42 protein-coding genes (1 of these 42 only partly in view) are annotated in these 42,212 nt (G+C 61.8%); 27 read left to right on the plus strand and 15 right to left on the minus strand.

The window, feature by feature from the left end; translation table 11 throughout:
• The 3 genes in view from gspK to EA797_RS18905 are tightly spaced (at most 3 nt apart) and all read left to right on the plus strand, a layout consistent with a single transcriptional unit that may run on beyond the window.
• Positions 1–346, plus strand: the 3' end of a protein-coding gene (gene gspK, locus EA797_RS18895; protein WP_122168040.1) for a type II secretion system minor pseudopilin GspK. Its footprint begins 635 nt before the window's first position; only the last 346 of its 981 coding nucleotides appear in the window; its start codon lies beyond the left edge, outside the window; it ends in the stop codon at positions 344–346.
• 3 nt (positions 347–349) lie between these two features.
• A complete protein-coding gene (gspL, locus tag EA797_RS18900; RefSeq protein ID WP_122168042.1) occupies positions 350–1,492 on the plus strand; it encodes a type II secretion system protein GspL in 1,143 nt (380 codons plus the stop codon).
• Positions 1,489–2,001, plus strand: a complete 513-nt coding sequence (locus EA797_RS18905; protein WP_122168044.1) for a type II secretion system protein M — start codon at positions 1,489–1,491, stop codon at positions 1,999–2,001. The genes gspL and EA797_RS18905 overlap by 4 nt, the downstream gene beginning before the upstream one ends.
• Before the next feature lie 54 nt (positions 2,002–2,055).
• On the opposite strand, the gene EA797_RS18910 is transcribed toward EA797_RS18905, so the two are convergent.
• The 3 genes from EA797_RS18910 to EA797_RS18920 form a co-directional block, all read right to left on the minus strand.
• Positions 2,056–3,459 (minus strand): aminoacyl-tRNA deacylase and HDOD domain-containing protein, encoded by a 1,404-nt coding sequence (locus EA797_RS18910; protein WP_122168046.1) that lies wholly within the window; start codon positions 3,457–3,459, stop codon positions 2,056–2,058.
• Between the two features lie 74 nt (positions 3,460–3,533).
• On the minus strand, positions 3,534–5,609 hold the full coding sequence (gene recG / locus EA797_RS18915; protein ID WP_122168048.1) for an ATP-dependent DNA helicase RecG: 2,076 nt from the start codon (positions 5,607–5,609) through the stop codon (positions 3,534–3,536).
• 4 nt (positions 5,610–5,613) lie between these two features.
• Positions 5,614–6,534 carry a hydrogen peroxide-inducible genes activator gene (locus EA797_RS18920; protein ID WP_122168050.1) on the minus strand — a complete coding sequence of 307 codons (921 nt, stop codon included), beginning with the start codon at positions 6,532–6,534 and terminating at the stop codon, positions 5,614–5,616.
• A gap of 166 nt (positions 6,535–6,700) precedes the next feature.
• Here EA797_RS18920 and EA797_RS18925 point away from each other — a divergent pair, with 166 nt between their 5' ends.
• The 4 genes from EA797_RS18925 (at position 6,701) to EA797_RS18950 (ending at position 11,620) form a co-directional block, all read left to right on the plus strand.
• Entirely contained in the window at positions 6,701–7,561 is an 861-nt protein-coding gene (locus EA797_RS18925) for a Rossmann-fold NAD(P)-binding domain-containing protein (RefSeq protein WP_122168052.1), read from the plus strand.
• A 578-nt stretch (positions 7,562–8,139) separates the two neighbouring features.
• Positions 8,140–9,312, plus strand: coding sequence for a zinc-dependent alcohol dehydrogenase (locus EA797_RS18935; protein ID WP_122168055.1), 1,173 nt, complete (start codon positions 8,140–8,142; stop codon positions 9,310–9,312).
• 71 nt (positions 9,313–9,383) lie between these two features.
• Positions 9,384–9,908: a transcriptional regulator gene (locus tag EA797_RS18940; RefSeq protein WP_122168057.1), complete on the plus strand. Its 525-nt coding sequence runs from the start codon at positions 9,384–9,386 to the stop codon at positions 9,906–9,908.
• Between the two features lie 779 nt (positions 9,909–10,687).
• Entirely contained in the window at positions 10,688–11,620 is a 933-nt protein-coding gene (locus EA797_RS18950) for an AEC family transporter (RefSeq protein ID WP_122168061.1), read from the plus strand.
• Between the two features lie 55 nt (positions 11,621–11,675).
• Here EA797_RS18950 and EA797_RS18955 read toward each other — a convergent pair whose 3' ends face one another.
• Entirely contained in the window at positions 11,676–12,623 is a 948-nt protein-coding gene (locus EA797_RS18955) for a methyltransferase (RefSeq protein ID WP_122168063.1), read from the minus strand.
• A gap of 27 nt (positions 12,624–12,650) precedes the next feature.
• The gene (locus tag EA797_RS18960; protein ID WP_122168065.1) at positions 12,651–14,102 is read right to left on the minus strand and encodes an iron-containing redox enzyme family protein; all 1,452 of its coding nucleotides are present in this window, start codon (positions 14,100–14,102) and stop codon (positions 12,651–12,653) included.
• A 192-nt stretch (positions 14,103–14,294) separates the two neighbouring features.
• Here EA797_RS18960 and EA797_RS18965 point away from each other — a divergent pair, with 192 nt between their 5' ends.
• Both EA797_RS18965 and EA797_RS18970 read left to right on the plus strand, forming a co-directional pair.
• Positions 14,295–14,513: a hypothetical protein gene (locus EA797_RS18965; RefSeq protein WP_122168067.1), complete on the plus strand. Its 219-nt coding sequence runs from the start codon at positions 14,295–14,297 to the stop codon at positions 14,511–14,513.
• A gap of 171 nt (positions 14,514–14,684) precedes the next feature.
• Positions 14,685–15,020, plus strand: coding sequence for a PilZ domain-containing protein (locus EA797_RS18970; RefSeq protein ID WP_122168070.1), 336 nt, complete (start codon positions 14,685–14,687; stop codon positions 15,018–15,020).
• Here EA797_RS18970 and EA797_RS18975 read toward each other — a convergent pair.
• Entirely contained in the window at positions 15,017–16,333 is a 1,317-nt protein-coding gene (locus tag EA797_RS18975) for an MFS transporter (RefSeq protein WP_122168071.1), read from the minus strand. The genes EA797_RS18970 and EA797_RS18975 overlap by 4 nt on opposite strands.
• A 251-nt stretch (positions 16,334–16,584) precedes the next feature.
• Here EA797_RS18975 and EA797_RS18980 point away from each other — a divergent pair, with 251 nt between their 5' ends.
• Positions 16,585–17,280, plus strand: coding sequence for a dienelactone hydrolase family protein (locus tag EA797_RS18980; RefSeq protein WP_122168073.1), 696 nt, complete (start codon positions 16,585–16,587; stop codon positions 17,278–17,280).
• Between the two features lie 313 nt (positions 17,281–17,593).
• Here the strand turns inward: EA797_RS18980 and EA797_RS18985 are convergent, their stop codons facing one another.
• The 7 genes from EA797_RS18985 to EA797_RS19015 all read right to left on the minus strand — a co-directional run bounded on the left by EA797_RS18985 (position 17,594) and on the right by EA797_RS19015 (position 24,954).
• Entirely contained in the window at positions 17,594–19,690 is a 2,097-nt protein-coding gene (locus EA797_RS18985) for a flagellar biosynthesis protein FlhA (protein ID WP_122168075.1), read from the minus strand.
• Positions 19,687–20,826, minus strand: a complete 1,140-nt coding sequence (gene flhB / locus EA797_RS18990; protein ID WP_122168076.1) for a flagellar biosynthesis protein FlhB — start codon at positions 20,824–20,826, stop codon at positions 19,687–19,689. The genes EA797_RS18985 and flhB overlap by 4 nt, the downstream gene beginning before the upstream one ends.
• Positions 20,819–21,598, minus strand: coding sequence for a flagellar biosynthetic protein FliR (fliR, locus tag EA797_RS18995; protein ID WP_122168078.1), 780 nt, complete (start codon positions 21,596–21,598; stop codon positions 20,819–20,821). The genes flhB and fliR overlap by 8 nt, the downstream gene beginning before the upstream one ends.
• Before the next feature lie 20 nt (positions 21,599–21,618).
• Positions 21,619–21,891 carry a flagellar biosynthetic protein FliQ gene (locus EA797_RS19000; RefSeq protein WP_021209062.1) on the minus strand — a complete coding sequence of 91 codons (273 nt, stop codon included), beginning with the start codon at positions 21,889–21,891 and terminating at the stop codon, positions 21,619–21,621.
• A 1,103-nt stretch (positions 21,892–22,994) separates the two neighbouring features.
• A complete protein-coding gene (fliP, locus tag EA797_RS19005; protein WP_122168080.1) occupies positions 22,995–23,750 on the minus strand; it encodes a flagellar type III secretion system pore protein FliP in 756 nt (251 codons plus the stop codon).
• Entirely contained in the window at positions 23,747–24,118 is a 372-nt protein-coding gene (fliN, locus tag EA797_RS19010) for a flagellar motor switch protein FliN (protein WP_122168082.1), read from the minus strand. The genes fliP and fliN overlap by 4 nt, the downstream gene beginning before the upstream one ends.
• On the minus strand, positions 24,115–24,954 hold the full coding sequence (locus EA797_RS19015; RefSeq protein WP_122168084.1) for a FliM/FliN family flagellar motor C-terminal domain-containing protein: 840 nt from the start codon (positions 24,952–24,954) through the stop codon (positions 24,115–24,117). Before EA797_RS19015 ends, fliN begins: the two co-directional genes overlap by 4 nt.
• Before the next feature lie 434 nt (positions 24,955–25,388).
• On the opposite strand from EA797_RS19015, the gene EA797_RS19020 reads away from it, so the two are divergent.
• From EA797_RS19020 to EA797_RS19100, 17 genes are all read left to right on the plus strand, one after another.
• Entirely contained in the window at positions 25,389–26,774 is a 1,386-nt protein-coding gene (locus EA797_RS19020) for a sigma-54 dependent transcriptional regulator (protein ID WP_122168085.1), read from the plus strand.
• A gap of 37 nt (positions 26,775–26,811) precedes the next feature.
• Positions 26,812–27,132, plus strand: coding sequence for a flagellar hook-basal body complex protein FliE (fliE, locus tag EA797_RS19025; protein ID WP_122168087.1), 321 nt, complete (start codon positions 26,812–26,814; stop codon positions 27,130–27,132).
• 20 nt (positions 27,133–27,152) lie between these two features.
• Positions 27,153–28,832, plus strand: coding sequence for a flagellar basal-body MS-ring/collar protein FliF (gene fliF / locus EA797_RS19030; protein WP_122168089.1), 1,680 nt, complete (start codon positions 27,153–27,155; stop codon positions 28,830–28,832).
• Positions 28,804–29,871: a FliG C-terminal domain-containing protein gene (locus EA797_RS19035; protein ID WP_122168091.1), complete on the plus strand. Its 1,068-nt coding sequence runs from the start codon at positions 28,804–28,806 to the stop codon at positions 29,869–29,871. Before fliF ends, EA797_RS19035 begins: the two co-directional genes overlap by 29 nt.
• Positions 29,872–29,877: 6 nt before the next feature.
• A complete protein-coding gene (fliH, locus tag EA797_RS19040) occupies positions 29,878–30,576 on the plus strand; it encodes a flagellar assembly protein FliH (RefSeq protein WP_122168093.1) in 699 nt (232 codons plus the stop codon).
• A 1-nt stretch (position 30,577) separates the two neighbouring features.
• On the plus strand, positions 30,578–31,909 hold the full coding sequence (gene fliI, locus EA797_RS19045) for a flagellar protein export ATPase FliI (protein ID WP_019341999.1): 1,332 nt from the start codon (positions 30,578–30,580) through the stop codon (positions 31,907–31,909).
• Entirely contained in the window at positions 31,906–32,331 is a 426-nt protein-coding gene (locus tag EA797_RS19050) for a flagellar export protein FliJ (RefSeq protein ID WP_122168095.1), read from the plus strand. The genes fliI and EA797_RS19050 overlap by 4 nt, the downstream gene beginning before the upstream one ends.
• A 237-nt stretch (positions 32,332–32,568) precedes the next feature.
• On the plus strand, positions 32,569–32,844 hold the full coding sequence (flgM, locus tag EA797_RS19055; protein WP_122168097.1) for a flagellar biosynthesis anti-sigma factor FlgM: 276 nt from the start codon (positions 32,569–32,571) through the stop codon (positions 32,842–32,844).
• Positions 32,841–33,281, plus strand: coding sequence for a flagellar protein FlgN (flgN, locus tag EA797_RS19060; RefSeq protein WP_122168098.1), 441 nt, complete (start codon positions 32,841–32,843; stop codon positions 33,279–33,281). The genes flgM and flgN overlap by 4 nt, the downstream gene beginning before the upstream one ends.
• Before the next feature lie 607 nt (positions 33,282–33,888).
• Positions 33,889–35,196: a flagellar filament capping protein FliD gene (gene fliD, locus EA797_RS19065; RefSeq protein ID WP_122168100.1), complete on the plus strand. Its 1,308-nt coding sequence runs from the start codon at positions 33,889–33,891 to the stop codon at positions 35,194–35,196.
• Complete coding sequence (fliS, locus tag EA797_RS19070; protein WP_122168101.1) at positions 35,193–35,591, plus strand: flagellar export chaperone FliS; 399 nt, start codon at positions 35,193–35,195, stop codon at positions 35,589–35,591. Before fliD ends, fliS begins: the two co-directional genes overlap by 4 nt.
• On the plus strand, positions 35,575–35,898 hold the full coding sequence (locus tag EA797_RS19075) for a hypothetical protein (RefSeq protein WP_122168103.1): 324 nt from the start codon (positions 35,575–35,577) through the stop codon (positions 35,896–35,898). The genes fliS and EA797_RS19075 overlap by 17 nt, the downstream gene beginning before the upstream one ends.
• Complete coding sequence (locus tag EA797_RS19080; protein WP_122168104.1) at positions 35,895–37,064, plus strand: flagellar hook-length control protein FliK; 1,170 nt, start codon at positions 35,895–35,897, stop codon at positions 37,062–37,064. The genes EA797_RS19075 and EA797_RS19080 overlap by 4 nt, the downstream gene beginning before the upstream one ends.
• 36 nt (positions 37,065–37,100) lie before the next feature.
• Complete coding sequence (locus EA797_RS19085; RefSeq protein WP_122168106.1) at positions 37,101–37,562, plus strand: flagellar basal body-associated FliL family protein; 462 nt, start codon at positions 37,101–37,103, stop codon at positions 37,560–37,562.
• A gap of 10 nt (positions 37,563–37,572) precedes the next feature.
• Positions 37,573–38,307, plus strand: a complete 735-nt coding sequence (locus tag EA797_RS19090; RefSeq protein ID WP_122168108.1) for a FliA/WhiG family RNA polymerase sigma factor — start codon at positions 37,573–37,575, stop codon at positions 38,305–38,307.
• Positions 38,308–38,311: 4 nt separating this feature from the next.
• Complete coding sequence (gene motA, locus EA797_RS19095; RefSeq protein ID WP_122168110.1) at positions 38,312–39,184, plus strand: flagellar motor stator protein MotA; 873 nt, start codon at positions 38,312–38,314, stop codon at positions 39,182–39,184.
• The gene (locus EA797_RS19100) at positions 39,181–40,095 is read left to right on the plus strand and encodes an OmpA family protein (RefSeq protein WP_122168112.1); all 915 of its coding nucleotides are present in this window, start codon (positions 39,181–39,183) and stop codon (positions 40,093–40,095) included. The genes motA and EA797_RS19100 overlap by 4 nt, the downstream gene beginning before the upstream one ends.
• A gap of 382 nt (positions 40,096–40,477) precedes the next feature.
• On the opposite strand, the gene EA797_RS19105 is transcribed toward EA797_RS19100, so the two are convergent.
• Entirely contained in the window at positions 40,478–40,960 is a 483-nt protein-coding gene (locus tag EA797_RS19105) for a hypothetical protein (RefSeq protein ID WP_122168114.1), read from the minus strand.
• On the minus strand, positions 40,957–41,826 hold the full coding sequence (locus EA797_RS19110; RefSeq protein WP_122168116.1) for a transcriptional regulator: 870 nt from the start codon (positions 41,824–41,826) through the stop codon (positions 40,957–40,959). Before EA797_RS19110 ends, EA797_RS19105 begins: the two co-directional genes overlap by 4 nt.
• Between the last annotated feature and the right edge of the window lie 386 nt (positions 41,827–42,212).

The following is a 42,212-nucleotide window of genomic DNA, read 5'->3' on the forward strand; positions in this document are numbered from 1 at the left end:
TCCGCTGAACGTGAACACCGCGAGTGCCTTGGTGCTGTCGAGTCTCGCCGACACCCTCAGCCCCAGCGCGGCTGAGTCGCTGGTAAAGCTCAGACAGGCCGCGCCATTCCGAGATACAGCCAGCTTCATGGCGCAACCGGCGCTAAGCGGTGTCCAACTGCAAGGCACCAACATTGCGGTAACCAGTCAATTCTTCCAGGTCATCAGCGAGGTGCGTCTGGCAGACCGCCGGCTGGCGCTGGTAAGCCAGATTCGGCGCGAAGAGAACGGGGACATCCGCGTATTGAAGCGCAACCTGGGGCAACCGCCACGATTGCCCCGACCAACCAATAACGGAGATCGATAGCCGATGGACTGCCTGTTTCTGCCGCCCGATTGCGGTGCCCGGATCGACAGCGATACCCGCGTTTACTGGCTGCCGGGCGAGGGTGAGGAGGGGTGGATGCCCCTGTCTAGCGTCATCGAGCAAGCCTCGGCAGCTGTCACGCTGATACTGCCGGCCGAGGTATGCAGCTCGTTCGCGGTCAATCTGCCGACGCGCAAGGCACGTTGGGTCAACCAGGCGCTCGCCTATGCGGTGGAGGAGCTGCTTGCAGAGAACGTCGATGACCTGCACCTGACCCACGGCGATGCGCTGGATGATGGCCGACGCCGGGTCATCGCTGTCCGCCGGCAATTGTTGGCCGACTGGCTAGAAGACCTTCAGGCTTTGGGCCTGACCATCGTTGCTATCCATGTCGATGCCGATCTGCTGCCGCGGGATGGAACGCAGTTGTTGGTCATCGACAACCGTGCCCTGCTGGGGGGCAGTGCCGAAGCCCGCCTGGCTTTCGACAGCAAGCAATGGCCGCATCTTGCCGGGCAATGCCCCGCTCCGCGTCACGGACACGGCACCTCTGCGCAATCGCCGGCGCCACTAGATGATTATCGACAGCTGGACGAACCATACCGTTTTCTTGCCTCGGGTCGCGCTGCCGCGCTGAACCTGGCTCAGGGCGACTTCGCTGTACAGGCGGCCGGCAGCGGGCTGGGGCAATGGAAGCCGGTGGCGCTGGTGCTGGTGCTGGTGCTGGTGGTGCAGCTGGTATTCAACCTGGTTCAGGCCTGGACCCTTGAGAGTCAGGCCGATCGTTATGCCGAAGCCAGCCGAGCCCTCTATACAGAGCTGTTTCCGGAAGACCAACGCATCGTCAATCTGCGCGCGCAGTTCGATGCGCACATCGGTCAAAGCTCGGGAGGCTCGAGCGGATTCATGCGCTTGCTCGATGAAGTGGCATTGGCGCTTGCAGAAGGCATTCCCGTGTCGATCGGCCAACTCGACTACAACCAGTCTCGGGGTGACCTTGCCATGCAGGTCCGTGCCAGTGATTTTGCGGCGCTGGAGCGACTGCGCCAGCGCCTGGGGGAGACCGGCGAGCCTGTCCAGCTGGGTTCGGCCAGCCGCGACGGTGATGCCGTCAGCGCTCGTGTGGTGATTGGAGGTCGCGGATGAACCTGAGACAACAGATGCGCGTGCGCCTGGCCGAATCACCGCTGTGGCTGCGCTGGCAGCGCTTGCAACCGCGCGAACGCATGTCGTTGACGCTGCTCGGCGCATTCCTGCTGGTGGTGCTGCTCTATGCGCTGCTCTGGCAGCCAGCGCAACAGCGGGCACGCGATGCTCAGGCCTACTTTCAGCAAGAGCGCGAGCTGCATGCCTACATGGAGCAGAACACCGAGCTGGCGCGGCGGATGTCACGCAGCAATCCCGTCTCGCTCGCACCCGAGCAGCTTCAGGGGTTAGTCACTCAAAGCGCACAGCAGAAAGGGCTGACCATCGAAAGTTTTGATTTTGGCAGCGATGGCAGCTTGCAGGTGACCTTGCCCAGCGCAGGCTACGGGACGCTGCTGCGTTGGTTCGATGAACTGCAAGCGGCTGGAGCGACGCTTGCCGAGGTCAGCCTCAGCCAGGTCGGAGAGGGGTTGGTGGATGCCCGGGTAAGCTTCCGTGCGGAAGGCTAGGCTGCGGCGCCATCGCCGAGAAGGTAGCGCCGCGAACGGCGCTACCCTTTGGTCTCACTGCCCAGGCTGGATCTGCATGGCCAGGGCGCGCAAGGCGGCTTCCGCATCGAGCACCTTGTTCACCACATCGTTGGCCTTGTCGCGGCTCAGTCCGAGACGATCGAACAGTTCCTGCGGGATTTCGCTGTAGGGTCCGGAACCGATACCACGATTACGCAGCAGTCGCACGGCGAGGCAAACCAGATTGGCGTGCCCGGCATGCTCGCCCTGGTAGTGTGGATCGTGCTGGAAACGCAGCGCCGTGGACAGCTCGTCCGGCATGCCCCAGTAACGCATCAACCACGCGCCGATCTGCTCGCGGGTGATGCCCAGCAGGTGCTTTTCGACAACGCTGTGGCTCAGGTGCGGGTTGACCTCCATATGCCGACAGATCAACGAGAAGTGCGGCGGGAATACATGGGCCAGAACCAGATAACCAAAGTTGTGCAGCAGGCCGGCCAGGTAGCTGATGCCTGCCTCCGGGCGTTGCGTGCGGGGGATAGCGCGGTTCAGCCCTTCGATCACCGCCGCGGTATAGATCGACTGCTGCCAGTATGGCGTCGCCTGTTGCGGTTGATCCTTGGGAAGGCTCAAGGTCTTGCCGAGCGCGAGGCCCAGCGCCAGGTTGATCACCAGATCGAAGCCGAGCACGCGAACAATGGCGTCTTCGACGGAGCGGATCTTGCCGGGCGCGGCGTAGTAGGGTGAAGCGGCCCAGCTGACGACCTGAGCCGCGAGTGCAGGATCCGTCTCCACCACACCTGTGATGTCATCAACCGACGCGTTTGGGTCTACGCGTAGCTTGATGATTTTCTGCGCAGTCTGCGCCAGCGGCGGGATCTCGATGGTTTCTTCCAGGCGCTTCTGGATACGCCGGGCGGTAAAGCTTTCCACCGCCTGGCTGATTTCCGCGCGGTCTTCCTCCGGACGGTCGAGGTTGGGCTGGATATTGCTCAGCGGAACCGCGAATTGCCCGGCGCTGGCCTTGCTAAGCATTTGCTTGAAATCACTGCTGGCCACGGCGAGCAACAAGCCTGGCTGACCGGATTGGATCAGCAGCTCAGATTGCTGCAGCAAGCGTTCCTCATAGAGACAGGGTGAGCTGGTCAGCGGCGGTAGGCCCGGCAAGACCTTGAGGTCGTGCTTGGAAAGCATGCGGGTCAATCGATCCGGCTTGACTGCAATCAGCTGGCGCCCGGTCAGCTCGGCGAGGCGAGCAAGGTCGAGCAGGTGGTCCCGAGGGTAGAGCACCAGCAACGCGCCGATGGCGTCGTCGACCAGCACCGCCTCCATGCGCTGAGCCGGATCCAGGTCGGATCGCTCCTCGCAGGTGCGATAAGGCAATGCCAATTTGTCCAGCAGCTGGACGATCATTGGCGGAAGCGAATTATGGTTATTGCTTTCGGCAGCCGTGTTCATGAACGTGTCCGTGTTATTCCCGATCGGCGCAGTATAGCCATACCGTTAGTGCGGTTTGAGTTTACCGACGAGCGTCAAACCTGCCCGTATTGCTGGCCGTGGCGCAGCCAACGCTCTAGCAAGGGGCTTACGTGCTGTGGCCACCGTTCCAAAAGAGCGTGCGCGGCGTCACGTACGGCTGGCAGCAAATCGGCATCGCGCATCAGGTCAGCAACCTTGAATTGCAACAGGCCGGTCTGCCGCGTGCCCAGCATTTCGCCGGGGCCGCGCAACTCGAGATCCTTTTCCGCGATGATGAACCCGTCGCAGGTCTCGCGCATGATCGCCAGCCGCTCACGGCCGATCTGCGAAAGCGGCGGGTGATAGAGCAGCACACAATGGCTTGCTGCGCTGCCACGACCGACCCGGCCGCGCAGCTGGTGCAGCTGCGCCAAGCCCAGGCGCTCGGGGTTTTCGATGATCATCAGGCTGGAATTGGGCACATCGACCCCGACCTCGATTACCGTGGTGGCCACCAGCAGCTGCAAACGTCCTTCCTTGAACTCGGCCATCACCGCGGCTTTTTCCGCGGGCTTCATGCGGCCATGGATCAGCCCTACGTTGAGGCCGCCGAGCGCGGCGGAGAGGTCCTCGAAGGTGGTTTCTGCGGCCTGGCAGGTCAGCTCCTCGGATTCTTCGATCAGGGTGCAGACCCAGTAGGCCTGGCGACCCTCGTTGCAAGCCGAACGCACCCGTTCGATGACTTCCAGGCGGCGGCTGTCGGCCACCAGTACGGTATTGACCGGGGTGCGACCAGGCGGCAGTTCATCGAGAATCGAGGTGTCCAGGTCGGCATAGGCGCTCATGGCGAGCGTCCGGGGAATCGGCGTGGCGGTCATGATCAGCTGGTGCGGGCAGAGCCGGCCCTCCACGCCCTTGCGTCGCAACGCCAGGCGCTGTTGCACGCCGAAGCGATGCTGCTCGTCGATGATCACCAGTGCGAGCCTGCTGAACCGCACCTCATCCTGAAACAGTGCGTGCGTGCCGACCACCATTGGGCAGCCTGCTGCGATGCGTTCCAGCGCAGCGGCTCGCGCCTTGCCTTTTAGCTTGCCGGCCAGCCAGGCGACTTCGATGCCCAGCGGCTCGAGCCATTTGCAGAAGGTGATGAAGTGCTGTTCGGCGAGGATCTCGGTCGGCGCCATCAGCGCCACCTGATAGCCAGCCTCCAAAGCCTGCAGAGCAGCGAGCGCCGCAACCACCGTCTTGCCGGCGCCGACATCGCCCTGCACCAGGCGCAGCATCGGCTCGTCCTGGGCGAGGTCGTAGGCGATCTCCGCACCGACCCGTTGCTGGGCACCGGTGGGCTGGAAACCCAGGTTCTGCAGATAACGTTGCGGCAGCTCACGCGCTGCAGGCAGCGGCGGCGCGTGCTGGGCGCGGCTACTCTCGCGCAGGCGTTGCATCGACAGCTGGTGGGTCAGCAGCTCTTCGAAGGCCAGCCGGTGCTGGGCCCAGTGGCGACCTTCGGCGAGTTCTTCCAGATCGGCATCCGGCGGTGGACGGTGCAAATAGCGAATCGCTTCGTCGAGTTTGGCCAGTCGGTAGTCGCGGATCAGCTCGTCTGGCAGCCAGTCGGGCAGGCTGTGTGGACCGAGCCGTGCCAGCGCTTGCTGGGTGAGCTGCCGCAACCGTTGCTGGGTCAGGCCTTCGGTGGTCGGGTAGATCGGCGTCAGCGTCTGTTCGACAGCCACCGGCTCGTTCTCGTCAAGCGCGCGGTATTCGGGATGGTAGATCTCAAGGCCCGAGGCGCCGGGCCGCGCTTCGCCATAGCAGCGCACCTGGGTGCCGCGCTTGAGCGCTTCCTTTTGCGCCTGGCTGAAATGGTAGAAGCGCAGGCTGAGGCTGCCGCTGCCGTCATGCAGACGGACCAGTAAACTGCGGCGCCTGCCCATCACCACGTCCGCGCCCGTTACGGTGCCTTCAATCACCGCATCCTGACCGGGGCGCAGGGCGCCAATCGGCACGATACGGGTACGATCCTGATAGCGTAGCGGCAGGTGGAACAGCAGATCCTGCAAGCTTTCCAGGCCGACCTTGGCGAGCTTTTCGGCCAGCGCCGCGCCGACGCCCTTTATCGCGGTCACCGGGACCGCAGCCAGCTCGCTCATGGCATCAGGCTTTTTTGGCGGGCGGTTTCGCAACCGAGCACAGGCGGATGGAGTCGGCCAGCACCTCGATGGCTCTCGGGCGCGGAAAGCTGGCGCGCCAGGCGATGGCCACGGTGCGGAACGGCACGGGCGGCGTCAGCGGTCGGATATCCAGCACGCCCGGGGAATAATGATGACTGTCGACGGCCGACAGCGGCAGGATCGATACGCCCAGCCCCGAGGCCACCATGTGGCGGATGGTTTCCAGCGAAGAGGATTCCACCGTGGTGTGGCTCGGCGCCTCGCCTTTGCGAGTGGTCGGGCAGGCTTCGAGCACCTGATCGCGGAAGCAATGACCTTCGCCCAACAGCAGCAGGCTCTTGTCGTTGAGCATCTCGCTGTTGATGGTTTCCTTTTTCGTCCACGGGTGGCCGGCGGGCATGAGCACGTAGAAGGGCTCGTCATACAGCGGCAGGGTCAGCACGTCGGCTTCCTGGAACGGCAGCGCGATGATGATTGCGTCCAGCTCGCCTGTGCGCAGCTTGTCGCGCAGAATGTGGGTGAAGTTTTCCTCGATGTACAGCGGCATGTCCGGCGCCACGCGGTGCAACTGCGGAATCAGGTGCGGGAACATGTAAGGGCCGACGGTATAGATGGCGCCTACCTTGAGCGGCGCGGCCAGCTGATTCTTGCCGGCCTGAGCCAGTTCGCGAATGCTTTGCGCTTGCTCCAGCACCTTTTGCGCCTGGGTGACGATGCCTTCACCGACGGGCGTCAGCCGCACTGCGCTTTTGGTTCGCTCGAAGATCAGCACACCGAGCTCGTCTTCGAGCTTCTTGACCCCCACCGACAACGTGGGCTGGCTGACGTGGCAGCGTTCGGCGGCGCGGCCGAAGTGAGATTCCTGGGCGAGCGTGACGATGTAGCGCAGTTCGGTCAGTGTCATAGCGTTATTCCATCAGAGTGCGGGCTAGCATAGCCTTTGCTCGTGTTCGAACCAACTGGCCAGCATCCGTTCCTTATAAGGTGACAAGCGGAAACGATGCTGGCAGCAGTACACTGATCCTCGGCGGGCCGAATGGGTGGCCCGCACCGGTTACGGAGCAACCGCCATGGCAATACGTCCCTCAGTAATGATCGCCGGCTGCGGTGATGTTGGTATTCGCCTCGGGCTGCAGCTGAGCCGAGCGGGTTGGACGGTGTACGGCTTGCGCCGCCAGGCGGCGAGCCTGCCTGTGCCGATCCTGCCGGTACGCGGAGACCTGGCGTCGAGCGAGGTGCCGCGTGGCTGGCCCAATGGCAATCTCGACTATCTGGTATATGCCGCCTCGGCTAGCCAGCACGATGAACCGGGATACCGGCAGGCTTACGTCGAAGGCTTGCGCAACGCGCTTGGCTGGCTGCAACAACGTGGGCAACGTCCCAAGCGGCTGTTCTTTCTTTCGAGCACCGGCGTCTATGCGCAGAACGGCGGTGAATGGATCGATGAGACCTCCGCCACCGAACCCACCGGTTATACCGGCCAGGTCATGCTCGAGGCTGAGCAGTTGGCGCTCGATTGTGGATTTCCCGCCACACGGGTGCGCATGGCCGGACTGTACGACCCGGTACGGCCGTGGATGCAGAACCAGGTACGTGCCGGGTTGCGCGTCGACCGCGAGCCACCGCAGTTCAGCAATCGCATCCATCGTGACGATGCCGCGGCGCTGCTGACGTGCCTGCTGCAGACCGATCTGAATGGCGGCGATCTGGAAGATTGCTATCTGGGCGTCGACGATGACCCAGCACCCTTGCACGAAGTGGTCGACTGGCTGCGCGAACGCCTCGGTGTGACCCAATGGGCCGAGCAAACCATGACCCGCCGCGCAGGCAGCAAACGGTGCAGCAATGCGCGCGCCCGCGCTCTAGGATGGGTGCCGCAGTACCCGAGCTATCGAAACGGCTACGCCTCCATCCGCCCCGGCAAAGGCTGAGCGGCAACGAGGCCCGCGACGACCGCCGCGATTGCTGCAGGAGCCAGGGGGGCGGGCAGTCCTTGCTGGCGATCCGTGTGCTGCTGCCACACCGGGGTCGCGCCAGCTCCTGATCGCGAGCAAGCTCGCTCCTACGAAAAGCGCTGTGCCTGGTTCGCGATGACCACCGCATTGCTGCAGGAGCCAGGGGGGGACGCGCAGTCCTTGCTGGCGATCCGTGGGCTGCTGCCACACCGGGGTCGCGCCAGCTCCTGATCGCGAGCACGCTCGCTCCTGCGAAAAGCGCTTTGCTCGGTCCGTGATGATTACCGTAGAAATGCCACGAACGCGCTGTAAACGGCCGATATAACGTTTCAATCCGGCGCCAGTTATCGCTGTCCGTCGGTGATTTAGCTCATTGCATTAGATCCAGGCAACTCTGCCGGCATCGTGCTTACTAAAACCTTGATAGCACGCACGCCGTACACCTTGCCGCATGGCAGCAGTCGGGTCAGGAGCAGCTGCCGCATTGCGGCGAAGACATCAGGAAGAACCACCGCGGCGGCGTTTTCGAACACCGAACCAGGAGAATTTTTCCAATGAGAGCCCTTCGCTGGCATGGCAAGCACGACATCCGCTGCGACAACCACGTTCCCGATCCGTCTATAGAAGATCCACGCGACGCCATCATCAAGGTGTCCTCCTGCGCGATCTGCGGCTCTGACCTGCACCTCTACGATGGTTTCATGCCCGGCATGCAGCATGGCGACATCATGGGCCACGAGTTCATGGGCGAGGTGATGGAAGTCGGCTCGGCCAACAAGAAGCTCAAAGTCGGCGACCGGGTGGTGGTGCCCTTCACCATCGTCTGTGGCGATTGCGATCAGTGCAAACGCGGCAATTTCTCCGTATGTGAGCGCTCGAATCGCAACAAGGACATGGCCGACAAAGTATTCGGGCACTCCACCGCTGGCCTCTATGGCTACTCGCACCTCACTGGCGGTTATGCTGGAGGCCAGGCCGAATTCGTCCGTGTGCCCTATGCCGATGTCGGACCGGTGGTTATCCCTAATGGCCTGACCGATGAGCAAGTGCTGTTTCTGGGGGACATCTTGCCTACCGGCTGGCAAGCCGCCGCCCAGTGCGACATCCAGCCAACGGACACCGTGGCAGTCTGGGGTGCTGGGCCGGTCGGCCAGTTCGCCGTCCGCAGCGCGTTGATGATGGGTGCCATGCAGGTCATCTGTATCGACAACGTACCCGAGCGGCTGTCCATGGCGCGCGCGGGCGGCGCCATCACCATCAACTTCGATGAAGAAAGCGTGCTCGAGCGACTCAAGGAGCTGACGCGCGGCAAGGGTCCGGAGAAGTGCATCGACTCGGTGGGCATGGAGGCACATGCCGGTCGCTCGATCGATTCGATGTACGACCGCGCCAAGCAGGCATTGATGCTGGAGACCGATCGCCCCCATGTGCTGCGCGAAATGATCTACGTCTGCCGCCCAGCCGGCATCATTTCGATTCCCGGCGTGTATGGCGGTCTGATCGACAAGATCCCCTTTGGCGCCGCCATGAACAAGGGCCTGACCTTCCGCATGGGCCAGACCCACGTCAACCGCTGGACCGACGACCTGCTCAGACGCATCCAGGAGGGCGAAATCGATCCTAGCTTCGTCATCACCCACACCGTCAGCCTCGAGCAGGGTCCCGAGATGTACAAGACCTTCCGAGACAAGCACGACGGCTGTATCAAGGTGGTTCTTAAACCCTGAGGCCCCCGGGCGGCGAATCCCTGATCCAGGGAATCGCCGCCCGCTTCCGAGCCCCGAAGGAGGGACTGTTCATGAGCGTTCCACATCGAGTGACCCGTACCAACCATTCCGCCCGTACCCTGGCTCGTGGCCTGGGCTGGTTCAGTATCGGCCTGGGCGTTGCGCAGCTGGTCATGCCCGGCAAGCTGGCCCGTTTTCTTGGCGTGCCAGGTAATGAAGGCCTGATCCGCGCCTGCGGTGCCAGGGAAATTGCCACAGGCGTCGGCCTGCTGCTGACCGATAACCCCAAACCTTGGATATACGGCCGCATCGGCGGTGACATGCTGGACCTTGCCGGCCTTGGGATGAGCATCGAGAACGGAACCGAGCAGGTCAACGCGGCTATCGCAGCGGGTGCCGTCGCAAGCATCACCGCGTTGGACATCACCTGCGCCAAGGGCCTGGCCTCTGAGGACGAGCTGGTAACGGAGTGGGATTACAGCGACCGCAGCGGTTTTGCGCAGGCGCCCGAAACCATGCGTGGGCGGGTCGAGGCGAAGTTTGCATCAGCGCGGGCCGAGCCAAACGGTTATAGCCCATCGGCAATGTTGCATTGATGTGAGGTGAGGGGCGCGAAGCGAATCGCTGCCGCTGTTTGAAACGGTGTTTCGGGGCGATTAACGAGTCGTTTGATGATTTGGTTTCAGCCTGCTGGGCGAGTCCCTTTTGGCATTCGCCGGATGGCCGGCCCCGCCCAAAGGAACCAAAAAGTCTTGCCCCGGCATCCGGCCCCGGCTGCGCCGGGGTCCGTTCGCTCCACCGCCGCTCCATGGACCGGCTTACAAGGGCCATCGCTGGCCCTTTAAGCCTCTCGCCGCATCCATGCGGCTCGCCCCCTTACGCAACGATTCCTCTCACCTCCTGATGGGGCGTTTTGCGTCGTCTGATAGTGCGCGCGCACAAAGAGCAAAAGAGCCTCGTAGGATGGGGCGGGCCGCGCAGTGCAGCCGAATCAAGCAGGAACGATGAGCTTCGCCCATGCGACCAACTGGCAACTCAACCGCCAGCCACCACAGGCCGCCCCTTCAGTAGGCCGAATGGAATCGCTGCGTAGAGGGGCGAGCGGCATGGATGCCGCGAGAGTCGTAAAGAGTCGGGGCCGACGTCGGTATGGATGGCCCTTGCGCGGCCCCTCGGAGCAGCGATGGAGTGAGGGAAGTCGAGCGAAGCGAACCGGGGACGCCTAATCCGGATGCCGGAGCAAGCGTTTTGGTTTACTTTTTCGGCGTTTGGAAAGAAGCGACTCGCCCTGGAGAATGCGATAGGCCGTTTTTTGCTAAGGTCTGCAGCCCGTCCCGTACCGCCACCTCTAGCGGCCGCCACCCGATGAGAATCCATGTCCGCCGTCGTCAACATCGTCCTCCCAGTCTTCGCCCTGATCCTGCTGGGTTTCATTTGCCGCCGTACCGGCCGCATGGGACCGACGGGTGCCTCCGAGCTGAACCGCTTCGTTGTCTGGCTGGCGCTACCCGCGCTGCTGTTCAGCGTTGTCGCCAATTCCACCTGGGAGCAGCTCTGGCAGCCGGGCTTCATCACGGCATTCTCGGTGGGCTGCCTTGGGGTTTTCGGCGTCACCCTCGGTTATCGACTGGTGCAAAAGCAGCCCCTGGCCGACGCCAGCCTGGATGCGCTGGGTGCGTCGTATGCCAATACCGGTTACATCGGCATTCCACTGTGCATGCTGGTGCTGGGTGACGAAGCGCTGCAACCAGCAATGGTGGCGAGCATCGTAGTGGTGTGCGTACTGTTCGCCATTGCCCTGGCCTGCGTGGAGACCGGGCTGCACGCGGGCCAGGGCTTCGGTCGGACGCTGCGCAAGGTCAGCGCCGCGCTGGTGCGCAACCCGCTTGTAGTGGCGCCAATGCTGGGAGGTATCTGGGCGGCAAGCGGGCTGGCTCTGCCGGTGCCGCTGGCGACGTTGCTGAAGCTGCTTGGCGCGGCTGCGGCGCCCTGCGCGCTGGTGTCCCTGGGATTGTTTCTCGCGCAGCCGCTACCTGGGGGCAAGGTGACGGGAGTCTGGCCGCTGGTAGCACTCAAGTTGATCGTGCAACCGCTGATCACCTGGTATCTGGCATTTCAGGTGTTCGAGCTGCCGACGCTCTGGGCGTACTCAGCGCTGTTGCTCAGTGCCCTGCCTACGGGCACCGGGCCTTACATGCTTGCCGAGTTCTACGGGCGTGAAGCATCGCGCGTATCTCGGGTGGTGCTGTATTCCACCCTCGGCTCGCTGATCACCTTGTCGACGTGTCTGGTGCTGTTACCGGTGTAGGTTAAAACCTTAAAGCGGTTTTCACACGGTGTCAGCTAACGCCTTGCAAGGCGATTCATCCAGCCGGCCGGGTAACCTCCAGCACGACTGCAGCGATGCGGTCGCACTCGGTGTAGGCCCCATCAAGCAGCTCTTCGCCGAACACATCCGGATCGACTTCGCGGTAGCTCCAGCTGAATTCACGCCCTTCCAGGCGTTGGCTGATTTCCCTGAGGAAGGGATCCTGATTGCCGTGCATCGCTACGCCGGTATAGAGCAATAGCGTGCCGCATGGTGCCAGACGCTCCAGAGCGCTGTCGAAGATCGCCAGCGACAGGCCGGCACCCAACGGGCCGCCTCCGTGACGGTAGGCGCGCTCGCTCGGGTCCACCAGATAGGGAGGGTTGGCCAGGATAAGGTCGAATTCGCCACCGACGTCACTGAGCAGGTCGCTGTGGCGCGCCGTCAGGTTGTCAGCGCCGGCCAGTGCTGCGTTGATGCGCGTCAGACGCAGCGCCGCGGGATTGATGTCGACCGCCAGCACCTCCGCCTGCGGCCGTGCCAGCGCAGCGAGCACTCCACCAGCACCCGATCCGCAGCCGATATCCACAACGCGGCCGATATGGCCTTTGTGGTTGTTCAGATGGGCCAGGATGGCATTGGCGAAGCGGTAGGTGTCCGGGCCGAAGAACACGGCATCGGGCTCTTCGGTGGGATAAGCCGAATGCACGAACAGTTGGCCATCGAGGCTGGAAAACCGTACACGGCTGCGCCAGCAGGTGTCAGACGGAGCGAGCACGCCGGCTTGATCCATCAGGCTGAAAATCGCCGTGGGCAACAACTCATGCTGGAATGGACGGCTCCAGCCGAAAACGCCGGTAAGGTCTTTGGCAAGGGCGTTTTCGACGCGGCTGTTGACGCGTTCATGGGTCAACGGCGTAGGGGTGATGAAATGATAGCCGCGCTCACGCAGCGCTTCGGCCAGATGCAGTAGGGCACGGTCCTGGGCAGTTTCGGTCGTCATACGTTTCCCTGGCGAGATGTCGCCTTCTCAGTTGAACAGTCCAGTAAAAATGCGTGTTGCGAGCAAGCCAGCCGCGCTGTGATGGCGGGTCGGCGCCAACAGCGGCAATAAGTGACGCATGCGTGCGTCGCGGCTGGGCAGCTGGGCCAGTTGCTGTTCCAGCAGCTGGGTTTCCTGATCGAAATCGCTCACCGCCACGCCTTCGCTCTGCACCAAAGCGGGCTTGGGCGAGCGCTCATTCGCAAGACGCCGGCGACCGTTGAACTGACCCTGGCGCTGAGCCAGCGACGGGTGCGGTTTGCCACGTGTCGGTGCTTGCTCGGCCAGCCAATCCCCAGCGATCCAGTCGTGGATCAGCTGCTGCTCATGGGCGCTGAAGACGCCGAACATAGGGGCCTGCTCGCCGGTAATCAGTTGCCAGAAGCGGCTGTGCTGCGGGTCTTCGTGGCGCTTGATCCAGCTACGGCTTTGCAGGGTTTCGAGAAACTGCGGAATCAGCGCCGGCTCGGCCAGCCACTGGTTCACGGTGCGGCCATCGAAGCGGCAATAGTCCGAATGCACGAACTGGCCAACGCCTGCCTTTTTTTCCATGACGCGCAACACTTCCTGCTCGGGATCGAAACCCCCGATTACCGAAAGCGTGCTGGCACCCAGGTCATTGAGGCGATAGCCGTTCATGACCCGGCGATAGAATTCGTCGCTGTCACCCACCAGCGGCCAAGCGGCCATCAGGCCCTGAATCGCCTTTTTCGCATGGCCATTGTCGGCGTTGTCGACCGTGACATGCAGGGTGAAATAGTAAGGATCGATGCCGAGTTCAGTGAGCTCGTAAGAGCTGATCAGCAGGTGCAGCGGCAGCTGTTCATAACCGAGGTTGAAGCCGATCACTTCTGGCAGGAACTGCTCAGCGTGCTCGGACAGCGCCAGCTGGATCGCGCCCTGCACGAAGTTGTCATCATCGAGATTCTGCCAGTCATCACAACCCTGGCTGGCGAGCAGCTTGCGATACAGCACCACGTGATTCTTTTCCGGCTGACCTTCGCCGAGCTCTTCCAGGTAGGTCTGGATCAGAGAGGTGAAGCGAGAATCGTCCCAGCGTTGCAGCAGCCCGTAGAGCCAGGCGCCGTCTACCAGTTTGGTCGGCGCTACGCCCTGCAGGAAATGCAATGCATGAGCCTTGCTGGAAAAATACCGGCGCGGCGCTCCGGCCCGGCGTGCGTCAAGGTAAGTCCTGTACTGCTCCCCGACTTTGGCCGTGTGGCTATCCAGCCATTCACCAAGCCCGGCCGGGTCTTGCGGCAAGTCGCATGGCAGAGCTGATGCGGCATCCAGCTGCGCTGCGAGGTAGTCAGCAGCGCGCTCCCGGACGCTCTCGCTATCGGGTGCATCGAGCAAGGCGAAGTACAGCGCTCGGGAAGGCGCAGCGGCCTCGCAAGTCACGGGCGTAATGTCGACGGGCAGGCTTCGAGTCAGTTGCATAATTTCACACGGCGGCAGTGGGGTATTCCCCAGATGATTTTTTGGCCGTCTCTATGGGGGATAGTTCAGCGGGCCTGCCGAATGGCCGGTCATCCCGCAGAGGCGATTTGCATGCAACTTCCGCGATCTGGTGCCTTCCTAACCTGTGGGGACGCCGATCGGTGTCCGAACGAGCAAGCAGACGGAGGTCCTATGAACCAATCTGAACGTGGCAAAGAAAACCTGGAATCCATCACCGACCGCAAAGACGGGCGGGTAGACCAGGCCGGACGCAAAAGCAATGGTGAGGCCGCCGGCGGTGATCGCGACGATGTACCGGGTGGTGCGTACAACATTCCCCGCGGCATGGCAGACGAAGTCAGCGAAGAAGATGCGATGAAACGCGACAAGCAGCAGCGCCCCGAGCGCTAGTCGCCATAGCGGGGCGGCAGCGTTGCCGCTCCGCACAAAATAAATCCGTGCGCCCCTTAAGTTCTGAGTCGATCCGGTCGCCTGCAGCCTTTATGCACACCGCCGGGCTCGGTACCTGGGAGGACGCTCCCGAGGCAGCACGGCGGCAAAAAGGACTGCCAGAGCCTCGTCATGCGCCAACACAGCCGCCTTACCTTCCGCCATCTCAGCCGAATCCAGGTCACCAATCGTCTCAGCGGCGACCCCATGGGGTACGTGGCCGATATGTCGATGGGCGGGCTGCGTTTGATCGCCAAACAGCCGCTGGGCATGAGCGGCTGCTATGAGATGTGCCTGCACGTGCCGACCGTGGGCGAGAAAACCCGGGAAGTGCAGGTTGTGGTCCTTTGCCAGTGGGTGCGCAAAGACTCCCGACGCGACAGTTTCGAAATGGGCTTCTCACTGGATCGGCCCAGCGATGATTACACCCGCCTAATCGGTGAGTTGATGCCCAAGCGGCGTGATTAGCGGTTGACCACCTTCGCCGGCAGCGCGAATACCAGCAGCGAACCAAGTACCAGGCAGGCGGCGAAGAACAGCAACGCGCTGCCGCTTTTTCCGGTGATATCTAGCGCCAGCCCGATCAGGGTATTGCTTACCAGCCCGGCAATGTTCGCCAAAGAGCAAGCCAGGGCGAAGCCGGTCGCTGCTGCGGTGCCGGTGAGAAAGGTCGCCGGCAGGCTGAAAAAAACCGGTACCGCCCCGATGATCGCTGCCTGTGCAATGGCGAACAACAGCACTGTGGCCACCACGTTATCGGTGAAGACCGTACTGGTCGCCATCGCCGCGGCACCCACCCAGAAAGGCAGGATGATGTGCCAGCGGCGTTCGCGAAAGCGGTCCGAGCTGGCTCCGAGGGCAAGCATGCCGACCACCGCGGCTACGCTCGGAAGTGCGGTCAGCAGGCCTATGGTCGACGCATCCTCGACGCCCGCGTTGCGGATGAAGGTTGGCATCCAGAAGCCGAGCGCGTAAGCGCTGAGCAAGATCGCGAAGTCGATGCCGCCCAGCATCCATACCTTCAGGTTGAAGAAGCCTTGACGAAAGCTTTCACCGCTTGCCGGGCTCTGCGCCTCGTCTACGGCGAGGTCGCGCAGCACCAGCCCTTGCTCGCGTGAGTCCAGCCAGTCGGCGCGTTCAGGGCCGTCGGGCAGCATCCGCAGCGCCATAAGGCCGAGCAGGACGCTGGGAATGGCTTCGAGCAGGAACAGCCATTGCCAGCCACGCAGGCCCTGCACCTGATCGAACGCATCGAGAATCCAGCCCGAAAGCGGTGCCCCTATCACGCTCGAGAGCGGCAGGCCGATCATGAACAGCGCGATGATCCGCCCGCGACGATAGGTCGGAAACCACAGGGTCAGGTAATACAGCACGCCCGGCAGGAAGCCCGCTTCGGCAACACCCAGTAGCAGCCGCACCAGGTAGAACTGTCCAGGTGTGGTGACCAGCATGGTGCAGGCCGAGAGCACTCCCCAGGTGATCATGATCCGCGCGATCCAGACCCGCGCCCCGACTCGCTTGAGGATCAGGTTGCTCGGCACTTCGAAGAGGATGTAGCCAACGAAGAACAGACCCGCGCCGAGCCCGAACGCCGCTTCGCTGAGCTGCAGCTGTTCGGCCATCTGCAGTTTTGCGAAGCCCACGTTGATGCGATCCAGATAAGCCGCCAAGTAGCAGAAGCAGAGAAACGGAATCAGGCGCCAGGCGATCTTGCGATAAAGACGCCCACTGTGCGGCTCAGCGCTGGAGTCGTGGATATCTGCTGATGGCGCCTGAGGCATCGATTATCTCCGTGGCAGTCGAATGGCCGGTGGTGTTCGGGGCGGACATGGTAGCGGACCGCCCCGGCTCTGACGTCTGACCGGCCGACATTGGACGAGAAAACCGTCCTGCAAACAGCTGGTCACCGGTTCCGTCTATGCTGGACCATCCGCGAACTACGACAGCCCTGACCTGTCGCACGTTTTCCAGCCGATCACCTGGCGCGCACGCCCGCGTGATTGGCGATTCCCCGCAACCAACGGAGACCGGCATGACTTCACAGTGGATCGACATTCCCGCACAGGATGGCAAGACCTTCAAAGGCTATCTCGCGCTGCCGCCAGCCGGACATGGCCCGGGCATCGTGCTGATTCAGGAGATCTTTGGCGTCAATGAGCATATCCAGTCCGTTGCAGATCAGTACGCGTCCGATGGCTACGTAGTGCTGGCACCGGACCTGTTCTGGCGTAGCGAGCCGGGCGTCCAGCTAGGCTACGACGGCAGCGACTGGGAGCGTGCGTTTGCGCTGATGAAGGAGCTGGACTTCGACCTCGCCATCGACGACCTGCGCCGCAGCGCCGAACTGCTTCGTGAGCGAGACGATTGCAACGGGCGCGTGGCCTCGGTCGGTTATTGCATGGGTGGCGTATTGTCGTTCCTGAGCGCCGCCAATGCGGGCGTCGATGCTGCGGTCTGCTACTACCCCGGCAGCATCGAGAAACGCCTGGATCAGGCCGAGCGAATCACCTGCCCGACACTGTTCCACTTTGCCGAAGAAGACGATCACATCGACTCCGATGCGGTGGACGCGGTACAGGAGAAGATGGCCCAGGTCGGCCAGGCACGGATCGAGACTTACCCGGGAGTGGACCACGGCTTCAACTGCTGGGCGCGGCCGGCCTACAACCAATATGCCGCGGCGCTGGCGCATGGGCGGACATTGGTGTTCTTGGCAGAGAATCTCTAAGCAATCCAGACGGCTGTGGAGGCGGCTCCGCTGGCGGTTTGGCGTCCCCAAGGGCGGTGATCGCGAGCAAGCTCGCTCCTACGAAAGCGGCCCACGCATGCCAGGTACGGATCACCATTCCGCACCCGTAAGAGCCAGCTTGCTGGTGATCCGCGTCTTTCGGCTCTCAGATACGAAGGGTCGCTCGATCGCGAGCAAGCTCGCTCCTACGAAAGCGGCCCACGCATGCCAGGTGCGGATCACCATTCCGCACCCGTAGGAGCCAGCTTGCTGGCGATCCCCGGCCGCTCGGCAGAGCGGTGTTGCCAGCCGGTTAACCCAGCGTGCCGAGAATGTTCACCCCGACGCGATCGGGTATCTCGTTCTGCGACAGCACGTGCAGGCCCGGGCTGAAGACCCGTGCGTAGCGCGACAGCAGCGGCCGCAGCTGCGGCATCACGGTGAGGATTGGCGGATGGCCATCCTTGCGCAGCTTCTCCTTCACCACCGGCATGCTGTTCTGCAGCTGGTTGAGCAGGCTCGGCTCCACCGGAATGTTGTCCAGACTTACCTGGCCGGCTTGCTGGGCTATCGCGAGAGCGTTGAGCAGGGTGTTTTCCAGCGCATTTTCCAGCACGAACACCGCCAGCTCACGACGATCGCCGGCAATCATCGAAACGATGCTGCGACGCAGCGCATAGCGCACGTCCGCCGCCAGCAGCACCGGGTCCTTGGTGGTCTCGCTGCATTCGAGCAGGGTGCTGGCGATGGTTTCGATATCGCGCAACGGCACCTCTTCCAGCAGCAACTGACGGTAGACGCGCATCTGCTGCGTATAGCTCAGCGCGTTCTTCAGGCTTTCAGCGAGCTTCGGTGCCTGCAGGGTCAGGCGCTGCATCAGGTGTTCCACGTCGTCGTGCTTGAAAAGGTCCGGCAGATGCTCGCGCACCACCTTGTTCAGGTGCGTGGCAACCACGCTGGCGCAGTCGATCACCTGGTAGCCGAGGTTCAGCGCGCGGGATTTGTCCGACGGCTGTATCCACACCACCTGCATGCGGTAGGCCGGGTCGGTGCCGAGGATGCCGTCGATCTCGCCGTACAGCTCCGGCGACGGAATCGCCATCAGGCGGTCGGCATGCAGCTCGGCGCCGTCGATCTTCTCGCCGTTGATGTAGATGTCATATTGCGAGGCCTTCAATCGCAAGCTGTCACGGATCTGCACTTCCGGCAGCAGGAAGCCTAGATGCTCGGACAGGGTTTGGCGCACACCGCGCACCCGTGCCGGCAACGGCGCACCCGAGGCTTCGTTGACCAGCCCGACCAGCTTGTAACCGAGGGAAATCGACAGGCGTTCGACCAGGGGGATGTCTTCCCAGGCCAGCGATTGTGCCTTTTCCTTTTCCATCGCCTGGCCTATGGCCTGGATTTCCTTGAGATCGGCGCCAGCGGCCGGTGGTTCGTGCAGTGATACCCGCCAGCCGATAAAGCCGATCAGCGCGGCAAAGCCGAGGAAGGCCAGATGCGGCATGCCCGGCACCATGCCGAGCACGAAGAGAATGCCGGCCACGGTGTACAGCGAGGCAGGGTTGGCCAGCAGCTGGCGCTGGACCTGGCTGGTGATGTCGCTGGACTCGTTGATGCGGGTAACGATGATTGCTGCGGCAGTGGACAGGAGCAGCGCCGGGATCTGCGCCACCAGGCCGTCACCGATGGTCAGCAGGGCGTATTGCTTGAAGGCTTCGCCCGCAGCCAGATCGTGAACGAACACGCCGATGGCAAAACCACCGAACAGGTTGATCAGCAGGATCAGGATGCCGGCGATGGCATCACCGCGAACGAACTTCGAAGCACCGTCCATGGCGCCGTAGAAGTCGGCTTCCTTGGCCACTTCCTGGCGTCGTGCCTTGGCTTCGTCGTTACTTAGCAGGCCGGCGTTGAGGTCCGCGTCGATGGCCATCTGCTTGCCGGGCAGAGCGTCCAGGGTGAAGCGCGCGGTGACTTCCGAGATCCGCTCGCCTCCTTTTGTGATCACAATGAAGTTGATGATCATCAGAATGATGAACACCACCAGACCGACGATGAAGTTGCCGCCGATCACCACCTCGCCGAAGGCTTCGATCACCTTGCCCGCCGCGCCGGTGCCGCTGTGGCCTTCGAGCAGCACAACCCGCGTCGAGGCGACGTTCAGTGTCAGGCGCATCAGTGTGGTGACCAGAATCACCGTTGGGAACAACGAGAAATCCAGCGGACTCTTCGACGACACGCTGACCAGCAACACCAGGATCGACATGGCGATGTTGAAGGTGAACAGCACGTCCAGCAGCTGCGGCGGCAGCGGCAGGATGATCATCGCCAGAATCGACAGGATGATCAGCGGAATCCCAATCCGTCCGCTGCTGAAGGTCGGCGTCAGTTTCTGAATCAGGCTCATGATCGGGCTCGGTTGAACAGTTCTTCGGGAATATGGATGTCACTGGCCAGCTTGGGCTTGGTACGGCGACCCTGCTTCCAGGCCTTGAGCTGGAGGATGTAGGTCAACACATGGGCCACCGCGGTGTAGAGCGGCGCCGGAATCTGCTGGTTGACCTGGGTGCTGTAGTAGATCGCCCGCGCCAGTGGCGGCAGCTCGATCACCTCCAGCCCGTTGGCCTGGGCCAGCTTGCGGATATACAGGGCGGTCTCGTCGACGCCGCGGGCGATGACGAAAGGTGTTTCGGCCTTCTTGGGGTCGTACTTGAGCGCCACCGCGAAGTGCGTCGGGTTGACGATCACCACGTCCGCATCCTTGATCACCCGGCTGATCTGGCGCTGGGCCAGTTGGCGCTGCAGCTGTTTGATCCGCGCCTTCACTTCCGGGCGACCTTCCTGGTTCTTGTGCTCTTCCTTGCGCTCCTGCTTGGTCATGCGCATCTTTTTCAGAAAGAAGAAGCGCTGTAACGGGATATCGATGAACGAGAACAGCACGAACACCAGCAGCAGCGAGATCGCCAGGTCGAAGGTCAGGGAGAAAGCGCTGCCGATGGCGTTGCTGATGTCGCTGCGCTGCAGGGCGATCAGCTTGGGCGCGGCGTAATACAGCTGGCCAGCGGCGATGCTCAACAGTGCGGTGATCTTCAATAGCGACTTGAGCAGCTCGGTCCAGTTCTGGGCGCCAACCATTCTGCCCAACCCGGTAATGGGGTTGAGCTTGCTGAATTTGGGGGCGAAGTTCTTCGAGGCAAACACCCAGCCGCCCGGCACCAGCGCAAAGGCGATGACCAGAATCGGCGTGATCAGCAAGGGCAGCAGTACGCTGATGAACGCCAGCAGGTTGTGGGTCAGGATCAGCTGCAGGTCATCGACGCTCATCTCGCTTGCATGGAAGTTGATATACGAGTAGCTGAACGCCTGCTGCATGCCATCGAAAAAGAAGCCGATGCTGAACTTCAGCACCAGCAGCGTGGCCAGTAGCGAGACCGTGGTGGCGACATCCTTGGAGCGGGTGACCTGGCCATCGTCGCGACTCTTCTTGAGTTTCTGCTCGGAGGCCTCTTCGGTTTTTTCCTGGCTGCTGTTCTGCTCAGACATTGCGGCCGCTCCGCATGATCTCGCCAATGTTGCCCAGCAGCTCGCGGGTCAGGTGCAGATAGGCTTCCGACAGGTTGGGCAGGGTCAGGAGGATCAGGACCAGCCCGGCGATGATCGCCATGGGAAAGCCCAGGGAGAACAGGTTCATGGCCGGCGAGATGCGGTTGAGCAGGCCGAAGCAGAACTGCACCAGGGTCATGCAGAAGACGATCGGCAGGGCGATCAACAGCGCCGCGGATATCACCCAGCTCAGGGACATCGCGATGGTCTGCAGGCCGTCGAAGTGAATGCCGCTGCCGACCGGCCAGAGGACAAAGCTCTGGTAGATGATGGTGACGATCACCAGATGACCATCGGTGGCGAAGAACAGCAGCGCCAGCAGGATGAAATACAGCTGATAGATGATCGACGCGGACGACACCCCGTTCATGGGGTCGTTAAACACCGCCATGGACAGGCCCAGCTGAGTCGAAACGATATCGCCGATAAGGGTGAACACGGTGAACACCAGCATCAGCGCCACGCCCAGCAGCAAACCCATGGCAATCTGTTCGAGGGCAGTGAGAATGCCTTTGAGCGACAGCGGGTCAATGGGAGCCGTCGCCGGTAGCGCGGCGGTGAGCACAACGGTCAGGGCAATGGCCAGCAGCACGCGAACCCGCACGCTGAGAGACTTGTGGCTGAACATCGGCGCCAGGCTGAACACGGCCATGATCCGGCAGAACGGCCACCAGTAGCCCAGCAACGATTGCAGGTATTGACCGACCTGCATGATGGGTTCGTTGCCCACGGCTAACCGACCAGCCGCCCGGCTTGGGTGAAGGTCTCGATGAACAGATCGCTGAAGGTTCGCAGGATCCAGTGCCCGGCGAACACCAGCATGCCGAGGGTGATCAGCAGGCGTGGCAGGAAGCTGAGCATCTGTTCGTTGATCTGGGTGGCTGCCTGGAAAATGCTCACGAGCAGGCCGCCAAGCAGGCTCGGCACCACCAATACGCAGACCACCAGCACGATGACGTGGATGGCGTTGGAGACGATGTTGACGGCGGTGTCTGGGGTCAGCATGGGAGCACCTGGGAGGTGAGGGTGGTTGTGCCGGTTAGCGCGGCAGTAAGCCCATGTAGGAGCGAGCTTGCTCGCGATCCGGTGTTGGGAGCCCGTATGCTGCTAGATTGCACCGCGCTTTCCCTGGCCGGTGCTACGGGTTGAGTCGTCTGCAGTGGTTCCGACGCTTTTTGTAGGAGCGGGGAGCGAGACCGAGTTCCTAGCGAAGCTTTTTGGCTTTGGCTTTGGCTTCGTTGAGTGATCCCTATTGGCCGGGTTGGCTGAGGCATTGGTTTCGCCCTGCTGGGCGACTCACTTTTTCCAGGCGCGGAAAAAGTAAGCAAAAACGCTTGCCCCTGCATCCGGGTCTCGCTGCGCTCGACTCCCCTCGCTCCGGTGACGTTCCAGGGGCCCGCGGCGACGGGCCATCCATGGCCCAACGCCGCTCTCGCGGCATCCATGCCGCTCAACCCCTTCCACACCACCTGCGCTCGGCCTTCTGAAAGGGGCGAATCGATGGTGTCTGACGGGCCGTGCAGGAAAGCGGTTGTGCGGCCTTCAAGATATCGTAGGTTGGGTAACGCGAAGCTTACCCACCGGTTTGCGAAGGGAAAGTTCGATACCGATTGCGGCGACGATTGCGGTGGAAAATGCTTCGCAGTTTTCCACCCTACGAATTTTTCACGGCCATCGGTTAAGTGGCCCTGGCTAGACACAGCTTCTTGCTTTTCCATTGCACGACCCGCCAGACGCCGCCGAACGCCCCTTTCAGGAGGCCGAATGGAATCGCTGCGCAGAGGGGCGAGCGGCATGGATGCCGCGAGAGCCGTGAAGGGCCATGGATGGCCCTTGCGCGGCGCCCCTCGGAGCAGCGATGGAATGAGGGAAGTCGAGCGAAGCGAGACCCGAATGTAGGGGCAAGACCTTTTGGTTCCTTTTGGGGCAATTGCCAAAAGGGACTCGCCCAGCAGGGCGAAACCAATGCGTCGGGCTGCCAGGGCAATGGGCCTAGGGCACCAAACGTAAAAAGCTTCGCGAGCAAGGACTAGGCGTCCCCCTGCGCTCCTACAGAAAGGTCCGATGAGTGGGTTCAAGCGCGCGAAACCAGCATTCATCTCCGCCCCCTAAAACGGCTGAATACTGGTGGTCAGCGTACCCATCAACAACGCCCACCCATCCACCAACACAAAGATCATCAACTTGAACGGTAGCGAGATCATCATCGGCGACAACATCATCATGCCCATTGCCATCAACACGCTCGCCACCACCAGATCGATCACCAGAAACGGCACGAAAATCATGAAGCCCAGCTGAAATGCGGTCTTCAACTCGCTCAGCACAAACGCCGGCAGCAGCAACGAGAAATCCAGGTCTTCGAGATTCTCGGGCACTTCCTCGCCAGCCAGCGCAACCATGGTTTCCAGCGCCGTCTTGTTGGTCTGCGCCAGCATGAAGCCGGAAAGGCTGCCCTTGGAGACTTCAAGCGCCTGCTCCAGACTGATCTCGTCGTTCTGGAAAGGCTCGAAAGCAGTACTGTGGATTTCCTGCCAGACGGGGCGCATCACCAGCAGGGTGACGATCAGCGCGATGCCGATCAGTACCTGGTTCGGCGGGCTCTGCTGCAGGCCGATGGCCTGGCGCAGGATGGCCAGCACGATGATGAAGCGGGTAAAGCAGGTCATCATCATCAGCATCGCCGGCAGGAAGCCCAGCAGCGTCATGATGATCAGGATCTGCAGCTTGACGCTGAATTCCTGTCCGTTCTCGGTATCGTTCAGGTTGAACAGGGTGATCTCGCCACCGGCGGCGTGCGCCACCAGGGGGAACAGGCTGGCCAGCAGAATGCCCAGCAGAGACAGCCCGCGGCGCAGCTTCATTGCGTCAGCGCATCCAGGCTGGTGCCGGACAGCTCGACGATGCGCAGGCCGTAGCTGCCATTGATCACCACCACTTCGGCCTTGGCGAACAAGGTGCCGTTGACCTTCACGTCCAGCGGCTCGCCAGCGACTTTGTCGAGCGCGATGACGCTGCTGGTGTCGCACTCCATCAGCTCCTTCAGCGAAATCTCCGCCGACGCCACTTCCAGGGTGACGTTGACCGGGATCTTGCCGAAGAAGCTCAGGTCCTGGCGCGGCGCCTGGGGCTGGGCTGCGGGCGCAGCGGCTGGCTCGTCGGTGGCGTCGAGGCTCAGATCGCCCTCATTGATGAGGTTCTCGAATTCGTTGTCGGACAGTTGACCGGTCATTGGGATTTCACGCTTTCAAGTGAAGTGAGGTACAAGGCGCCGTCTTCTTCGAAGACAGTCCCCCGGAATAGCTTCTGTTGGTTGATGCGCACTTCGTAGCGGTCCATCGGGCGCACCATGAGGATGTCGTTGAGCTGCAAGCCAAGCACCTGCGACAGCGGCATCTGCACCGAGGCAACCACGCAATCGAGGCGGACAGGGAGATGCTGTATGTGGTCGACCGGGTTACCGGTCAGCCGGGTCGGCAGCGGGCCGGCCAGGCGCATGGTGAGTTCATCGACCAATTCGGTATCGAGATGAATGAAAATCGACGACCGGCTATTGGTCAGGTGGCTGATGTACTCGAACTCGGCAACATATTCCCAAGTTGTCTCTTCGTAATCATTTTCGTAGCGTTCGAGTTCACCAAATGGCTCACCGGATAATATCGAGCGCGCGAAGATATATGTCAGGTCCAGGCCCAGGCGATTACGCATCCGTTGTTCGGAGGTGCTGAGCGGAGGAGTGTCCTGATTCGGCACTATAGTGCCGCCGTAATAACACTCCAGTGCCTCGGTCAGTAATGCACGGTCAATGGAAAAACCAACTTTCCCCATTGGCGAACGGTAAATGCAGTCCGGCCCCTGTTTATTGGGTTCCTGCACGTCGACCTTGCTCAGCTCGAGGCTTATCCGGTAATTGCGCAGGAAGTAATCCCCCATCAAGCGGGGATTCTTGTTGGTGGTTTCCTTGATGAACTGAGGAATCTTGTGGTGATGCCGCCCAAGCTTCTGCGGTTTCAATACAGTCAGGCTTTGGGCGGGCACGCCATGGTGGACTTTTGAATTGCCAGACATGTTGTGAACTGTATTTCCTGGTTCTTGCACGGACGGCATCGCCGCAAGCGCGAATATAAGCAGAAGGTCGTTTGGCCAGGGCGGGGTTTAACGGGCCTTAGGTCACAGGCACGGCTCTAGCGTGCCACCACTCTAGGCTTGGGCGCGAGGGATGATTAAATCAATAGGTATCAATTGATCTTTTTTGAGATCACTGACGGGCATTTGATTTAATTTTAGAGGAACTGATTGGGCAGTTCCGGGCGGGCTTGTTAGCGTGCGCGCAGTTGTTTCGAGGACAGTCGGATGTTGGTTCTTCTTGCACGGCGAGTTGGACAGACAGGGCGACCAAAGTTCCGAAAGACTTAAATAATTTTTTAGCGATCCGGCGTTGTGCTCGAGCGACAGGCGTAAACAGCGCCAAGGTGGTCCCATTGAAAAGTGTCAGTCATGCAATGAACTACTCCCGTGAAGAGCTTTTTGCTCCGGCGCCGGCGCGAAACAAAATCGTGATTGTCGGTAATGCCGACGAATCAGGCTGTGACTTTCTTAATGCAGGGTTGCGCAAGGAAGGCTGTGCGGTCTTTTCATATGCCAGCCTTAACGAGTTGGACGGCGCGGCGCTAAAGGACGCTTCGCTGGTTTTCATATTTATCGGCGGATTATCCGATCAAGCCTTATATGCACAGGTTGATTCGCTGATACGTCGCGGACGTGCGATCAGTGTTATTCCGGTCGTTCAATATGCAGATCAGGCAAAAGCAGCCGCGTTACTCGAATTGGGTTGCGTTGATTACTTATTGTCGCCGTTCAGCGAAAGTCAGCTGGGCGCACTGTTGCGTCGCCAGGAGTTTGCCGGCGCTGCCCAGGAAAGTTTCGTGTCCTGCTCTCAGGCCGGGCGTCGTCTGTTGGCAATGGCGCAGCGCGTGTCGCTGACCCGCGCGCCGATCCTCATTACTGGCGAGACCGGCACCGGCAAGGAGCTGATGGCTCGCTACATTCACCGCTTTTCGGCCAGCGCCGATGCACCCTTTATTGCAGTGAACTGCGCGGCGATCCCCGAGCAGATGCTCGAATCCATCCTGTTCGGTCACGAGAAGGGTGCCTTCACTGGCGCGGTGACCGCCCAGCCCGGCAAGTTCGAGCTGGCCAATGGCGGCACCTTGTTGCTCGACGAGATTGGCGAGCTGCCGCTGGGGCTGCAGGCCAAGCTACTGCGCGTGCTGCAGGAGCAGCGCGTGGAGCGCCTGGGCGGCCGCAGAGAAATCGAACTCAACGTGCGCATCATCGCCGCCACCAACCGGGACCTGCAGCTGGAAGTCGCCGAAGGGCGTTTCCGTGCCGACCTGATGTTTCGTCTCGACGTGCTGCCACTGCATATCAGCCCGCTGCGCGAGCGCAAGGAAGACGTGCTGCCACTGGCGCGGCGTTTCGTTGCCAAGTACGCCCCACAGGAAGCCGGCGAAGACCTGTTCACTGCCGATGCCTGCCGCGCGCTGATGCTGCACGACTGGCCGGGCAACGCGCGCGAACTGGAGAACACCGTCCAGCGCGCACTGGTGCTGCGTAACGGCCTGTTCATCCAGCCGCAGGATCTGGGACTTGCAATGCCGACACAGGCCGAAGTGCGCGTGGAGATACCACAACCCCTATTCGCCGAGAGCGGAAAAGCCGCCCTGCGCGCCAGTGGCAAGTGGGCCGAGTACCAGCATGTGATCGACACCATTCGCAGGTTCGACGGGCACAAGACCAAGGCTGCTGCCAGCCTCGGGATGACCTCGCGCGCCTTGCGCTACCGCCTCAATGCCATGCGCGAGCAGGGCATTGAGCTGAATTTCTGATGCAGACACTTTTATTGCCGAACAGGGGAAGCCAGCGATGAGTTCAATCATGCAGGTGCAACAGGATTTGCTGGGCCGGATGCAGCAGCTTCAGGGTGTCGCCGCCAACCCCGTGATCAAGCCAGCTGACGAGGCTTCGCCGGACGCGGGCGGGCTGTTCATGTCCGCGATGCGCTCGGTCGACACCCAGCAGCATCAGGCAAGCGCTGCCATGGCGGCGGTGGACAGTGGCAAGAGCGACGATCTGGTCGGGGCGATGATCGACAGCCAGAAGGCCAGCGTGTCGTTCTCCGCCCTGCTGCAAGTGCGCAACAAACTGACCACGGCGTTCGATGACGTCATGAGAATGCCGCTGTGACCGAGCGTGAGAGCTAAGCCGTGTTTGAAAAACTGAAAAGCAGAATGCCAGCCGGCGGCCTTCAACTCGACCCGCGGGTGACGCTCGCCGGCATGGCAGTGATTGCCGCCGCGCTGGCAGTTGCCGTGGCCTTTTACCTGTGGCGCGACAACGGCTCGTTCCGCCCGCTGCATGGCGCAGGCGAAGCCTTTCCGGTTGCCGAGGTGATGCAGGTGCTCGACGGCGAGGCGGTGCAATACCGCATCCATCCGCAGAGTGGGCAGATCCTGGTGCGCGAGGACCAGCTGTCCCGTGCCCGCATGCTGCTGGCGGCCAAAGGCGTGAAAGTGGCGCTGCCGGCCGGTTACGAGCTGTTCGACAAGGAGGAGCCTTTGGGCACCAGCCAGTTCGTTCAGGACGTGCGCCTCAAGCGCAGCCTGGAGGGAGAACTGGCGCGCACCGTGATGTCGCTCAAGGGTGTTCAACATGCCCGCGTACACCTGGCGCAGGAAGAGAACAGCTCTTTCGTCATCAGCAAGCGTGCGCCCACCAAGGCCTCGGTGATGCTGCAACTGGAGCCCGGCTACAAGCTCGGCGCCGATCAGGTCGGCGCAATCGTCAATCTGGTGGCTGGCAGCGTGCCTAACCTCAAGGCCGAAGATGTCGGTGTGGTCGATCAGTACGGCGCGTTGCTGTCGCGTGGTCTGAACGTAGGCGGCGGTCCCGCGCAGAACTGGGGCGCCGTAGAGGACTACCAGCAGAAGGCGGTCGCCAACATCGAGCAGGTGCTGGCACCTGTGTTGGGTAACGGCAACTACCGTATCAGCGTTGCGGCCGACATCGACTTCAGCCAGAAGGAAGAGACCTTCCAGGCTTATGGCGAAACGCCACGTCTGCGCCGCGAAGTCCTGAGCAACGAGAGTGCCCTGGACCAGCTGGCACTGGGCATTCCGGGCTCGTTGGCCAATCGTCCGGTTGCCCCGCCGAAAGAGGGCGAGGACCCCGCCGCGGCCAAGAATGAAACCAAGGGCGCCACGTCCTTGCGCGAAGAATCCAACCGGCAGATGGATTACGACCAGAGCGTGGTGCACGTCAAACACGCAGGCTTCGCCCTACGTCAGCAGAGCGTTGCAGTGGTGCTCAATGCCGCTGCTGCGCCGGAAGGCGGCTGGAGTGAAGAAGCGCGCGCTCAACTTGAAGCGATGGTGCGCAGCGCCGTTGGCTTCAAGCAGGAGCGCGGTGATTTGATCACCCTCAGCGTGCTGCCTTTCGCCGCGGTGGACACCGTTACGCAAGAAGTGCCCTGGTGGGAAAACACTCAGGTACATGCGCTGGCCAAGCTTGCGCTGGCCGGTCTGATTGCCCTGCTGCTGTTGCTGATCGTGGTCCGACCGGCAGTGCGCAGCCTTACCCAGCGCAGCGCCCCGGCGGAAGCTGACGCAGTTGCCCTTGAAGGCACCCTGGCAGCCATGCCGCTGGCGACGCCGATCGAAGCCGAGGCTCGAGCAGCACTGGCGAGCCCACGTGCCAGCGGCGACGGTATCCATATTTTCGGAGAGCTCAATCCGCTCTCGGAGATCCGCCTGCCAGCACCGGGATCAGGGCTGGAGCTACAAATCGAGCACTTGCAGATGCTCGCCAAGAACGACCCGGAGCGTGTTTCGGAAGTCATCAAGCATTGGATAGGCCGCAATGAAAGAGACCTCAACCCAGCCAGCTGAGTCGGTTACCGGCTCGAGCAAGGAAATCAAGGCGCGCCCGGTGCAGTTGCGCTCGGTGAGTTCGCTGGACCAGGCGGCGATCCTCATGCTGAGCATGGGCGACGATATCTCCGCGGGCATCCTGCGTAACTTCACGCGTGAAGAGATCATCAGCATCAGCCAGGCGATGGCGCGTCTGTCCAACGTCAAGCAGCCGATGGTTTCCGATGTGATCAGCCGCTTCTTCGACGACTACAAGGAGCAGAGCAGCATCAAGGGCGCTTCGCGTACCTATCTGTCAGGCATGCTCGGCAAGGCGCTGGGCGGCGACATCACCCGCTCGCTGCTCGATTCCATCTATGGCGAGGAGATTCGCGCCAAGATGGCGAAGATGGAGTGGCTCGATCCAAAGCAGTTCGCCGCACTGATCGCCAAAGAACACGCGCAGATGCAGGCGGTGTTTCTTGCCTTTCTGCCGCCAGGCATGGCTACCGATGTGCTCGAGTGCATGCCCGCCGAGCGCCAGGACGAATTGCTCTACCGCATCGCGAACCTCAACGAGGTCAACAGCGACGTCATCGCCGAGCTGGAACAGCTCATCGATCGCAGCCTGCAGGTGCTCTCGAATCAGGGCTCGCAGGTGCGCGGCGTGAAGCAGGCGGCGGACATCATGAACCGCTTCAAGGGCAACCGTGACCAGATGTTCGAGTTGCTGCGCGCGCATAACGAAGAGCTGGTCGGCAAGATCGAGGATGAAATGTATGACTTCTTCATCCTTTCGCGGCAGAACCCGGACGTGCTGCAGACCCTGCTGGAAGTGATTCCGCTGGAGGAATGGGTCGTCGCGCTCAAAGGCGCCGAGCCTGCGTTGGTCAAGGCCGTCCAGGCTGCGATGCCCAAGCGTCAGGCGCAGCAGATGGAATCGATCAACCGCCGTCAGGGCCCGGTGCCGCTGAGTCGTGTAGAGCAGGTGCGCAAGGACATCATGGCCGTGGTCCGTGACATGTCCAACGAAGGCGACCTGCAGGTTCAGCTCTTCCGCGAACAGACGGTCGAGTAAGCGCCAATGAGCATCAAGGTAATCAAGGGTGAGGGCCGCTCGTGGCGCCCGTTCCGCTTTCCGCCGCGCGTGCGTACCGCGGCGGAGCTGGCCGACAGCATGGCTGGCGACCCGGCAGCGTTGCAACGTGCGGTCGCCGATGGCTTTCAGGAAGGCATCGACAAGGGCTACGAGCGGGGGCTGGAGCAGGGCCGCGAAGCCGGGCACCGTGAAGGCTTCGAGCGGGGTATCGAGGACGGCAAGGCCATCGGTCGTGAAGAAGGCCGCGTTCAGGGCCGTCGCGCATTCGACGAAGCGGCCCGCCCCATGGATGCGCTGGTCGAGCGTTTCGACGGCTTTCGTCAGGAGTTCGAGCAGGCGCGACGTGAGCAGCTGCTGGAACTGGTCCAGAAAGTCTCCAAGCAGGTGATCCGCTGCGAGCTGACCTTGCACCCGACGCAACTGCTGACCCTGGCCGAGGAAGCCTTGGCTGCCATGCCGGGCGACCAGGAGGATGTGCGCATCCTGCTCAACCCGGAAGAATGCACACGGATCAAGGAACTGGCGCCCGAGCGCGCGGCGAACTGGCGGCTGGTGCCGGATGAAAAGCTGGCACTCGGCGAATGTCGCGTGATCACGGCCCAGGCCGAAGCCGACATCGGCTGTCAGCAGCGCCTGGATTCATGCATGGATACGCTGGCCGACCACATCCGGGCGCAAGCCTGATATGTCCCTGCGCGAGAGCTTCCGGCTCGACGAAGCGCTGCGCTCGCTGGATACGGTGCAGCTGGCGAAAGTCAGCGGCCGGCTGGTTCGCGTTTCCGGCATGCTGCTGGAAAGCCTCGGCTGCCAGCGCATGACCGGCCAGCGCTGCTTCGTCGAACAGGGCGACGGCAGCATGCTCGAAGCGCAGGTAGTGGGCTTCAACCGCGATATCACCTACCTGATGCCGTTCAAGAAACCGGTTGGTCTGACTTCCGGCTCGCGGGTGTTTCCCGCGCCGGACGATGCCAAGCTGCACATCGATGAGTCCTGGCTCGGGCGAGTGGTCAATGGCCTTGGCGAGCCGCTGGACGAAATGGGCAAGCTCAGCGGGCGTGACCCGCTGCCAACCGAGCTGCCCTCGGTGAACCCCCTCAAGCGCAAGCCAGTCAGCGAACCGCTGGACGTCGGCGTGCGGGCGATCAACGCCATGCTGACCCTCGGCAAGGGGCAGCGTGTGGGGCTGTTTGCCGGCTCTGGTGTGGGCAAAAGCGTGCTGCTGGGCATGATCACCCGCCAGACCAAGGCTGACGTGGTAGTGGTCGGGTTGATCGGCGAGCGGGGGCGCGAAGTGCAGGAGTTTCTGCTGCATTCGCTGGGCGAGGAGGGCCTGAAAAAGGCCGTAGTGGTCGTCGCGCCCGCCAACGAGTCGCCACTGATGCGCCTCAAGGCCACCGAGTTGTGCCACAGCATCGCCGCCTATTTCCGCGACCAGGGCAACGACGTCCTTTTGCTGGTCGACTCGCTGACCCGTTATGCCATGGCCCAGCGCGAAATTGCCCTGGCACTCGGTGAGCCGCCGGCCACCAAGGGCTATCCGCCATCGGTATTCGGCATGCTGCCGGAACTGGTAGAGAGCGCCGGCAACGGTGCCAACGACAACGGCAGCCTGAGCGCGCTGTACACGGTGCTGGCCGAGGGCGATGACCAGCAGGACCCGATCGTCGATTGCGCGCGGGCGATTCTTGACGGGCACATCGTGCTGTCGCGCCGCTTGGCCGATGCCGGGCACTACCCGGCCATCGACGTCTGCGCCTCGGTCAGCCGCTGCATGAGCCAGGTCGGCCAGCCGCCGCACCTCGGCGCGGCGCGCCAGCTCAAGGAGTTCTACAGCACCTACGAGAAGATCAAGGAGCTGATCCCGCTGGGCGGCTACAGCCCGGGCGCGGACCTCAAAACCGATCGCGCCGTGAAGCTGGCACCTACCATCGAGCGCTTTCTGCGCCAGGAAGTGGGCGAAGCCGCGGAACTGGAAACCAGTCTTGCCATCCTGCAGAGCATCATCAAACAACCATGAAACAGCAGATCGAAACGCTCACGCGCCTGGCCAGCCTGCGCGGCAACCGGGTCAAGCAGATGCTCGGGCAGGTTCAGTATCAGCAGAACCTCTGCCAGCGCTATCGCAACAACATCACCGGCCTCAGCCGGCTTTGTGGGTTCTCCGTGCCGATGAACACACCCTTGCAGCGCGACAATCAGCAGCGCTACAAGGCCACGCTCTACAAGATGGTGGAGCTGCAGCGCCGCGAACTGGCGGTGGCCGAGCACGCGCTGGCGCGCATTCAACAGGAATTGCTGCAGGCCATGCGCAGCGAAAAGGTCGTCGAGCACGTGATCGACGCCAAGATGCAGCAATGGCAGCAACTGCTGATGACGCAGGAGCAGAAGATTCAGGATGGTTTGGCAGCACAAACCTGGTGGCGCGGCCAGATTGCGTAGCCGGAGCGATCACCTCGCAGCAAAAGAGCCAGCTTGCTGGCGATCATGGACGTGCGCCAACTGCTATCGTCAGCCAGACCCGGCGCCACTGGCTCTTACGGGTTTCAGATGGCGCGCAGTCGATAGCGCGATCGGTCCAGCCCAGCGCCACTCGTCCTGTGAGCGCAAAAAAGATTTAAGTTATCCGCCCGAGCGGTCGCTTGTTAGGCAGTAACCACCGAGTTGGAACGAAAAATCATGGAAATCAGCCGGCACTTCAAGCCCGCCTCCGTAGCACCGTCCGAGCTTTCCGCGGCCCGTCAGGTCGCCTCTCGCCCGGCCGTCCAACCAGCCGCCCGTCAAGTCGAGAGCCTGCCGTTGGAACAGATGCACGAAGCCCTGCGCGCCATGCCCGAGGTCGATCTCGACCGCGTCGCCGCGATCAAGCAAGCCCTGCAGCGTGGTGAGATTTCCACCGACGTGGGTGAGCTGGCGAGCAGCATGCTCAGCTATCACCGCGGAAATGATGCGTGAGCCAGCGAGAGAAGCTGCTCGCTGTCGTCGATGACGATCTGCAGCAGGATTGCGGCGACTACCTGGTCTTGCGCGAGCTGATGCAGGAGTTATACGGGCGTCTGCTTGAGCGCGATGTCCCCGAGATAGATCGTATCAATCTGCAGATCACCGTTCGTGTCGAGGCCATTGCCGCGCGTGCGCAGCGCCGCAGCAAAGTGCTGGCAGCGTTCCGGTTGGAAACCTCTGGCGTGGGCATGCGCCGTCTGCTCTCCAGCTGCTCGGGCGAACGCGGTGAGTCATTGCAGCAGCATTGGCAGCAGGTCGGCGATCTGGCCGTGCAATGTCAGCAGTTCAACGAGCACAACGGCAAGCTGCTCGCCATGCACCACGATATTCTTCAGCAACTGCTCGCCGGTGGGCAGGACGCCCGGCTCTATTCGCCTCAGGCCTACTGAGACGCAACGATCGATATCCCATCCCATTAGCAAGGCGCGCCGCGCTGGCCTCACGGCGGTATAACCCGCCAGCGTATCCACAGCGAAGTGTTGGATGGCAAAAGCAACATCCGCCCTGAATCCAGTGGCGGTCGAAGTCTCCTGTAGCCCCGCGAATAGCCTCGCAGATCGCCAGCAAGCTGGCTCCTACCAAAAGCGATGCGTGCAGATTGGTGCGTCACACAGACTATCGCTGCCATCGTTGTAGGAGCCAGCAAGCTGGCGATCAACGTCTGCTGGTGCTTCCACCGGGCCCACACCCCCCCGCAGCTAATTTCATTTCATACCCTCTGTGGCGTCCACCCGCGACTGCCCCTGGCGTATTGCTGAGCTCATGCCGCAAGGAATTAATCCTTTTCGGTTACCGCTTTAACTGCCTCACCTCTGACGTCGCCTTTACAGAGAGATGTTCCGCCTATTGCGCAGGCGGAAACGGCGTTTCCCCGTTTCCTCGTCGTGACGCATAGCGGAAGCCTTTTTTCTGCATGGCTAGCTCTGAAGCGCCCGTATTACGGGCATTCGAGACCTGGCATCCAACTTGCTCTACCAGTTTCAAGAGGGGATGGTGATGGCTATAAATTCAGATTACGTACAGCAGATGTCGAAGCAGTTGGCGACTTACGAAGTTCAGTCGTCGCTGGATCGGCTTAACCGCAACGAGTCCCGCTACAAGGCGCAGCGCGACGCATTGAATTCGTTGCGCACGTCCATGACGACCTTCAAGTCGGCCGTCACCAAGCTCAATAGCAAGACGACCAGCATGCTGACCAACAGCGCAACCTTCAGCCAGGAGGGTTACGCAACGGCGACAGTGGGTACTACTGCCAAGGCCGGGACCTACGACTTCTTCGTCGAGCGCCTGGCGAGTAAGCAGCAGGTCGCGGTGCAGGGATTGGTCGATGGCAGTCTGAGCGGCACCCTGACGTTGAACACTCAAGCATTCGACCTGAGCAGCTACGCCACCCTGGACGAAGCGGCCACCGCCATCAATGGTGCGGGCCTTGGTGTGCAGGCGACGCTCGTACGCAGCAATGGCGCGGTCAGTCTGGTAGTGACCAGCGGGGAAACCGGTGCGGCCAACGCGTTCAGCACGACCATGACGGGTAACCCCGCAGCCACCACCACTACGCTTTCCACTGCCCAGGATGCACTGATGCGTCTGGGTGGCAGCCATGGCGCGGGCGGTATCGAGCTGACCAGCGCCAGCAATACCTTCGCCAACGTCATCGATGGCGTCAGCATGACCGTCAGCAAGACCCACACGGCGGGTGACACGCCCCTGACCGTCACGGTCGGCCAGGACAAGGCTGGAACCAAAGCCAAGGCGCAGAGCTTCATCGACGCCTTCAACGCCCTGATGACCAGTTTCGATTCGCTGACCGCCAGTGGCGGCGACAGCGCCAAGCGCGGTGCTCTGGCAGGCGACTCCAGCGTGCGCTCCATCGAGAGCCGGCTCAACGGCCTGCTGCGTACCGACTTCGGCGGGAAAAGCCTGATCGAGTTCGGCATCAGCGCGGACCGTAACGGCAAGCTGACCATCGACGCCAAGCGCTTCGATGCAGCCGTCGCCAATGATCCTGCGGGCTTCGAAGAACTGTTCACCGGCAAGGACAAGCTGCTCGAAAGCATCGACAAGACAGTCACCAGCTACACCAGCACCACCAACGGCCTGCTGAAGAACCGCATGGACACGCTGGACATGAGCCTGCGCCGCATCGACGAGCAGTTCGAAAACCTCCAGCAGCAGTACGACACCCATTACAGCCGCTATCTCAGGCAGTTCACCACCATGATGCAAACCATGCAGAGCATGGAGCAGACCAACGGAATGTTCGCGATGCAAAACTCTACGCAGGCTAAGGGACTGTTCTCATGAGCACCTATTACCCTAATGAAAGCTATGACAGCTATCGCTCGGTAGACCTCGAAGCCCGTGCGGCTTCTGCCTCGCCCTACGAGCTGGTGCTGGTCCTGATGGATGGCCTGCTCGACGAGCTGGCTCGTGCACGCGGTCACATCGAGCACAAGCGCTATCAGCAGAAAGGCGCTTCCCTGGAGAAGTGCATGAACATCCTCAACGGCCTCAACGGCGCACTCGATGAAGAGGGCGGCGGTGAGGTGGTTCAGGGCCTGTCACGTCTTTATGAGTACTGCATCTACCGGATCTCGGATGTCAGCGTGACGCTGTCGCTCGAGGGCCTGGATGAGGTGATCAATCTGCTTGGCGTATTGCGCGAAGGCTGGGAGGGCGTCAGTGCCGCGCGTAAGTGATGGCGAGCGCTTGATGGCGCTGCATGCCCAGCTGAAGCAGGCATTGCAAGGTAGCGACTGGCATGCCGTCGCAGCGGCGGACGAAGCGATCCGCCAGTGCCTGGAAATGTTGGCCACCCGCGATGAACTCGACGAGCCGACACGCGCGGCGAAGCACCGGCTCAAACAGCTCCACGACAAGGGAGTGCAGGCCTGCGCGGAGGAGTGCGAGCGCTTGCGCCTGCTGCTTTTGAATCACCTCGAGTACGCCGAAGGGCGAGCTGCCTATCAGCGTGTCGACATGTATCAGGCCGGAGACAGGGGATGAATATTCAGCCGATTTCGGTCACGCGTGCTGCAGCTGCAAGCGCAGTATTGCCGGCAGCCCCGCAAGCGGCCTCGGCGCACCAGCCCGCTGCAGGCCAGCGGCTGGCCGGCGAGGCTCGACGCGGCTTTGGCGAGCGCATGCAGTCGGCATCGTCCGAGACCGAGGGGCGCCTCTCGGAGCTGCCCGCGGCCACGCTGCAGGGTGCACTACCGAGTCCGCTGGCCGAGCAGGGACAAGTGCTGCAGGCAGGCGGAGATGCCACCCAGGGCAGCGAAGCGCCCCAGGAATTGACTCCAGAGCAGTGGCTGCTTGGCATGCTCGACCAGCAATCGACCGATATTCAGGCGCGCGATGCAGGGCTTGCAGACGCTGCGCCGCTGCCAGTGCCACAAGCGTTGCCAGAAGTCGCTCGGACCCCGCTTGACCCGCTCGCCTGGTTGCAGGGGCGCGACCCCTTCGGCGATCAGCAGGCTGATGCCGGCGCGGTCGACCCGCTGGATGCGCGGCTGACAGGTGACTTTCAACGTCGCGCCGCAGAAATGAATCCGTTGATGCCGGCTGCGATGAAGCCGGTCGTCGATATGTCCCTTGGCCAGCCTGCCGTTGCGCCGGCGCCGGTCGACACCATGCCGGCCGCTTCGCTGGATCTGCACGAAATCGTCGAGTCGCTCGATGCCGGTGAGCCGCTCACCAGTACGGTCGAGCGGGGTCAGACCGCACCCGTCCAGGCGGACCGCGCGCTGAAGCTGCAAGCGCCGGAAGCCAAGTGGGGGGAGCAGATGCTGCATGCGTTGCGTGAGAACGTCGACCTGCAGATCCAGCAGAAGATTCAGAGCGCCACCATCCGCCTCGATCCACCGGAGCTCGGCAGCATGGAAATCATGCTCAGCCATGAGTCGGGCCGGCTGAACGTGCATCTGTCGGCAGCGAATGCCGACGTGGCGCGGCTGCTGCAGCAGACAAGCGATCGCTTGCGCCACGAACTGGTGGGCCAGCACTTCGTCCAGGTCAACGTTCAGGTTGGTGCCGACAGCGGCGGGCAGCAAGGCCAGCAGCGTCAACGGGCGGCATTGGGCGGCGATGAGCTACCCACGGCAGCCCGCCAAGAGGAACAGCAACAGAGCCGGGAGCGCGGTCACGCCCGGGATGTATTGATCACGGTTTGACCGGTTTAAACCTAATTACCCAATTGTGAGTGTGTTATGTCCACGTCCCGTCTCGTTCTGCTGATGCTGCTGCTCAACGTCCTGACCGTTGCCGGTGGGGTTGGCGTCAGCTACTGGCTGCTCAAGCCCGGCCTGGAGGGCGGCAGCTCCGAACAGGTTGCGGCAGTGGAGCCGGTCGAACCTTCGGAGTATGAGTTCTTCCCGGTCGAGAAAGTCATCGTCAGTGTCCGCGGCGAAGGTCGTGAGCACTATTTCGTGCTGGACCTGGCGCTGCAGGCCGATGCCTCCGACAAGCCGAAGAAATTCGAGCAGGTTGAACCCATCGTGCGTAATTCCGTAGTGGGCTACCTGTCGTCACTGCCATTTGCCGAACTGCGCGGGTTGAAGATCAGCGAATTGCAGGAGCGTCTTGAAACCGTCCTGTTCGCCGATTTTGCCAGCAAGAATGCAGCCGTGCCGTTCAAGCACGTGCTGGTCAACAAGCTGATCGTGCAGTAAAGGCCGCGCCATGACCGCCACTTGCCCCATCGACTTCTACGGCGCTACGCCGGCTGGCCCTTCGGTATTCGCACCGGCGGTCGAGCAGCGCTGGCTGATGCAATACCTGCCGTTGGTTAAGCGCATCGTCCGGCAGCTTTCGCTGCAAGCCAACCAGGTGCTCGACCGCGAGGACATGGAGCAAATCGGCATGATGGGTCTGCTCGAAGGGCTGCGCCGCTACGGCGAACCTGACGAGCAGTTCGGCAAGTTCGCCTCGCTGCGCATCCGGGGCGCCATTCTCGATGAGTTGCGCCGTCAGGACTGGCGCCCGCGGCAGGTCCGCCAGCAGGCGCACAAAGTACGCGACGCGATCCGTGACCTGTCGAGACAGTTGGGCCACGAGCCCAGCGACGAAGAGATCAAGGCCCACACCGGCCTCGACGAAAAGGAATACCAGGACTTTCTCTGTGCCGATTCATCCGAAGCGATCGAAAGCCTCGATGAGCTGCTACAGAGCGGCCACGAGCATTTCCCCGATACCGCCGAGCTGTTCGAGGAGCGCCTGATCAAGGAGCGCGTGCTGGCACAGGCGCTGGCGCGGCTGGACGAGCGCGAGCGCCTGGTGCTGACGCTGTACTACCAGCACGAGCTGAGCCTGAAAGAAATTGCCCTGGTGCTGGAAGTCAGCGACGCCCGGGTCTGTCAGTTGAGCAAGCAGGCCATAGCCAAGGCTTGTCGCTTCCTAACCGAGAGAAGTCAGTAACGTCATGCAGAAAGTAATAGGTGCGTTCATCATCATCGGTTGCGTGCTGGGCGGCTACGCCATGGCCAACGGCGACATGCGAGTGCTCTGGCAGCCTGCCGAGGTGGTGATCATTCTCGGCGCGGCGCTCGGCAGTCTTGTTGTCGGTAACCCCAAGGAAGTTCTGATCGAGATGCTGCATCAGATCAAGGACGTCTTTTCCTACCAGCGTCGGGGCGAGGAGTTTCAGCGTCAGTTGCTGATGCTGCTTTATGAGCTGCTTGAGATGGTCGATGTGGGCGGTTTGAAGGTGCTCGACTCGCATATCGAGGAGCCAGAGCAGAGCGATCTGTTCGTGCGCTACCCCCTGATCCTCCAGGAAAAGAACCTGATGGCCTTCATCGCCGACAACTTCCGCCTGATGGCCATGGGCAAAATCAGCGCTCACGAGCTGGAAGGCTTCCTCGAACAGGAACTCGAAGCCATGGAGCACGCCCTGCTGCAGCCTGCGCGTTCGCTGCACAAGATCGGTGAAGCGATGCCAGGCTTCGGCATTCTCGCGGCAATCATGGGGATCATCATCACCATGGGCAGCATCGGCGGCAGCGTCGCGGAAATCGGTGCCCACGTGGCCGCCGCGCTGGTGGGTACTTTCCTCGGCATCTTCTTCTGCTATTGCCTGATGGACCCGCTGTCCAATGCCATGAGTCAGCGTATCAAGACCGAACTTTCCGCCCTCGAATGCGTGCGGACCACCCTGGTGGCACACGTTGCGGGCAAGCCCACGCTGCTGGCGGTAGACGCCGGTCGCAAGCTGATCGAGCAGGACGTCAAACCCGCCTTCCGCCAGCTGGAAAAATGGGTGACGCAGTATGAGGAAGAAAGGGACGCCGCATGAGGAGCAGGGGCAAGGGCGGGTCCGGCGGCGAGCACGAGATCATCATCAAGCGCCGCGGCAAGAAAGGCCATGACGATGCGCACGGCGGTGCCTGGAAGGTAGCCTTCGCCGACTTCACGCTGGCGATGATGGCGCTGTTCATGGTGCTGTGGATCATCCAGCCCCAGATAGATCAGTCCAACCCATCCTACGGTGAGATGGAGAGCAATCCGCTGGTCGATGGTGGCGCGGGGATCTTCGACGGCACCAGCCGTTCGCCGCTGGAACTCGACGGCATGCCGGTGCGCCCAGCGCGGGCCGATGAAACAACTTCCCGCGAGTCGAACAGCGAACAGGACGGCAGCCGCAACTACGGCTCGACCGAAGAACTTCAAAAGCTCGCCGCCCTCATGCGGCAGGTCGCCAGTGAGGTCGATGCGTTGGCCAACCTGGAAGTGGATGTGGTGCCCCAGGGCTTGCGCATCCTGATCAAGGACGACCAGCAGCGGTTCATGTTCCAGCGCGGCAGTGCCACGCTCAATCCGCACTTCCAGAAGCTGCTCGGTGTGCTGTCCGGCGTGCTGACGAAGGTCGACAACAAGCTGATCATCAGCGGCCACACGGATGCCACGCCTTATCGACAGAAGAACGGCTACGACAACTGGAACCTGTCCGGTGATCGCGCATTGCGCGCACGTAATGCCCTGGTCGCCGCTGGATTGAGCGAACGCTCGGTGCTGCAGGTAACGGCTCAAGCCGACGTCATGCCCCTGCACCCCGACGACCCTCAAAGCGGTGCCAATCGCCGGGTAGAAATCCTGCTGCTGACCGCCTCGGCCGAGGCGCTGTACAAGGAACTCTTCGGTGACAGCTACGGCAAGGTGCGCTTCTCGGAAAGCGGAGCGAGCTACAGCGGAGCGTCCTCTGACTGAGATTGCGATGGGTGGTTGCTCGCTCGCCGCGAATGACCGGCCGCATCGGAGTGCGTCGCCCGGCCATCGGTAGTGGGGGGCCAGCTAGGTCAAATCGTGCCGCTCGTTACCAGAACCGCTATTTTCCGGCCCGTGATCAGGCCTGTAATGACGGCGCAGGTAGAGGCAAAGTCTTGCTGATATGAGCCCGCCATCAGGGAAGGCCCCCTCGGCGCGTACCAACTACCAACCGCGAGCTCGCTCTCTTGATCATGGGCTGCGGTGCGAGTGGAATAAGGCCGGGCCTTATCGGACTCGGCGCTTTATCGGTGTCTAGAAAGAGCGCTACAGCGGCAGTCTCGACTGCGTTGCAGGCGCATCGCTACCGATAGGAGATGAGGCATCAGCCCCGGTGCGGGTGGTCGTCGGCGCAGTAGACTTGTTGCGTCTGGACGCCGTAGAGGCAGGCGCCAACCTGCTCGAGGGTTATGCGGGCGCCTTTGTGGGAGCCATAGAACAGGTTGAACATCAATTCGTCGTCCAGCTGGTCTTGCGGCCCCAGGCCGTGCACCTGACCTTCTTCCACGACCAGCGAGGCACGCCCTAACAGATCCGTCTCCAGTCGCCCGGAGGCTTCGACGATGGCTGGAGAATTTCGGGTCATCGTATAGAAACGCCCCTTGTTGAAAACCAGGCTCTGGCTGACCTTGACGGTGCTGCCGTCGCTCAGCAGCACCTGGCCGGTGGAGCTGTAGCGGCCATCGAATTTCGACGAGGCGTTACCACTGGTGCCCATTGCCACGAACGCCCACAACAGCAGGGCGGCAGGTGCCATAACCCGCAGCATGCGCTTACCAACTGCTCCGGTTTCGTTCTGGCTATTCATTTCAGGCACTCTCGTAAATGGCCGCTGGGGATCGTCTGGATCTTGCTCTTGTGAACCTTCAGCCAGTTGACTCTTCCGTCACCTTGCAGGCAGCGAATTTCATAAAAACCTGGGGACATGTTGACGATCACCCGCGCGGGTTCGGCACTCATGTTGGCCAGGGTATCGACCAGATGTCGCGTATCGTTAATCACCAGATCTAGTTGACGCTGGCTCTCCTCCACGTAAAGCACCTCGAGCGGCCCAGCCTCGACCGTCTGGGTGAAGGAGGGCGCCGAGGTGCTGGCCAGCCGGAAACCCAGCGTCGCCAGGCCCAGCAGTACCATCATCGCTGAACCGACGAGCGCCAGGATCTGCCAGGAGCGGCGCCGAGGGGCTGGTTCTGGTAGATCCGTTGTTGCCTGAATGGTCGCCACTGGCAACTCGACCATTAGCTGCTCGGGTTCGTCCGCGATCGCATCAACTGACGGGCCAACCGCGGGGCGCGCCTGATCGACGATCAGATATTGCGGGTTGAACAGGTATCCGCGCCGCGGCAGTGTCTGAATGATCTGGCTGCGTCCATCGAACAATGCCTGGCGCAGCGTATAAATTTGCTGATTCAGGCTGCCCTGGCCGACAACGCGACCTTCCCATGCATGGGCCATCAACTCGTCCCGCGACACCACTTCACCCGGCACCTGCAGCAACCGCTCCAGTACACGACTGCCGGAGAACCCGAGATCCAGTGTTTCCTCGATATCGCCATGCGAAACCACAAGCTGATACAGCGCGCTATTGAAACGGGCCGTGCAGCCTTCCCGCCCAGTTTTCAACACGGGACAGACGAAGCCATCGGTGGCCGAAGGGGTCAGAGATGAGGTCATGAGCGCCTGAGCGTGGGTGCCGCGAGCAAATAGTCTTACCTGTGATCACCTTGGCAAAACCGGACGGCGGCATATTGGCGTCGATTTTTTGATCCCACAAGACGATTGCACCAAAAAGTCGCTGAACGGACATGGCGATGAAGAGGTTGGTTTTGCGAAACAGAGCAGATATAGCGTCTATTGACGTAATAGAGAGGATTAATACGGCATATCTAGTGATGATGTCGTTGGGGATTTTTTTTCGCCGTTTGTCGGAGGGGTTAGGCCTCCGCAACGCGAAGGCAAAAAAAAGCCCCGAATCATTCGGGGCTTTTCGATGCCGGTCAAAGGAACCGGCGCTACAGCGTATTGCTTAGCCCAGCAGGCCCATGACCATGCCTGGCATC

Origin of the sequence: Stutzerimonas zhaodongensis (genome assembly GCF_003696365.1) — a bacterium.
Classification (GTDB): domain Bacteria; phylum Pseudomonadota; class Gammaproteobacteria; order Pseudomonadales; family Pseudomonadaceae; genus Stutzerimonas; species Stutzerimonas zhaodongensis.

What these genes read in the sequence shown, in the direction of transcription:
- gspL (WP_122168042.1), top strand. Translation starts at nt 350, where the DNA reads ATGGACTGCCTGTTTCTGCCGCCCGATTGCGGTGCCCGGATCGACAGC.
- EA797_RS18905 (WP_122168044.1), top strand. Translation starts at nt 1,489, where the DNA reads ATGAACCTGAGACAACAGATGCGCGTGCGCCTGGCCGAATCACCGCTG.
- EA797_RS18910 (WP_122168046.1), bottom strand. Translation starts at nt 3,459, where the DNA reads ATGAACACGGCTGCCGAAAGCAATAACCATAATTCGCTTCCGCCAATG.
- recG (WP_122168048.1), bottom strand. Translation starts at nt 5,609, where the DNA reads ATGAGCGAGCTGGCTGCGGTCCCGGTGACCGCGATAAAGGGCGTCGGC.
- EA797_RS18920 (WP_122168050.1), bottom strand. Translation starts at nt 6,534, where the DNA reads ATGACACTGACCGAACTGCGCTACATCGTCACGCTCGCCCAGGAATCT.
- EA797_RS18925 (WP_122168052.1), top strand. Translation starts at nt 6,701, where the DNA reads ATGGCAATACGTCCCTCAGTAATGATCGCCGGCTGCGGTGATGTTGGT.
- EA797_RS18935 (WP_122168055.1), top strand. Translation starts at nt 8,140, where the DNA reads ATGAGAGCCCTTCGCTGGCATGGCAAGCACGACATCCGCTGCGACAAC.
- EA797_RS18940 (WP_122168057.1), top strand. Translation starts at nt 9,384, where the DNA reads ATGAGCGTTCCACATCGAGTGACCCGTACCAACCATTCCGCCCGTACC.
- EA797_RS18950 (WP_122168061.1), top strand. Translation starts at nt 10,688, where the DNA reads ATGTCCGCCGTCGTCAACATCGTCCTCCCAGTCTTCGCCCTGATCCTG.
- EA797_RS18955 (WP_122168063.1), bottom strand. Translation starts at nt 12,623, where the DNA reads ATGACGACCGAAACTGCCCAGGACCGTGCCCTACTGCATCTGGCCGAA.
- EA797_RS18960 (WP_122168065.1), bottom strand. Translation starts at nt 14,102, where the DNA reads ATGCAACTGACTCGAAGCCTGCCCGTCGACATTACGCCCGTGACTTGC.
- EA797_RS18965 (WP_122168067.1), top strand. Translation starts at nt 14,295, where the DNA reads ATGAACCAATCTGAACGTGGCAAAGAAAACCTGGAATCCATCACCGAC.
- EA797_RS18970 (WP_122168070.1), top strand. Translation starts at nt 14,685, where the DNA reads ATGCGCCAACACAGCCGCCTTACCTTCCGCCATCTCAGCCGAATCCAG.
- EA797_RS18975 (WP_122168071.1), bottom strand. Translation starts at nt 16,333, where the DNA reads ATGCCTCAGGCGCCATCAGCAGATATCCACGACTCCAGCGCTGAGCCG.
- EA797_RS18980 (WP_122168073.1), top strand. Translation starts at nt 16,585, where the DNA reads ATGACTTCACAGTGGATCGACATTCCCGCACAGGATGGCAAGACCTTC.
- EA797_RS18985 (WP_122168075.1), bottom strand. Translation starts at nt 19,690, where the DNA reads ATGAGCCTGATTCAGAAACTGACGCCGACCTTCAGCAGCGGACGGATT.
- flhB (WP_122168076.1), bottom strand. Translation starts at nt 20,826, where the DNA reads ATGTCTGAGCAGAACAGCAGCCAGGAAAAAACCGAAGAGGCCTCCGAG.
- fliR (WP_122168078.1), bottom strand. Translation starts at nt 21,598, where the DNA reads ATGCAGGTCGGTCAATACCTGCAATCGTTGCTGGGCTACTGGTGGCCG.
- EA797_RS19000 (WP_021209062.1), bottom strand. Translation starts at nt 21,891, where the DNA reads ATGCTGACCCCAGACACCGCCGTCAACATCGTCTCCAACGCCATCCAC.
- fliP (WP_122168080.1), bottom strand. Translation starts at nt 23,750, where the DNA reads ATGAAGCTGCGCCGCGGGCTGTCTCTGCTGGGCATTCTGCTGGCCAGC.
- fliN (WP_122168082.1), bottom strand. Translation starts at nt 24,118, where the DNA reads ATGACCGGTCAACTGTCCGACAACGAATTCGAGAACCTCATCAATGAG.
- EA797_RS19015 (WP_122168084.1), bottom strand. Translation starts at nt 24,954, where the DNA reads ATGTCTGGCAATTCAAAAGTCCACCATGGCGTGCCCGCCCAAAGCCTG.
- EA797_RS19020 (WP_122168085.1), top strand. Translation starts at nt 25,389, where the DNA reads ATGAACTACTCCCGTGAAGAGCTTTTTGCTCCGGCGCCGGCGCGAAAC.
- fliE (WP_122168087.1), top strand. Translation starts at nt 26,812, where the DNA reads ATGAGTTCAATCATGCAGGTGCAACAGGATTTGCTGGGCCGGATGCAG.
- EA797_RS19035 (WP_122168091.1), top strand. Translation starts at nt 28,804, where the DNA reads ATGAAAGAGACCTCAACCCAGCCAGCTGAGTCGGTTACCGGCTCGAGC.
- fliH (WP_122168093.1), top strand. Translation starts at nt 29,878, where the DNA reads ATGAGCATCAAGGTAATCAAGGGTGAGGGCCGCTCGTGGCGCCCGTTC.
- fliI (WP_019341999.1), top strand. Translation starts at nt 30,578, where the DNA reads ATGTCCCTGCGCGAGAGCTTCCGGCTCGACGAAGCGCTGCGCTCGCTG.
- EA797_RS19050 (WP_122168095.1), top strand. Translation starts at nt 31,906, where the DNA reads ATGAAACAGCAGATCGAAACGCTCACGCGCCTGGCCAGCCTGCGCGGC.
- flgM (WP_122168097.1), top strand. Translation starts at nt 32,569, where the DNA reads ATGGAAATCAGCCGGCACTTCAAGCCCGCCTCCGTAGCACCGTCCGAG.
- fliD (WP_122168100.1), top strand. Translation starts at nt 33,889, where the DNA reads ATGGCTATAAATTCAGATTACGTACAGCAGATGTCGAAGCAGTTGGCG.
- fliS (WP_122168101.1), top strand. Translation starts at nt 35,193, where the DNA reads ATGAGCACCTATTACCCTAATGAAAGCTATGACAGCTATCGCTCGGTA.
- EA797_RS19080 (WP_122168104.1), top strand. Translation starts at nt 35,895, where the DNA reads ATGAATATTCAGCCGATTTCGGTCACGCGTGCTGCAGCTGCAAGCGCA.
- EA797_RS19085 (WP_122168106.1), top strand. Translation starts at nt 37,101, where the DNA reads ATGTCCACGTCCCGTCTCGTTCTGCTGATGCTGCTGCTCAACGTCCTG.
- EA797_RS19090 (WP_122168108.1), top strand. Translation starts at nt 37,573, where the DNA reads ATGACCGCCACTTGCCCCATCGACTTCTACGGCGCTACGCCGGCTGGC.
- motA (WP_122168110.1), top strand. Translation starts at nt 38,312, where the DNA reads ATGCAGAAAGTAATAGGTGCGTTCATCATCATCGGTTGCGTGCTGGGC.
- EA797_RS19100 (WP_122168112.1), top strand. Translation starts at nt 39,181, where the DNA reads ATGAGGAGCAGGGGCAAGGGCGGGTCCGGCGGCGAGCACGAGATCATC.
- EA797_RS19105 (WP_122168114.1), bottom strand. Translation starts at nt 40,960, where the DNA reads ATGAATAGCCAGAACGAAACCGGAGCAGTTGGTAAGCGCATGCTGCGG.
- EA797_RS19110 (WP_122168116.1), bottom strand. Translation starts at nt 41,826, where the DNA reads ATGACCTCATCTCTGACCCCTTCGGCCACCGATGGCTTCGTCTGTCCC.